This window comes from Pseudomonas sp. IT-P253 (genome assembly GCF_949768125.1).
GTDB lineage: Bacteria > Pseudomonadota > Gammaproteobacteria > Pseudomonadales > Pseudomonadaceae > Aquipseudomonas.
Genome location: NZ_CATKPT010000020.1, coordinates 1 through 57,516, shown reverse-complemented (window position 1 = coordinate 57,516; position 57,516 = coordinate 1). Strand labels below are relative to the sequence as shown.

Sequence of the window (57,516 nt, the reverse complement as noted above, 5' to 3'; positions counted from 1 at the left end):
CACGTGCTGGTGTTCGGCATGCTGTTCGTCAGTTTCGCCTTTACACCTGAGCTGCCGCCAGCCAAACCGATTGTCCAGGCGACCTTGTACCAGCTGAAATCGAAGAGTCGGGCAACCACCCAGACCAATCAGAAGATTGCAGGTGAGGCGCAGAAATCTGCTGCACGCCAGACTGAAGTCGAACAGATGGAACAGAAGAAGGTCGAGCAGGAGGCGGTGAAGGCTGCGGAACAAAAGAAAGAAGAAGCGGCTCAAAAGGCCGAGGAAGCCAAGAAGGCCGATGAGTCGAAGAAAGCGGATGAGGCTAAAAAGGCTGATGAAGCCAAGAAAGCCGATGAAGCGAAGAAGACCGCCGAAGCCAAGAAGGCTGAAGAGAAACAATTGGCTGATATAGCCAAGAAGAAGTCTGAAGAAGAAGCCAAGAAGGCTGCTGAAGAAGAGGCCAAGAAAGCGGCTGCTGAGGAAGCGAAGAAAAAGATCGTCGAAGACGCGAAGAAGAAAGCCGCGGAAGACGCCAAGAAGAAAGCTGAAGCTGAAGAGGCGAAGAAGAAAGTCGCCGAAGACGCGAAGAAGAAAGCTGCTGCCGATGCTGCGAAGAAGAAATCGCAGGATGCGGCACGTAAATCTACCGAAGACAAAAAGGCTCAGGCCCTGGCAGATTTGCTTTCCGATACGCCGCAGCGTCAGCAGGCCTTGGCCGATGAGCAGGGTGACGAAGTCGCCGGCAGTTTCGATGATTTGATTCGAGCACGCGCAGCGGAAGGTTGGGCTCGTCCTCCTTCGGCACGCAAAGGCATGACGGTCGTGCTGCAAATCGGCATGTTGCCGGATGGTACGGTGACTTCGGTCAGCGTGGCCAAGTCCAGTGGCGATGGTCCGTTTGACGCTTCGGCTGTAGCGGCGGTCAAGAATATTGGACGTTTGACAGAAATGCAGGGAATGAAGCCGAGCGATTTCGCTCCGTATCGTTCATTCAAGATGACATTCACACCTGAGGATCTAGCCTTGTGAAAAACCTTCTTCGAGGAATGCTTGTCGTTATTTGTTGCCTGGCAGGCATAGCGGCAGCGGATGAAAAAAACATTCTGGTCACCAGCGGCAGTGATCGGGCAACCCCGATCGCAGTAGTGCCGTTCGGTTTCCAGGGCGGCACCGTATTGCCGGATGACATGGCCGAAATTGTCGGTAATGACCTGCGTAACTCGGGTTACTACTCGCCGATTCCAAAGCAGAACATGATCAGTCAGCCGAGCCAGGCCAGCGAAATCATTTTCCGTGACTGGAAGGCTGTTGGCGCCCAGTACATCATGGTCGGCAGCATTGTGCCGGCGGGCGGTCGCCTGCAGGTTCAGTACGCATTGTTCAACGTCGCCACCGAGCAGCAAGTGCTGACCGGCAGTGTGTCGGGCAGTGCCGAGCAGCTGCGCGACATGGCGCATTACATCGCTGACCAGTCGTTCGAAAAACTCACCGGCATCAAAGGTGCGTTCTCGACGCGTCTGCTGTATGTGACGGCCGAGCGTTTCTCCGAGAACAACACTCGTTACACGTTGCAGCGTTCGGACTATGACGGTGCCCGTGCTGTCACTCTGCTGCAATCGCGTGAGCCGATCCTGTCGCCGCGTTTCGCACCGGATGGCAAGCGCATCGCTTATGTCTCGTTCGAGCAGAAGCGCCCGCGTATCTTCATGCAGAACATCGACACCGGTCGCCGTGAGCAGATCACCAACTTCGAAGGCCTCAATGGTGCGCCAGCCTGGTCGCCGGATGGCAATCGCCTGGCATTCGTGCTGTCCAAGGACGGTAACCCGGACATCTACGTGATGAATCTGGGGTCGCGTCAGATCTCGCGTGTTACCAACGGTCCTGGCATCAACACCGAACCGTTCTGGGGTAAGGATGGTTCGACCATCTACTTCACTTCCGACCGTGGCGGCAAGCCACAGATCTACAAAACCAGCGTCGGTGGTGGCGGTGCGGAACGTGTGACCTTTATTGGCAACTACAACGCCAACCCCAAGCTTTCAGCCGATGAAAAGACCCTGGTGATGATCCATCGCCAGGATGGTTTTACTAATTTCAAGGTGGCGGCCCAGGATTTGCAGCGAGGAAGTGTAAAAATCCTAACTGATAGCACTCTGGACGAGTCGCCTACTGTCGCGCCCAACGGCACCATGGTAATCTACGCCACCCGCCAGCAGGGCCGGGGAGTCTTGATGCTCGTGTCCATCAATGGACGCGTAAGGCTCCCGCTTCCTACCGCTCAAGGCGAAGTCAGAGAACCTTCCTGGTCCCCTTACCTGAACTGACGCGGCGCTACACGTTTCACTTAACACACTGGGGTTCATTAGGAGTTTCAAGATGGAAATGCTGAAGTTTGGTAAATTTGCTGCGCTGGCTCTGGCCATGGCTGTAGCTGTAGGTTGCTCGTCCAAAGGCGGCGACAACGCCGGTCAAGGCGCTGTAGATCCAAACGCTGGTTACGGCGCAAACACTGGTGCCGTTGACGGTTCCCTGAGCGAAGAAGCTGCTCTGCGCGCAATCACCACCTTCTACTTCGAATATGACAGCTCGGACCTGAAGCCAGAAGCCATGCGCGCTCTGGACGTTCACGCCAAAGACCTGAAAGCAAACGGCGCTCGCGTTGTTCTGGAAGGCAACACCGACGAACGTGGTACTCGTGAGTACAACATGGCACTGGGCGAGCGTCGTGCGAAAGCCGTTCAGCGTTACCTGGTACTGCAAGGTGTTTCCCCAGCTCAGCTGGAACTGGTTTCCTACGGCGAAGAGCGTCCAGTTGCTACCGGCAACGACGAGCAGTCCTGGGCTCAAAACCGTCGCGTCGAACTGCGTAAGTAATTCGTCATGCGAACGTGCCGTCGTGCTGTAACTGTTCTGGCTCTCAGCCTCGCGCCGCTTGCGGTGTGGGCTGCGGTTCCTGTGGTCGATAATAACTCCGGCTATAACAATAGCGGGAGCAGTTATCCGCCTGCGGGTTACGGTACGAACGGCGCCTATGCCGGGGGAGGGGTTTCGGCCCCTGTCTCGGCGCAAGGCGAGCTGTTCAACCAGCTGCAATCGATGCAGGAACAGATTTCACGCCAACAGGGTGTGATCGAAGTTCTGCAAAATGAAGTAGCGCGCATGAAGCAAGAAAACCTGGAGCGGTATCAGGATCTTGATCGGCGCATAGGAACCGGCGTTGCACCAGCCGCGACTCCTGAAAATTCTTCCACCGGTGGTAATTTGAATGCCCCCGGTGCAGCAGCAGCGGGCGCAGGTGCAGGGGCGGCAGCCGCTCAGGCACCCGCCGCTCAAGCACCTGCCGCGGGTAGCGAACCGGCGGATCCGGCGAAGGAAAAGCTCTATTACGACGCAGCCTTCGACCTGATCAAAGCCAAGGATTTCGACAAGGCCAGCCAGGCTTTTACCGCATTCCTGCGTAAATACCCGAACAGCCAGTATGCGGGCAATGCCCAGTACTGGTTGGGTGAGGTCAATCTGGCCAAAGGCGATCTGCAAGGTGCAGGTCAAGCTTTTGCCAAGGTCTCGCAGCTGTACCCAAAGCATCCCAAAGTGCCTGACTCGCTGTACAAGCTGGCTGATGTAGAGCGCCGCCTTGGTCATACCGACAAGGTAAAAGGCATTTTGCAGCAGGTGGTGTCCCAATATCCGGGGACTTCCGCCGCTCAGTTGGCGCAACGCGATCTGCAGCGCATGTAAGCCTGTTTGATTCGTTTTGAAGAAACCCGCACTTGATGCGGGTTTTTTCGTTAGAATTCACGCCCTTTTTATGAAATACGCTTTTTGGGATCTGCGCGATGGCGGGGTTCCTTGAAGTGCCTGACGGAGGCGGACAGCCTGTTTAGCTGTTATGCCCGTGGCGACTATGCAAGACACATTGAGAATCACCGAAGTTTTTTACTCGTTGCAGGGTGAAACGCGAACTGCCGGGCTGCCCACCGTTTTTGTGCGCCTGACCGGTTGTCCATTGCGATGCCAATATTGCGACAGCGCCTACGCGTTCACTGGGGGCGCCATTCGCACGCTCGATGACATCCTCGAGCAAGTGGCTGGTTTCCGCCCGCGTTATGTCTGTGTTACCGGTGGTGAGCCGCTGGCTCAACCCAACGCCATTCCATTGCTCAAGCAGTTGTGTGATGCCGGTTACGAAGTGTCACTGGAAACCAGTGGTGCTCTTGATATATCGGCAGTAGATTCTCGGGTCAGTCGCGTCGTCGACCTGAAAACTCCGGGTTCGAAAGAAGCGCACCGCAACCGCTACGAGAACATCGAACTGCTCACACCCAACGACCAGGTGAAGTTTGTCATCTGTTCACGGGAAGACTACGACTGGGCTGTGTCCAAACTGATTCAGTACGGACTGGACCGGCGTGCCGGCGAAGTCCTGTTCTCGCCAAGTCACCATGACCTGAATGCTCGGGACCTGGCGGACTGGGTGGTGGCGGACAACCTGCCAGTACGTCTGCAATTGCAGCTGCATAAATATCTTTGGAATGACGAGCCGGGGCGCTGAAATGACGGAACAACTGAACACTGCTGAAAAACGTGCGGTCATCTTGCTGTCAGGCGGCCTGGACTCGGCGACAGTCGTGGCCATGGCTCGTGCGCAAGGCTACAGCTGCTACACCATGAGTTTCGACTACGGTCAGCGGTCTCAAGCAGAATTGCACGCCGCCGAACGTGTTGCCCGCGACTTGGGTGTGGTCGAGCACAAGGTGATCGGTCTGAACCTGAACGGCATTGGCGGTTCAGCGCTGACCGACAGCAGCATCGACGTGCCGGAAGTGCCGGGGGAAGGTATTCCGGTGACTTACGTGCCGGCGCGCAACACGGTGTTTCTGTCCCTGGCGCTGGGCTGGGCTGAAGTGCTCGGTGCACGTGACATCTTCATCGGCGTAAACGCCGTCGACTACTCCGGTTATCCGGATTGCCGTCCCGAGTTCATCGAGTCGTTCGAGCGCATGGCCAATCTGGCGACCAAGGCCGGCGTAGAAGGGAACGGTTTCCGCATCCAGGCTCCGCTGCAGAACCTGAGCAAGGCACAGATCGTCCAGGCCGGCGTGAAGCTGGGTGTCGATTACGGGCTAACCGTTTCGTGCTATCAGGCCGACGATAACGGCCGTGCATGCGGCAAATGCGACAGCTGCCGTCTGCGTGCAGAAGGCTTCGCAGCCGCCGGAATCAGCGACCCAACCCCTTATTTTTGATTTATTTCAAATTGGGTGTTGAATAGTCCTTAAAAATCAGTATTATACGCGCACCACACAGCGGGTCGTTAGCTCAGTTGGTAGAGCAGTTGGCTTTTAACCAATTGGTCGTAGGTTCGAATCCCACACGACCCACCATTTTTATAGCAGTTTTAAAAGTCTGGAAGGCCCACGCAAGTGAGGATTTCCGGATTTTTTTTTGCCCGCGATTTAAGGTTGGCTCCGTGCGGTGCTGCGTCGTGGGACGCAGGTCAGAATCATCTTTTGCATCCACCGGATATTCTGTAGCCTTGCGCATCTTCAACGCTGTCCGTGCCTGATGAATACTCACTCTCCCGGCGGAACCCCGAAGGTTCCGGAGCCGGGTGTATACTCGACTTTCGCGCGAAAGCGCCTGCAGGTCTTGCGAACATGACGCAGATTTCCGAACGCCTTCTGGTTCAAGCCCACCTCGACGCCAAGCAGCCAAAGCCGCTGACAGTTGAGGAGGAGGCTTATTACCGTGCCGCCATCGCTGCCGAGCTCAAGGCTCAGGACGCGGTACTGGTTGCTCACTTCTATTGCGATCCGGTCATTCAGGCCCTGGCTGAAGAAACCGGTGGTTGCGTCTCCGACTCACTCGAGATGGCCCGTTTCGGCAATGCCCATCCGGCCAAGACGGTACTGGTCGCCGGTGTGAAGTTCATGGGCGAAACCGCCAAAATCCTCAACCCTGAAAAACGCGTACTGATGTCCACGCTGGAAGCGACGTGCTCCCTGGATCTGGGTTGCCCCGTGGACGAGTTTTCGGCGTTTTGCGATCAGCACCCGGAGCGCACGGTGGTGGTGTATGCCAACACCTCGGCGGCAGTCAAGGCCCGGGCGGACTGGGTGGTGACATCGAGCTGCGCGCTGGAGATCGTCGAAAGCCTGATGGATAACGGCGAAACGATCATCTGGGGGCCGGACAAGCATTTGGGCACCTATATCCAGCGCAAGACCGGTGCCGATATGCTGCTGTGGGACGGTGCCTGCATCGTTCACGAAGAGTTCAAATCCAAGCAGCTCGAAGACATGAAGGCGCTGTACCCGGACGCCGCGATTCTGGTGCACCCGGAGTCGCCGACGTCGGTGATCGAGTTGGCGGATGCCGTCGGTTCCACCAGTCAATTGATCGCGGCGGCACAAAGCCTGCCGAACAAGACGTTCATCGTGGCTACGGACCGCGGCATCTTCTACAAGATGCAGCAGCTGTGCCCGGACAAGGTCTTCATCGAGGCGCCAACGGCGGGTAACGGTGCGTCCTGCCGTAGTTGCGCACACTGCCCATGGATGGCGATGAACACCCTTGAGCGTACGCTGAGGAGCTTGAAGGAGGGGACGAACGAGATCTTTGTTGATCCGGCGTTGATTCCTCAGGCGATCCGTCCGTTGAAGCGGATGCTGGATTTCACGCAGGCGGCGCGGATGAAGCTGGCTGGTAACGCCTGAGATCAATTAGGTATCAAAAACTGTGGGAGCGAGCCTGCTCGCGAAGGCGGTGTATCAGTTACATTAATGTCGACTGACACACCGCCTTCGCGAGCAGGCTCGCTCCCACAGTGATTTTTGCTCTCTGCAACTATTTAGTCTTCTTCGGGACCCGCACCAACTGCGTGTTGGAGTACATGTCGTGCCAGCTGCGTTTCTGTTTGTCGAACAGCGGCCAGACAAACCCCAGGCCAACGCATAGCAACGACGCAATCGACACCACAAACCGCAACAACGCCTGCCACAGGCTGATGGATGAGCCGTCGGCATTCTGCACACGGATGCACCACACCTGCATGCCCAGCGTCTGGCCAGACCATGTCCAGAACTTGGCAAAGAAACCGAACAGGACAAACAGCAGCACCGTCGACAGCAACGGATCGCCGTCCAGTGCGCCGGCCTCGGTCAGTGCGCGCATTTTGTCTTCACCGATGATTGCCATCTGGATCATCTTGTAAAGGCCACTGGTGACGATCAGCAGAGCGGTGCACAACAGAAAGTCATAGAACATCGCTGCCAGACGACGACCCAAACCAGCGGCCGGAAAATGGCCCTGGGGAGTAAGCAGGTGTTTCGACATGGCAGGCTCTCGGCGCAAAAGAAGCCATTTTACGGATTTACGCGCACAAAAAAGCCCCTGATGTCAGCATCAGGGGCTTTTTCGTTACAGAAGATTAGGCTTCTGCTTGTACTTCATCAGCCTGCATGCCTTTCTGGCCTTGCACAGCAATGAAAGTCACTTTTTGGCCTTCTTTCAGGCTCTTGAAGCCGTTGCCCTGAATAGCGCGGAAATGCACAAACAGATCCGGTCCGCTTTCTGGAGTGATAAAACCAAAACCTTTCTCGTCGTTAAACCACTTGACGGTACCGCTCTGACGTTGGGACATTTCTTATTTCCTTTGACGCTAAAATTAATGACAGTCTCCTTCTCATGAAAGAGTACTGGGGCTGGTTGCAGGAGAGTAAGAAGACGCCGAGCGGGATGTAGCTAACATGTAGGCTACTGCCCAGGTCACGATTCCAAGCGACCCATGCAAACACAGTGAACAAACTCTACGCCAACTACGGGAGAAAAAACAAGCCCCGTGAAGGGCCCGGTTTGCTTGGCTTGGCGCCAGTAGCGTGTGCACTAGCGCAGGCTTATTCGATTGAGGTGTTCAATTGCTTTCGATCGTTATAAGGCAAGTTCGTAATCGAAACCATGCACTGTTTTATGGCGATTGCGTTACACATTAGTGCACTGTTAACGCAATCGCGTTACTTATAGAAACAGTCAATCAACCGCGATAGTAGCGTTGTGGAACAAATGGCATTTTGCTTACAAGCAATGGCACCTTTTTCCCACGAACAATTGCCCATACCGGTGTGTCGATCGCGATGTAAGCGCTGTCGAGGTAACCCATGGCCAACGGACCGCCCAGCGTCGGGCCGAAACCACCGCTGCAAACGGTGCCGATGATGTCGCCGGCTTCGTTGACGATCTCTGCACCTTCGCGCACCGGGGTGCGTTCCTGAGGCAGCAGGCCAACGCGTTTGCGGCTGACACCCGCTTGCTGTTGGGCAAAGACTGTTTCAGCACCAGGGAACCCGCCGGCCCGTGTACCATCTGCGCGACGAGGTTTGGACATCGCCCACAGCAGGCTGGCTTCGATCGGCGTGGTGTCGGTGTTCATGTCGTGGCCGTAAAGGCACAGGCCGGCTTCCAGGCGCAGGGAGTCGCGTGCGCCAAGGCCGATGGCCGCTACTTCCGGTTCGGCCAGCAGGGCGCGAGCCAGGGCTTCGGCGCTGGCGGCCGGGACCGAGATTTCGAAACCGTCTTCACCGGTGTAGCCCGAACGGCTGACAAAACAGTCGACGCCCAGCAATTTCACGCGGGCGAACTGCATAAAGGTCATCTTCGACACTTCAGGCGCCAGGCGTGCAAGCACGGTGACGGCGGCCGGGCCTTGCAGCGCCAGCAGCGCGCGTTCTTCGAACAGCGGCTCGATCGTGCACTGGTTGCCAATGTGCTTGCGCAGATGCGCCAGGTCCTGATCCTTGCAGGCCGCGTTGACCACCAGGAACAGCTCGTCATTGCCCAGATTGGCGACCATCAGGTCGTCGAGGATGCCACCGGTCTCGTTAGTGAACATGGCGTAGCGTTGCATGCCCACCGGCAAGTCGATGATGTCCACCGGCACCAGGGTTTCCAGGGCCGCGGCGGCGTTGGCGCCAGTCAGGCGGATCTGACCCATGTGCGAAACATCGAACAGGCCGGCTTGATCACGGGTGTGCTGGTGTTCTTTCATCACGCCCAGTGGGTATTGCACGGGCATGTCGTAGCCTGCGAACGGCACCATGCGGGCGCCGAGTTCGATGTGCAGTGCGTGCAATGGAGTTTTCAACAGTTGTTCGGTGGACATATTCAGCTCCTGAAAAAGTCTGATGCAAGTGAGCGCGCATCAGCACTCGATAATGTTGACCGCCAAACCGCCACGGGCGGTTTCCTTGTATTTGCTTTTCATGTCAGCGCCGGTCTGGCGCATGGTGCGGATGACTTTGTCGAGGGAGACGAAGTGCTGACCGTCTCCACGCAACGCCATGCGCACCGCATTGATTGCTTTGACCGAGCCCATGGCATTGCGCTCGATGCAAGGTACTTGTACTAGCCCGCCAATCGGATCGCAGGTCAGGCCGAGGTTGTGCTCCATGCCGATTTCAGCGGCGTTTTCCACTTGTTGCACGCTGCCGCCAAGGACTTCGCACAAGGCGCCAGCCGCCATGGAACACGCCACGCCGACTTCACCCTGACAGCCGACTTCGGCGCCGGAGATCGAAGCGTTTTCCTTGTACAGAATGCCAATCGCCGCCGCCGTCAGCAGAAAGCGCACGACGCCGTCTTCGTTGGCACCGGGAATAAAGCGCATGTAGTAATGCAATACGGCTGGAACGATCCCCGCTGCACCGTTAGTAGGCGCCGTCACGACGCGCCCGCCGTTGGCGTTTTCTTCGTTGACCGCCAAGGCGTAAAGGTTGACCCAGTCCAGCACCGACAACGGATCGCGCAATGATGATTCCGGGTTCTTGCACAGTTGCCGATGCAGCGACGCGGCCCGACGTTTGACCTTCAAGCCGCCGGGCAGGATGCCTTCGTTACGGCAACCCGCGTCGACACAGTCCTGCATCACTTGCCAGATTTTCAGCAAACCGGCGCGGGTTTCCGCTTCCGGGCGCCAGGCACTTTCGTTGGTCAGCATTACCTGGCTGATGGACAAGCCGTAGGTGGTGCAGTGACCGAGCAAGTCCTTTGCGCTTTTGAAGGGGAAGGTCAGCGGCGTGGCGTCTTCGACGATGCGGTCGGCGCCAGCGGCGTCTTCATCGACCACAAAACCACCGCCGACGGAGTAATACTCGCGACTGCGAATCTGCAGGCCGGCGGCGTCGAAAGCGCGAAAAATCATGCCGTTGGGGTGATAGGCCAACGGTTTGCGGATCATCGCCAAATGTTCTTTCTCGTTGAACGCAATGCTGTGTTCGCCGAGCAGGTTCAAGCGACCGCTGCCACGAATGTCGTGCAGACGAGCGGCGACGGTTTCGGTGTTCACGGTGTCCGGGTGTTCACCTTCCAGGCCCAGCAATACAGCTTTATCGCTGCCGTGGCCTTTGCCGGTGGCGCCGAGTGAGCCGTAAAGCTCGACTCTGACGCTGGCGGTTGCCGACAACAGCCCTTCACGACGCAAACCTTCGGCGAAGCGCGCTGCTGCGCGCATCGGGCCGACGGTGTGGGAGCTGGAGGGGCCGATGCCAATCTTGAACAGGTCGAACACGCTTAACGACATGGTTGTTCTCCGGTTTCTTGTTATGAGGAGCACCGCATACCTGTAGGAGCGAGGCTTGCCCGCGAAGCTTTTAGCGACCTGATGGCCTCTTCGCGGGCAAGCCTCGCTCCTACAGGGTTTTGCGGCGTCCTTGTGGGGCGAGGGAACTCGCCCCTTTTAGATCAAGCGTAGCTTTCGATCGACGGGCAGGCGCAAACCAGGTTGCGATCACCAAATACGTTGTCGACCCGGCCGACCGGTGGCCAGTACTTGCCTTCGATCAGCGACGCTACCGGGTACACCGCTTGTTCACGGCTGTACGGATGCGTCCACTCGCCGACGATTTCCGCTGCAGTGTGCGGAGCGTTTTTCAGCGGGTTGTCGTCCTTGTCCAGGGTGCCGTTTTCCACTGCGCGGATTTCTTCGCGGATGCGGATCATGGCGTCGCAGAAGCGGTCCAGTTCTTCCTTGGATTCGCTTTCGGTCGGCTCGATCATCAGTGTGCCGGCGACCGGGAACGACATGGTCGGGGCGTGGAAACCGAAGTCGATCAGGCGCTTGGCGACGTCATCGACGCTGATGCCGCTGCTGTCTTTCAGCGGACGCAGGTCGAGGATACACTCGTGCGCTACCAAGCCGTTACTGCCGGTGTAGAGCACTGGGTAGTGCTCTTCGAGGCGACGGGAAATGTAGTTGGCATTGAGGATCGCCAATTGCGACGCACGCTTGAGGCCGGCGCCACCCATCATCCGAATGTACATCCAGGTGATGGGCAGAATGCTCGCGCTGCCGAACGGTGCTGCGCAGACTGCGCCTTCCTTGCGTGCCATCTGCGCGTGACCCGGCAGGAACGGGGTCAGGTGCGATTTCACGCCAATCGGGCCGACGCCCGGGCCGCCACCGCCATGCGGAATGCAGAAGGTTTTGTGCAGGTTCAGGTGCGACACGTCGCCGCCGAACTTGCCCGGGGCGCAGAGGCCGACCATCGCGTTCATGTTGGCGCCGTCGATGTACACCTGGCCGCCGTGGTCATGAATGATGCCGCAGATTTCGCGGATGCCTTCTTCGAACACGCCATGGGTCGACGGGTAAGTGATCATCAAGGCCGCGAGATGCTCACGGTGCTCGATGGCCTTGGCGCGCAGGTCTTCGATGTCGACGTTGCCACGTGCATCGCACGCGGTCACCACCACGCGCATACCGGCCATGTTGGCGGTTGCAGGGTTGGTGCCGTGGGCCGACGACGGGATCAGGCAGATGTCGCGACGGTCTTCGCCACGGCTCTGGTGATAGGCACGAATGGCCAGGAGACCGGCGTATTCGCCTTGCGAACCGGCGTTCGGTTGCAGGGAGATCGAGTCGTAACCGGTGGCGGCGCAGAGCATCGCTTCCAGTTCATCGGTCAGCTGCTGATAACCGGCGCTTTGCTCGGCCGGGGCGAACGGGTGCAGGGCACCGAATTCAGCCCAGGTGACCGGGATCATTTCGCTGGCGGCGTTGAGTTTCATGGTGCAGGAACCCAGCGGGATCATGGTGCGATCCAGGGCCAGGTCCTTGTCGGCGAGCTTGCGCAGGTAGCGCATCAGCTCGGTTTCCGAGTGATAACGGTTGAACACCGGGTGGCTGAGGATCGGCGATTGGCGCACCAGCGCAGCTGGAAGGGTGCTGGTCACCGAAGCGGCGAGGGCGGCGAAGTCTGGCAGGGCTTTGCCGTCGGCCAACAGGCTCCACAGGGTTTCAACGTCGGCCTGGCTGGTGGTTTCGTCGAGGGACAGGCCCAGACGTTCGCCGTCAACCACACGCAGGTTGATCTTCTGTGCATGCGCCTTGTCGTGCAGGGCGGCGGTTTGTGCGCCGGTCTTGATCGTCAGGGTGTCGAAGAAGTTGGCTTGCTCGACGCTCAGGCCCAGTGCGCTGAGGCCTTGGGCCAGAATGGCGGTCAGGTGATGCACGCGATTGGCGATCTGCGCCAGGCCTTTCGGGCCGTGGTACACGGCGTACATGCTGGCGATGTTGGCCAACAAAACCTGCGCGGTGCAGATGTTGCTGGTGGCTTTCTCGCGGCGGATATGTTGCTCGCGGGTCTGCATCGCCAGACGCAGGGCCGGCTTGCCAAAGCGGTCGACGGAGACACCGACCAGACGGCCTGGCATGTCGCGCTTGAACGCATCTTTGGTGGAGAAGTAAGCCGCATGTGGACCACCGAAGCCCAGCGGTACGCCGAAGCGTTGTGCGCTGCCGATGGCCACGTCGGCGCCGAACTCGCCCGGCGGGGTCAGTACGGTCAGGGCCAGCAGGTCGGCGGCAACCGCGACCAGCGCGTTGGCGGCGTGGAAGCGTTCGGTCAGTTCGCGGTAGTCGAACACATCACCGTTACTCGCCGGGTATTGCAGCAGGGCGCCGAAGAACGGCGTCATGTCGCTCAGTTCACGTTCGTCGCCAACCACCACGTCGATGCCCAACGGTTCGGCACGGGTGCGCAGTACGTCGAGGGTTTGCGGATGGCAATGCACAGAGGCGAAGAAGGCGTGGCTGCCCTTGTTCTTGCTCAGGCGTTTGCAGAACGTCATGGCTTCGGCGGCGGCGGTGGCTTCGTCCAGCAGCGAGGCGTTGGCGATCGGCAGGCCGGTGAGGTCGCTGATCAGGGTCTGGAAGTTCAGCAGCGCTTCGAGACGGCCCTGGGAAATTTCTGGCTGATAAGGGGTGTACGCGGTGTACCAGGCCGGGTTTTCCAGCAGGTTACGCAGGATCGGCGACGGCGTGTGGGTGCCGTAGTAACCCTGGCCGATGTAAGTCTTGAACAGCTGGTTTTTGCTGGCGATGGATTTGATCAAGGCCAAGGCATCGGCTTCGCTCAGGCCGTCTTCGAGGCCGAGGACGCTGGTGCCTTTGATGCTGTCCGGAATGACGCTGGCGCTCAGCGCTTCCAGCGAGTCGAAACCGAGGCTGTTGAGCATGGCTTGCTCGTCGCCGGAACGCGGGCCGATGTGGCGGGCGATGAATTCGTTGGCGGTACTCAGGTTTACAACGGCAGGATTAACTTGAGTCATGTTGGCGTTCCTCAGGCTTCAGCGCTGGCTTTGATCAGGCGGTCGTAGGCATCTTGATCCAGCAGTTTGGCGACGGCCGAAGCGTCGGCAGGCTGGAATCGGAAGAACCAGCCTTCGCCCAGTGGATCTTCGTTGACCAGCTCAGGGCTGCTGTCGAGTGCCGGGTTCACTTCCAGCACTTCACCGTTCAGCGGCATGTACACACCGCTGGCGGCTTTTACCGATTCCACGGTGGCGGCTTCAGCGCCTTGGTCGTAGGACTGCAGCTCAGGCAGTTGAACGAAAACCACGTCGCCCAAGGCGTTCTGTGCAAAAGCGGTGATACCGACTGTGACGGTGCCGTCAGCTTCGGTGCGCAGCCATTCGTGATCTTCAGTAAAACGCAACTCGCTCATGGAAACTCCTAAGGGGGGCCAGACTCGTCTGGTGGACGCGATTGAATACTCGGCAATGCCGTACTTTATGAACGGTTACTAAGCAAAAACGCGGCCAATGTTTTATTTTCGTTATAAATCAATAAGTTATGATGTTTTGAGAGGGGCGCATGAATGATGGTTGTAGCGAAATCGCTACAGCGCAGGCCGAAGAAAAAAGCGTAGGTGGATCAAAGCCTTGCACAGCGGTGGTTCGGCGAGGGTGTAGCGATATCGTTCCGCTGTAGCGCTTTCAGTACAGATGGAGGTCGCTTTTGACAATTTGATGGTGAGCCCACTGGCCTCATCGCGAGCAAGCTCGCTCCCACAGGTTTGTGGTCGACGCAAATTTAATGTGGGAGCGAGCTTGCTCGCGATGAGGCCCTCAAGGCTTGTTAGGAATGCCGTACTTGCGCAATCGATGTGCAATTGCGGTGTGGGACGTTTGCAGGCGGCTGGCCAGTTGGCGGGTCGACGGATAGCTGATGTAGAGTTTTTCCAGCAAGGTTTTCTCGAACTCTTCCATGGCTTGTTCAAGGCTGTCGACGTCGCTGTCGCTTTGGCGCGCCACTGAGGTGCCGGCGATGTCGAGGTCACCAATGTCCACCAGCGTGCTCTCGCAAATGGCCGCGGCGCGGAAGATCACGTTCTGCAATTGCCGCACGTTGCCCGGCCAGCGGTTGCCCAGCAGCGCCGGATAAGTCCCGGGTGCCAACCGGCAGACCGGGCGCTGAATCTGTGCACAGGCCTGCTGCATGAAATAGCGCGCCAGCAGCAGAATGTCCTGGCCGCGTTCGCGCAAGGGCGGGACTTCGACGTTCAGGACATTGAGCCGATAGAACAGGTCTTCGCGGAAGCTGCCTTCGCTGACCATTTTCTCCAGATCGCGGTGCGTCGCGCTGAGGATCCGCACGTTGACCTTGACCTCACGATCGCCACCGACCCGGCGGAAGCTGCCGTCGTTGAGAAAACGCAGCAATTTCGCCTGCAAGTACGGCGACATTTCGCCGATCTCGTCGAGAAACACTGTGCCCTGGTTGGCCAGTTCCATCAGCCCTGGTTTACCGCCCCGTTGCGCGCCGGTGAAAGCGCCAGGGGCGTAGCCGAACAGTTCGCTTTCGGCGAGGTTCTCCGGCAATGCTGCGCAATTCAATGCCAGAAACGGCGAACTGTAGCGAGCGCTAATGGCATGGCAGGCACGCGCCACCAACTCTTTGCCGGTGCCGGTTTCCCCTTGGATCAACAGGGGCGCATCGAGGGCCGCCACTCGCTGGGCGCGGGCCTTGAGCGTGCGAATCACCGGAGACTCCCCCAGCAGTGCATCGAAACCTTCGGCGTGATCGTGGTGCAGCGCGGAAAGGCGTTCACCGATGCGGTTGGGTTGATACAGGGTCAGCAGGGCGCCGGCATCGGTGATGGGCGTGGCGTCCAGCAGCAAGGTCTGGCCGTTGACCGTAATCTCGCGCAGCGGCAGGCGGAAGCCGTGTTCAAGCAAGGCGTCGAGCAACGTCGGATCGGCAAACAGCTCGGCGATGCTTTCGCCGGCCGGTTCTCGGCCGTACAAAGCGATCAGTGCCGGGTTGGCCAGCAACACCTTGCCGGCACTGTCGAGCGCCAGTACCGGGTCGGTCATGGCCGCGAGCAAGGCATCGAGCTGCAAGTGCCGACGCTGGCCGGGAAGGATGTCGACCACTGTCACCGCTTGCACGCCACGCACACTGAACAGGGCATCGCGCAACTCTTCCAGGACTTGCGGACTCAGGGTCGGGGCGTCGATGTAGACGTTGGGCGGAACCATTTCGACCGCATCCAGATTGAGATTGCGCCCACCGAGCAAGGCCAGGACTTCCTGGGTGATGCCGACGCGGTCGATGAAGCTGACGTGGATACGCATGGGACGGTTTTGGTTCTGGCGTTCGGAGGGTGGCAAGTATGCCTTGGGGCGGGCAAATGGTGAAATCCTGCACAGGACTTCGAGATGATCTCCTGTAGGAGCGAGCTTGCTCGCGAAGGACTAGAGAACAACGCATTTATTCAGCAAGACCGCGTTATTGTTAACGTCCTTCGCGAGCAAGCTCGCTCCTACAGGGGCGGTGGGGTTATTCAAAGTGCTCGGGGTTTACCGGGTCGCCTGATTTCATATCCAACTGCTTCCGGATGTCTTCGAACATCAGATCGTAGTGCTTGTGGACCGAGCCAATCTGGCTGTGCGTCTTTGGGATTCCGTACTTCTCGGCGATTTTCGTCACGTTGTTGGCGAAGTTGTAGGCCTCCTCCTTGGGCAGAAAGAAGGTCTCTGACATGTCCTTTCCCTGCATGCTGCCATGCAGGGTGAACTGGATTCCTTTCACCCCTTTGGGGTTCGTGCTGACTTCATAGTCGAGGTGCACGTTGTAGCTGACATCATTCTTGTCCAGCGCGTGACGCTCGATGTGCAAGTGGCCTGGCTCAAACATTGCCATAGACGTCTCTCCTTACAAGTAAGTTATGCCAGGTTTCGCCGTGCTGATGCGCGTACCGGCCTTGCCCTGGACGATCGCTTCAATGTCCGAGAGTGAGCCGATCACCGCAGTTTTTCCAGTATGGCGTGCAAACTCGCAGGCCGCCTGGACCTTCGGTCCCATGGATCCTGCTGCGAAGCCGAGTTTCTCCATCTCGTCCGGGTGCGCCTGGGCGATGGCTTTTTGGGTCGGTTTGCCGAAGTCGATGAAGGCGCCATTGACGTCGGTAGCAATCACCAGCAAATCGCTGTCCAGCTGTTCGGCCAGCAGTGCCGAACACAGGTCTTTGTCGATCACTGCTTCCACGCCTTGCAGCTTGCCATCGGCACCGTACATCGTCGGGATGCCACCACCGCCGGCGCAAATCACGATGCTGCCTTTTTCCAGCAGCCACTTGATCGGGCGGATTTCAAAGATGCGTTTGGGTTTGGGGCTGGCGACCACGCGGCGGAATTTGTCGCCGTCCGGGGCAATCGCCCAGCCTTTCTCGGCGGCGAGTTTTTCCGCTTCGGCTTTGGCGTAGACCGGACCGATGGGTTTGCTCGGGTTCTGGAAGGCCGGGTCGTTGGCGTCGACTTCGACTTGGGTCAGCAGGGTCGCGAACGGCACTTCGAAATCCAGAAGGTTACCCAGTTCCTGTTCGATGATGTAGCCGATCATGCCTTCGGTTTCGGCACCGAGCACGTCCAGCGGATAAGGCGACACCGAGGTGTAGGCCGCGGCTTGCAGCGACAGCAGGCCCACTTGCGGACCATTGCCGTGGGCAATGACCAGTTGGTTGCCGGAATAGACCTTGGCGATCTGTTCGGTGGCGATCCGGATGTTGGCGCGTTGATTGTCCGCGGTCATGGGTTCACCACGGCGGAGCAGGGCGTTACCGCCCAGGGCAACGACGATACGCATAATGGAGTCCTTCTAAATAGAGAAGTTGCGGGCGACTCGGTCACCTGTGGGGCGGGATTTTGTGGGAGCGAGCTTGCTCGCGATGGCGGAGCATCAGTCGACATCAATGTTGCCTGTCACACCGTCATCGCGAGCAAGCTCGCTCCCACAGGGGCCGTGTTCCCGCAGGAGGAGCCGCGTCGGTCCTTAGATATCCGCCAACGCCGATACCAGGATCGCCTTGATGGTGTGCATGCGGTTTTCCGCTTGCTCGAAGGCGATGTTGGCCGGCGATTCGAAGACCTCTTCGGTCACCTCGACGCCATTGGCCAGGTGCGGGTACCGCGCGGCGATGTCCTTGCCGACCTTGGTTTCGCTGTTGTGGAACGCTGGCAGGCAGTGCATGAATTTCACGCGCGGGTTGCCGGCGGCCTTCATCATTTCGGCGTTGACCTGGTACGGCAGCAGTTGCTCGATGCGCTCGTCCCACGCTTCCACCGGTTCACCCATGGACACCCAGATATCGGTATGGATGAAGTCGACGCCTTTGACCGCCGCTTTCGGGTCTTCGGTGATGGTGATGCGTGCGCCGCTCTCTTCGGCGAAGGCTTTGCACTGGGCGATGAAGTCAGCGTGTGGCCACAGGGCTTTCGGTGCTGCAATGCGCACGTCCATGCCGAGTTTGGCGCCGATCATCAGCAGCGAGTTGCCCATGTTGTAGCGGGCGTCGCCGAGGTAGGCGTAGCTGATGTCATGCAGCGGCTTGTCGCTGTGCTCGCGCATGGTCAGGGTGTCAGCGATCATTTGCGTCGGATGGAATTCAGCGGTCAGGCCGTTGAACACCGGCACGCCGGCGAACTTGGCCAGCTCTTCGACGATTTCCTGTTCGAAGCCACGGTACTCGATGGCATCGAACATCCGCCCCAGTACACGGGCGGTATCTTTCATGCTTTCCTTGTGGCCGATCTGCGACGACACCGGGTCGATGTAGGTGACGTGAGCGCCCTGGTCATGGGCGGCGACTTCGAAGGCGCAACGGGTGCGGGTCGAGGTTTTTTCGAAGATCAGCGCGATGTTTTTGCCTTGCAGATGTGGGCGTTCGGTGCCGGTGTACTTGGCGCGTTTGAGGTCCCGAGACAGGTCCAGCAGATAGTGCAGCTCGCGAGTGGTGTGGTGCATCAGCGAGAGCAGGCTGCGGTTGCGCATATTGAAAGCCATTTTGGATCTCCTTAGGTTTCGGTTATCCCCTTGGCCGCGCATGCCTTGGTGTAAAAGGCAGCGCGAGCCGAGGTGGGCAAATTAATAGTCGATAGGGTCGCGAATGATCGGGCAGGTCATGCAGTGGCCGCCGCCACGGCCGCGACCGAGCTCACTGGCACTGATGGTGATAACTTCCACACCAGCCTTGCGCAGCAGCGTGTTGGTGTAGGTGTTGCGGTCATAACCGATTACCACGCCTGGCTCCACGGCCACCACGTTGTTGCCGTCGTCCCACTGCTCGCGTTCGGCGGCGAAGCTGTTGCCGCCGGTTTCCACCACGCGCAACGCTTTGAGGTTAAGGGCCTTGGCCACAGTGTCGAGGAAGTTGGTTTCTTCGCGGCGAATGTCGATGCCGCCGGGTTTGCTTTCGTCAGGGCGCAGGGTGAAGGCGACGATCTGCTTCACCACTTCCGGGAAGATCGTCACCAGGTCGCGGTCGCAGAAGCTGAACACGGTGTCCAGGTGCATCGCTGCGCGGGATTTTGGCAGGCCGGCAACGATCACACGCTCCACGGCTTTATTTTTGAACAGGTTCACCGCCAGTTGCCCGATGGCCTGACGGGACGAGCGTTCGCCCATCCCGATCAACACCACACCGTTGCCGATCGGCATGACGTCGCCACCTTCAAGGGTGGAGCTGCCGTGTTCCTTGTCCGGGTCGCCGTACCAGATCTGGAAGTCGGCGCTGGTGAACTGCGGGTGGAACTTGTAGATCGCGGTGGTCAGCAGGGTTTCCTGACGACGCGCCGGCCAGTACATCGGGTTCAGCGTCACGCCACCGTAGATCCAGCACGTGGTATCGCGAGTGAACTGAGTGTTGGGCAGCGGCGGCAAAATGAAGCTGGAGTGGCCGAGGAAATCGCGGAACATTTGAATGGTCTTGCCGCCGAAACTGTCCGGCAGGTCATCAGCGGAGACGCCGCCGATCAAGAATTCCGCGATTTTGCGCGGCTCCAGGCTGCGCAGCCATGAACCCACTTCGTTGATCAGGCCGAGGCCGACCGAGTCGCCGGTGATCTTGCGCTCCAGAATCCAGTCCAGGGCTTCGGGGATGGCGACGATGTCGGTCAGCAAGTTGTGCATTTCCACGACATCGATATTGCGTTCGCGCATTTTGGTGACGAAATCGAAATGGTCGCGCTTGGCCTGGGCAACCCACAACACATCGTCGAACAGCAGTTCGTCGCAATTATTCGGGGTCAGCCGCTGGTGGGCCAGACCGGGGGAGCAAACCATGACTTTGCGCAGTTTGCCGGCTTCTGAATGTACGCCGAACTTAACTTTTTCCGTGGTCATTACAGTGATCCTCCAGATGACAAATGAGTCAGGTATTACAGGGTCAGGAAGCCGTCATAGAGCCCATAGGCTGCCACCAGGGCACCCACGATTACGGCGGCGAAAATCAGCTTCTCGACGTTGGTGAAAACCGGTTTGTTGACTTCGCGCTTGGCCTTTGCGAACAGGATTACGCCGGGCGCATAAAGCAGGGCGGAGAGCAGCAGGTATTTGGTGCCCCCCGCGTAGACCAGCCAGACCGCATAGATCACCGAGATGGCGCCAATGAGCAGGTCCTTCGAGCGTTCTCGGGCATCGTTTTCGTAGCTCTCGCCGCGCACCGCCAGCAGCAGTGCGTAACACGCCGACCACAGGTAAGGCACCAGAATCATTGAGGTGGCGAGGTAGATCAGCGACAGGTAAGTACTGGCCGAAAACAGGGTGATGATCAGAAACAGCTGGACCATGGCGTTGGTCAGCCACAAGGCGTTGACCGGAACCTGCTTGGCGTTTTCCTTGCGCAAAAACGCCGGCATGGTGTGGTCCTTGGCGGCGGCGAACATGATCTCCGCACACAGCAGTACCCAGGACAGCAGGGCCCCCAGCAAGGAGATGACCAGACCGACGCTGATCAGTACTGCGCCCCACGGACCGACCACATGCTCCAGCACCGCGGCCATCGACGGGTTCTGCAGTTTGGCCAGTTCCGGCTGGGTCATGATGCCCAGCGACAGCACGTTCACCAGTACCAGAAACAGCAGCACGGTGATGAAACCGATCACGGTGGCTTTACCGACGTCGCTGCGTGTTTCCGCGCGGGCCGAGAAAATACTCGCACCTTCAATGCCGATGAACACCCAGACGGTGACCAGCATCATTTTGCGCACCTGGTTCATCACACTGCCCAGGTCCGGGTTTTTCAAACCCCAGATGTCGGCGGTGAAGATGTCCAGTTTGAAGGCGAAAATCGCGATCAGCACAAACAGCAGCAGCGGTACGACCTTGGCAACGGTGGTCACCAGGTTGATGAACGCCGCTTCCTTGATCCCTCGCAGCACGAGGAAGTGCACGGCCCATAGCAGCACCGACGCTCCGATCACGGAGGCAACGGTGTTGCCTTCGCCGAAGACCGGAAAGAAGTAACCGAGGGTGCTGAACAGCAGAACGAAGTAGCCGACGTTGCCCAGCCAGGCACTGATCCAGTAACCCCAGGCGGACGAGAAACCCATGTAGTCGCCGAAACCGGCTTTGGCGTAGGCGTAGACACCGCCATCCAGATCAGGCTTTCGGTTGGCCAGTGTCTGGAAAACGAAGGCCAGGGTCAGCATGCCGACCGCCGTGATGGCCCAACCGATCAGTACCGCGCCGACATCGGCACTGGCAGCCATGTTCTGGGGCAAAGAGAAGATCCCGCCACCAATCATTGAGCCAACAACCAGCGCAACCAGTGCGCCGAGTTTCAGTTTTCCGGGGGATTCGGACATTGCATGACTCCAATGCAGGAGAAGAAAGAAAACAGATTAATTCCGTTAACAGTTCAATCAGCTGACTTAGATCAGTTCATGTCACATTCCTTTGTTGATTAAAGAGCGAGAACCTTTTTATGGGCATGGCGATTTAGCCGGAAAAGCCCTTTCCAGAGGCTTCGGTTAGAAAAGCTGAGAATAATGCGTATTACTTTGAGTTTTTAAGCTAGTTCGTTTTTACGTTTTCGCAAATTTTCGATGTTTGTTTTCAGATCATATCGATTGATTAGGATTAGCCCACCAAATCGCTCTTTGTCATGGGGTTAATAGATTGATCAGTTATAAATAATGGCTGTGATTTGGCTTATCTAATAAACGTTATTACGCTGTATCTATTTAGTTAAAACCAACACTGTGACGGTTTCACGGCCGTGGTCGACCCCCGGCCGAATCGCTGGCAATGCTGGCTCGCAAGCTTGCTCGGATGTATTCGCCTTACTGAAAGGGCAAAGCGAATATCAACCGAAAACCAGAATCTCCCACAGTGGATTAGTGTCGACCACAAAACCTGTGGGAGCGAGCCTGCTCGCGAAGGCTATCCGATAGTCACCACCACTGCGCGCGATGGGAACCCAGTTCAGAAGCGGGAAGCGTCCACTGCAGTGGCGTGCCGGTGATTTTCAATGGCACCTGCAGTCGATGCGCCGGCCCCCAAGGCGTCTGCTCAACCAACAGCCCTTGATCATGCTCATCCTCAGCCCGCAACGGCTCATCGGTCCCCGGCCCTTGTTCAATCAGCAATTTCGCCGTTCGCGCCAACGACAACCTTGCCGACCCGCCTCGTCCCAATAACTTGACTGCCGCCGCCGCCATCAAATACCCGGTTGCATGATCAAGCGCCTGCACCGGCAGCGGCGTCGGCTTGTCGGCTTTCTTCCACTGCATGCCCGCTTCGGCAATCCCGCTGCTCATCTGCACCAGACTGTCGAACCCTCGACGGTTCTGCCAGGGACCGCTCCAGCCGTAGGCGTTGAGGCCTACATCAATCAGGCCCGGCGCCCATTTCTGACGCTCGGCGACACCGTAACCCAAGCGCTCCAACGCATCGGCACGGTAACCATGAAGCAGGACGTCGGCGTTTTTGAGCAGGCTTTCGAATATGGCTCGATCGGTCTTGTCGTGCAGGTCCAGGCGAGCACAGCGTTTGCCCAGAGTGACTTCCGGTACCACGCCCGGCTCGTTCCAGGTCGGCGGGTCGATACGCAGCACGTCGGCACCGAGGCCGGCAAGAAAACGACTGGCAATGGGGCCGGCGAGTACGCGCGTGAGGTCCAGCACCTTGATCCCGGCCAGCGGTTGCGCCACAGAACCTTGCCACGATTTGACGTTTTGACCGTTGCCGGTGCTGAACTGAATCAGCGGTTCGGCATTCACGGCCTGGCCCTGAGGATGCGCTTGCCATTGCGCCCAGCTGCGCATTTCGGCGGCGCAGCCACCGGCATTCACTACCGCCTGTTCCAGATCACTCTTAGCCCATTGCGCGACCTTGCTGGCCATCCCTGCGCGGTCGGTACAGGTGCCGAGCACGCTTTCGGCCGCCGCACGATGATGTGGCGCGTTGGTGTGCAAGCGGATCCAGCCATCCTTGGTCGCGTAATCACCCGCGACCGGATCCCATAGCGGTGGAATGCTCCAGCCGACGGGACGGATCGACGTTGCGAACCAAAAGGAGGCGAGTCGACGGTCGACTTCAAGGGCGGGCAGGCGACCGGTCTGTTGCTGCAGCCATTCACTGACCGCCTGACCGGCAGCGCCAATACTGGCGCATGCCAGGTCGGTAACGGCAAACGCCGAAGGCAGGGCGCCAGTCGATGTGAAAGCAATGGGGTGTTGGGGCAAGCCGAGCGCGGCTTGAATGGACGTGAGTAAATCAGTCATCGAAGGCCCTCCGGAATGAGAGCCTGATCATAGTTCAAAAAACCGGCCGCCCGAATGAAATCCCCCTGTAGGAGCGAGGCTTGCCCGCGAAGAACGATAACGCGGATCGTCTGAAATACCGCGGTGCATCATTCGCGGGCAAGCCTCGCTCCTACAGGGTAAGGGGGGGCAGCTACACCCGGAACTGATCCATCAATTTCATCTGGTGGGTCGTCAGGGAATTCAGCTGGCTGCTGATTTTTGCCGACTCGGTGGCTTGTCCGGTCAGGGTTTCGGTAACGGTACGGATCGCCGAGACGTTGCGGTTGACCTCTTCGGCCACGGCACTTTGCTGTTCGGCGGCGCTGGCGATTTGCAGGTTCATGTCACTGATCACAGTGACCGCCTCGCTGATTTTGCCAAGGGCCTGAACCGCTTGTTGAATCTGTCCGGCGTTGCTGTGAGCCTGTGTCTGGCTTGAATGCATGGTTGCGACTACGCCGCGCGTGCCGGTCTGGATGCGATCGATCACCAAGCGGATTTCTTCCACTGAATCCTGGGTCCGTTTGGCCAGGTTGCGCACTTCGTCGGCCACCACCGCAAAACCGCGTCCGCTCTCACCGGCGCGGGCCGCTTCAATTGCGGCGTTGAGCGCCAGCAGGTTGGTCTGCTCGGCGATGCTGCGGATCACTTCCAGTACCGAACCGATCTGCTCGCTGTTGACCGCCAACGCTTCAACTTCGGTCACCGCTTTACTGACTTCCTCGGCCAGTTGATTGATGTCGCGGGTACTGCGCTCGATGATCGACATGCCATCGCGGGCCGACTGGTTGGCACCTTTGGCGGCATTGGCCGCGTTCGAGGCGCTGTTGGCGACGTCGTGGGCGGTGGCGCTCATTTCATTGGATGCGGTAGCGACCTGGTCGATTTCACGGAACTGCACCTGCATGCCTTCGCTGGTCTGGCGGGCGATTTCCGAAGACTGGTCAGCCGTGCCGCGGGCGTCGGTGATGCTTTGTTTGATCTGCGCGATGGTCGGTTGGAGCTTGTCGAGGAAGCGGTTGAACCAACTGACCAGTTCGCCCAGTTCGTCTTTCTTGCTGTAGTGCAGGCGTTGAGTCAGGTCACCGTCGCCGCTGGCAATCGCCTTCAGCATCTGGGCGACACTGTTGATCGGCCGGGTCACGCCCGAGGCGGTGAGCCAGATCAGCAACAGGCCCAGCAGGCCGGCAATGACCGCTACCAGCACGGCTTTGATCGTGCCGCTTTGCTGGGCTTCATCGAGGACAACTTGCAACTTCACCGAATCGGCCAGCAGGACTTGTTTCGGCAGGTCGATCACCACGCCCCAGGCTTTGGAGTCGGCGATTGGGCTGACCGGGTACACCGCGCGGATCAGGTCGCCTTGTTCGAGAATCTTCGGTGCGCCGGCACCGAGCAATTGCAGGACTTCCTTGCCCTGCGCGCCGAGGGTGTCACCGATGCTTTTACCCACCTTGCTCGCGTCAACACTGTAACCGGCGAGTACACCGCTGCCGGACACGATCAGCATGTGCCCGGCGTTGTTGAACAGTTCACGTTGGGAGTCCACCGCTGCTGCTTGAAGAGCGTCGAGGGCAATATCCACCCCGACCACGCCGATGGATTTTCCGTCCACCAGCAGCGGCACGGCAATCGTGGTCATCAGCATTTCCTTGCCGGCGACGGTATCGGCATACGGGTCCAGCAGGCAGGTGCGCTTGCTGTCGCGAGGGCAGGTGTACCAGCTGTTGTACGGGATGCCACTGATATTCTGGGTGGTCTTGGTCATGTCCTCTTCGACCATGATCGTGTTCAGCCCCTCACCTCCGGCACGGCTCCAGTAGCTGGCGAAACGTCCTGCTTCGTTGGATTGCCGGGCCGCGTCGTTGACGAACTCGCTGTCCTTGCCATCCAGGCCATTGGGTTCGAACGCCAGCCAGATCCCCAATACCTTGCTGTTGCGCTCGAAGGCAGTTTTCAGGCTCTGGTTCAACTCTTCACGCAGGGCTCCAGCCTCAAGCGAGCGCTTGGCAGCCATGGTGCGCAGGTCCTTGATCTGGTCGGCCAGGGCGGTCACCACCAGCAGGTTTTCGCCAAAGGTCTTCTGTACCCGCACCGCTTGCTCGGCAGCCTTGGCCTGGAGCAGGTCCTGCACACTGTCAGTGAGCATCTTGCTGCTGGAGGCACTGACCAGATCGTCATTCTGGTTGGTCTGGTAGAAGTTCATGCAAACGATCAGCGCAATGACGCCAAGCAAACACAGACCGGACAGCAGGACGATTTTCAGGCGGATAGACAGAGAGTCGAACATAGGGCGAACTCGCGAATGAATGAAGTGTTGGCTGTGAGTCGGGGTGACCCATTTCGCCGAGTCCCTTCAGCGCCATTTAATGCGCATCGGCGCGGACAGAAGTTGCGTGAACGCGAGTCCGACGAACGGCAACAGGTGAACGTTTGCGCAGGAAAATGCCCTGAAAAGGACAAGAAATTCAGGTGAATTTCGGCAACGATTTTGGTCGTTGACCCTGCGCTCCAACGTGCGCAACAGAGAGATCCGCTAAGGGATGAAGACGTGATTGAGGCGAGATTGGCTCACGGGGGAATCTGATTCATTTCGAGCGGATGTAATGCTTATCATCCGCTCTAATGGCCAAATATTGATGTGTGAAGGTTTATGCGCGGCCCAGCAGATAGGCTGCGTAATCCGGGATCCGGTGTTGATGAGCCTGATCCATCAACGGACTGCTGAGCAAGTAGTCGGCGGTGCATTCGTTGCACGCCACGGGAATGTTCCAGACTGCTGCAACTCTCAGCAACGCCTTGATGTCCGGGTCGTGTGGCTGCGGTTCGAACGGGTCCCAGAAGAACACCAGCAGGTCGACCCGTTGCTCGGCGATTCGCGCGCCGAGCTGTTGGTCGCCGCCCAAGGGGCCACTGATCATGCTCTCCACAGGCAGGTCGAGCCGTTGTTGCAACAACAGCCCGGTGGTGCCGGTGGCGATCAGTTCATGTTGTGCGAGCCTGTCTTTCTGCCGTTCGGCCCAGTCCAATAAAAACACCTTGCAGTGGTCATGGGCGACCAGGGCAATACGCTTGCGCGCAGCCAGGGTCTTTTGCGTAAAGCTGATACCGATCATCGGTTGCTGCTCCAGACGTAATGCGCCTGTGACGCAATGTTTGGCTTGCCAATACCTTGTATGTTGACCGGAGAATGCAGGAGCGAGCTTGCTCGCGAAGGACGTTAACGATAATGCGCCCTTCCCGAGTAAACGCGTTGCCCTCAAGCGCTTCGCGAGCAAGCTCGCTCCTACAGGTCTGCGTCAACGCGAGATGTGACGTTGCTTATTCGGCGTTGCACAGCGCCAGGCAGTTATCGAGCATGCGGTTGGAGAAGCCCCATTCGTTGTCGTACCAGGCCAATACCTTGAGCAGCTTGCCGCTGGACTTGGTGTGGTTGGCGTCGAAGATCGACGACAGCGGGTTGTGGTTGAAGTCGCTGGAAACCAGCGGCAGGGTGTTGTAGCCAAGAATTTTCGAGTGCTGGCTGGCTTCTTTAAGCAGCGCGTTCACTTCATCGGCCGACGCTTCGCGTTTGAGTTGCACGGTCAGGTCCACCAGCGACACGTTGATCACCGGGACACGCACCGCCATGCCGGTCAGTTTGCCCGCCAGTTCCGGCAGCACCAGGCCGACCGCTTCAGCGGCGCCGGTCTTGCTCGGGATCATGTTCTGGGTGGCGGAACGGGCGCGATACGGATCGGTGTGGTAGACGTCGGTCAGGTTCTGATCGTTGGTGTAGGCGTGAATGGTGGTCATCAGACCGCTTTCGATGCCCAATTCGCGGTGCAGCACCTGAGCCACCGGGGCCAGGCAGTTGGTGGTGCACGACGCGTTGGAAATAATCTGGTGCGACTGGCGCAGAATGTCGTGGTTAACCCCATAAACCACGGTGGCGTCGGCGCCTTTCGCCGGAGCCGAGATGATCACCTTGCGTGCGCCGGCCGTAATGTGCGCGGCGGCTTTGGCCCGGTCGGTGAATAGACCGGTGCATTCGAACACCACGTCGATTTGCTCCACCGCCCAAGGCAAGTCGGCCGGATTGCGGATGGCGCTGACGGCAATGCGATCACCGTTGACGGTCAGGCTTTCCATATCGTGTTGGACATCGGCATCGAACGTGCCGTGAACAGTGTCGTACTTGAGCAGATGAGCGTTGATCGCGCTGTCGCCCAGGTCATTGATTGCAACAATCTGCAAATCCTGACGATAGCCTTGGGTATACAGTGCGCGCAGGACGTTACGGCCAATTCGGCCAAAACCATTGATTGCGATTCGAAGAGTCATTTACCTGGGCCGCCGTCGTTTTGTTGTTGGAATTACAAGATTATTCGCAAAAAAATAGAAAACAAGCCTTTTTAATGGCAATATTTTGTTCAATCTACAACGAGTGACCTGAATCAACTGGTCCGACCGAACAAGAAAACCGTCTGTCACTCCATCGACAACGGCTCTTGCTCAGCATAGACAATCAGGTCGCCACATCCGTTAGCCTGGAGTTCTACACATGCATCCCCGCGTCCTTGAGGTCACCGAACGGCTTATCGCCCGCAGCCGCGCCACGCGTGAGGCTTACCTTGCACTGATTCGCGGGGCAGCCAGCGACGGTCCCATGCGTGGCAAGCTGCAATGTGCCAACTTCGCCCACGGCGTGGCCGGTTGCGGCACCGACGACAAGAACAGCTTGCGGATGATGAACTCCGCGAACATTGCGATTGTTTCGTCCTATAACGACATGCTCTCCGCGCATCAGCCGTACGAAGTCTTTCCTGAACAGATCAAAAAAGCCCTGCGTGAAATAGGCTCCGTCGGCCAGTTCGCTGGCGGCACCCCGGCCATGTGCGACGGCGTGACCCAGGGCGAACCCGGCATGGAGTTGAGCCTGCCGAGCCGCGAAGTGATTGCGATGTCCACCGCCGTGGCGCTGTCCCACAACATGTTCGATGGCGCGCTGATGCTCGGCATCTGCGACAAGATCGTGCCGGGCCTGATGATGGGGGCGTTGCGTTTCGGTCATTTGCCGACGATCTTCGTGCCGGGTGGGCCGATGGTGTCGGGCATTTCCAACAAGCAGAAAGCCGACGTCCGTCAGCGCTACGCCGAAGGCAAAGCCAGCCGCGAAGAGTTGCTGGAATCGGAAATGAACTCCTATCACAGCCCTGGCACGTGCACTTTTTATGGCACCGCCAACACCAACCAGTTGCTGATGGAAGTCATGGGCTTGCACTTGCCCGGCGCTTCTTTCGTCAACCCGAACACCCCGTTGCGAGAGGCCCTGACCCGCGAAGCGGCGCATCAAGTCACGCGCCTGACCAAACAGAGCGGCGATTTCATGCCGATCGGCGAAATCGTCGACGAACGTTCGCTGGTCAACTCCATCGTGGCCCTGCACGCCACGGGCGGCTCGACCAACCACACCTTGCACATGCCGGCCATCGCCATGGCCGCGGGGATTCAATTGACCTGGCAAGACATGGCCGACCTCTCAGAGGTGGTGCCGACCCTGAGCCACGTCTACCCGAACGGCAAAGCCGACATCAACCACTTCCAGGCCGCGGGCGGCATGTCGTTCCTGATCCGCGAACTGCTGGAAGCCGGTCTGCTGCATGAAAACGTCAACACGGTTCTGGGCCACGGCTTGAGCCGCTACACCCTGGAGCCGTTCCTCGATAACGGCGAACTGGTCTGGCGCGAAGGACCGACCGAAAGCCTCGACGAAAACATCCTGCGTCCGGTCGCTCGCGCGTTTTCGCCAGAGGGCGGCTTGCGAGTGATGGAAGGCAACCTCGGTCGGGGTGTGATGAAAGTGTCGGCCGTCGCGTTGGAAAACCAGATCGTCGAAGCGCCGGCCATGGTGTTCCAGGATCAGCAGGACCTGGCCGATGCATTCAAGGCCGGTTTGCTGGAGAAAGACTTTGTCGCGGTGATGCGCTTCCAGGGGCCGCGCTCCAACGGCATGCCGGAATTGCACAAGATGACGCCGTTCCTCGGCGTGCTGCAGGATCGCGGTTTCAAAGTCGCACTGGTGACGGATGGCCGCATGTCCGGTGCGTCGGGAAAAATCCCGGCGGCGATTCACGTCAGCCCCGAAGCTTATGTGGGCGGCGCTTTGGCGCGGGTGCAAGAGGGCGATATCATTCGCGTCGATGGCGTCAAAGGCACCCTGGAGCTTAAGGTGGACGCCGAAGAATTCGCAGCGCGCACGCCGGCCAAGGGCCTGTTGGGCAATAACATTGGCAGCGGTCGCGAACTGTTTGGTTTCATGCGCATGGCCTTCAGCTCCGCAGAGCAAGGCGCCAGCGCCTTTACTTCTGCCCTGGAGACGCTTAATTGAAACTGGCTTTGGTCGGTGACATCGGTGGGACCAACGCACGTTTCGCGTTGTGGAAAAACCATCAACTGGAATCGGTCCAGGTGCTGGCGACGGCCGACCACGCCAGCCCCGAAGAGGCCATTGCGCTCTACCTGAGCGGGCTCGGTCTGGCGCTGGGTTCTGTCGGCTCGGTGTGCCTGTCGGTGGCTGGCCCGGTGAGCGGTGATGAATTCAAGTTCACCAACAATCACTGGCGGCTGAGTCGCAAGGCGTTCTGCCAGACCCTGCAGGTGGATCAACTGCTGCTGATTAATGACTTCTCGGCGATGGCGTTGGGCATGACCCGTTTGCAACCGGGCGAGTTTCGGGTGGTCTGCGAAGGCACGCCGGAGCCGTTGCGGCCCGCGGTGGTGATCGGCCCGGGCACGGGCCTGGGCGTCGGCACGTTGCTTGACTTGGGCGGAGGCCGTTTCGCCGCATTGCCGGGCGAGGGCGGTCACGTCGATTTGCCGCTGAGCAGTCCGAGGGAAACTCAACTGTGGCAACACATCTTCAACGAGATCGGCCATGTCAGTGCTGAAACAGCATTGAGCGGCAGCGGCTTGCCGCGGGTCTATCGGGCGATTTGTGCGGTGGATGGGCACGAGCCGGTTCTCGATACGCCGGAGTCGATCACGGCGGCGGGGTTGGCAGGTGATCCGATTGCCCTGGAAGTGCTGGAGCAATTCTGCTGCTGGCTCGGTCGCGTGGCCGGCAATAACGTGCTGACCATCGGCGGGCGCGGTGGCGTGTACATCGTCGGCGGGGTGATTCCGCGGTTTGCCGATTTCTTTATCGACAGCGGTTTTGCCCGGTGCTTTGCCGACAAGGGTTGCATGAGCGATTACTTCAAAGGCATCCCGGTGTGGCTGGTGACGGCGCCGTATTCCGGCCTGGTGGGCGCGGGTGTGGCATTGGATCAGGCTTGAGACCGAGTTGCGCCCTTCGCGGGCAAGCCTCGCTCCTACACAGGATGAGTGTCGATCCAAAGAACACCGACTACCTGTAGGAGCGAGGCTTGCCCGCGAAGAGGCCAGAACAGACAACATAGATCCATGATCGATCAGGCATAATCCGCCCAACTCAAACAACAAGGATGCCGCCCCTGTGAGCTCAGTCAACAAGTCGATTTTGTTGGTCGATGACGATCAAGAGATACGCGAGTTGCTGGACACCTACCTGACCCGCGCCGGTTTCCAGGTCCGCACTACACCCGACGGCGCAGGCTTTCGCCAGGCGATGAACGACGCGCCGAGCGATCTGGTGATTCTCGACGTGATGCTGCCGGACGAAGACGGTTTCAGTCTGTGTCGCTGGATCCGCCAGCACCCGCGTCAGGCTCAGGTGCCGATCATCATGCTCACCGCCAGCTCCGACGAGGCCGACCGTGTTATCGGCCTCGAACTGGGCGCCGACGACTACCTTGGCAAACCCTTCAGCCCCCGTGAATTGCAGGCGCGCATCAAGGCCTTGTTGCGCCGCGCGCAGTTCGGTCAGGAACGCTCCGGCAGTGAAGTGCTGGCCTTCGATGACTGGCGGCTGGACATGGTCAGTCATCGACTGTTCCACATCGACGGCGAAGAAGTGATTCTCTCGGGCGCCGATTTCGCCTTGCTGAAACTGTTCCTCGACCACCCCCAGCAAATCCTCGACCGCGACACCATCGGCAATGCCACCCGGGGTCGCGACTTGATGCCGCTGGATCGCATCGTCGACATGGCGGTCAGCCGCTTGCGTCAGCGTTTGCGCGACACTGAAAAACCGCCACGGCTGATCCGTACCGTGCGCGGCAGCGGCTACCAGTTGGCCGCCAATGTGGTTGCCAGCAATGGCCACTGAGTTTCTGCGCAAACTCGCCGCACGGGTGCCGGTGCCGCGTTCGCTGCTCGGGCGAATGCTGCTGCTGACGCTGCTGGCGGTGCTGTTCGCCCAGGCGTTATCGAGCGTGATCTGGGTGTCGCAACTGCGCGCCACGCAGCTTGAAGGCCTGGTCACCAGCGCCCGCAGCCTCGCCCATTCGATGACGGCCAGCGTCAGTTACTTCCGCTCGCTGCCGGTGGCGTTCCGGCCGCTGGTGCTCGACCAGCTGCGCAGCATGGGCGGCACCCGTTTCGTGGTGACCCTCAACGACAAACCCTTGGGCATGGAAGTACTGCCGATCACCCCGCGCAAGGCAGCGGTGCTCAAAGCAGTGGACGAAGTGCTGCGCCAGTCGCTGGGGCAGGACACCGATATTTCGGTGACCTTCGTCAGCCCCGAGGACCTGCGGATCTTCAACGGAGGTCTGAAGCTCGACGAGTTGCCGCGTTCCTGGGCGCACTATGCATTGACCCTGGAGCCGGTGAACCCGCCGGTGCTGGTCACGCAAATCCAGATGGCACCGGGCGAGTGGCTGTACATCGCCTCGCTGTTGCCCGAGCCCTACACCAGTCTTGAAGAGCAGGGCCTGCCGGCGCAGCAAGTCTGGTTCATCGTGCTCACCAGCGGTTTTTTGCTGTTGTTCATCGGCCTGCTGGTGCACTGGCAGAGCCGGCCGCTCAAGCGCCTGGCGCGGGCGGCGCGAGACATGTCCCTTGGCGCGGAAGTCGAGCCCGTGGCGGAGGGCGGTGGCAGTGAAGTGGTCGAAGTGGGGCGCGCCTTCAACGCCATGCGCGAACGCATCAGTCGCTACCTCACTGAACGCAGTCAGTTGTTCAGCGCGATTTCCCATGACCTGCGCACACCGATTACCCGATTACGGCTGCGGGTCGAACTGCTCGAAGACGAAAAGCTGCAAGCCAAATTCGGTCGTGATCTGGATGAGCTGGAGCTGCTGGTCAAAGGCGCTCTGCAATGCGTGAAGGACACCGATATCCACGAAAATATCGAACCGGTGGACCTCAATCATGTGCTCGACTGTCTGGTGGAACCGTATCTGGCGCCCAACGGCAATGGTCGCGTGACCCAGCAAGGGCGGGCGCTGGCGCCGTATTCGGGCAAGCCGCTGGCGCTCAAGCGCTGTATTGGCAACCTGATCGACAACGCCCTGAAATATGGGCAGAACGCGCACCTGCACATTGATGACGATGACAGCGCGTTCATCCTGCATGTCGACGATGAAGGGCCGGGGGTTCCGGAGCAGCGGCTGGAGCAGGTGTTCGAGCCGCATTTCAGGTTGGCCGGGCACCAGCAGGGGTATGGGTTGGGGTTGGGGATTGCGCGTAATATTGCGCATAGCCATGGGGGGGAAGTCAGCCTGCAAAACCTGCGTGAAGGCGGGTTGCGGGTGACGTTGCAGTTGCCGCGCAGTGTTGATTAGTGAGACCGCGTGATCGTTCTTCGCGAGCAGGCTCGCTCCCACAGAGGACGCAGTACCCCTGTGGGAGCGAGCCTGCTCGCGAAGGCGATAGCCCCTTCAACACATTCCTCCAGCTAAATGTCACCAGCCAGTGACATAACTCGCCCCCTTCGTTACAAGCCCGCCACCGCCCGTTGTTTAGACTGCCCACAGTCATAACAACAAAAAAGGCACCCCATGGACACCTTCCGCCCCGCTTTCAGCAGTTGGCTGAACGCACCTGCCCATCAGCAATGGCTCGCCGCTGAAGGCCTGCGCCTGTTGGCGTTTGCCAAGGCCGCAAAAGTCGCCGAAGGTTTCGGCAATCTTGATCAAAAGGGCCGTCTCCCGGCCAATGCCCACGCCGAAACCATGAACACCGCGCGCATGACCCACAGCTTCGCCATGGCTCACATCCAGGGCCTGCCGGGGTTTGCCGAGTTAGTGGATCACGGCATCAAAGCCCTGCGCGGTCCGTTGCGCGATGCCGAGCACGGTGGCTGGTTCGCCACCGCCCATCATCGCGACGACAACACCGGCAAAGCCGCTTACCTGCACGCCTTTGTCGCGCTGGCCGCCAGTTCCGCGGTCGTCGCCCAGCGCCCCGGCGCGCAAGCCTTGCTCGATGATGCGATCAACATCATCGACACGCATTTCTGGAGCGAGGAGGAGGGTGCGATGCGCGAGTCCTTCAACCGCGACTTCAGTGCTGAGGAACGCTATCGCGGCGCCAACAGCAACATGCACGCCACCGAAGCGTTCCTCGCATTGGCCGATGTCACCGAAGACACCCGTTGGTTGTGCCGTGCACAGCGCATCGTCGAGCGCGTTATCCATGGTCACGCCGCTGCCAATGACTATTTGGTGGTCGAGCATTTCGATCGTGACTGGCAGCCGTTACACAACTACAACCACGACAACCCGGCCGACGGTTTCCGCCCCTACGGCACTACGCCAGGCCATGGTTTTGAATGGGCGCGTCTGTTGCTGCACCTCGAAGCCGCGCGGGTTCAGGCCGGAATGCTAACGCCAGGCTGGCTCGCCACCGATGCGCAAAAACTCTTCGATCACAACTGTCGGCACGGCTGGAGCGTCGACGGTGCGCCGGGGATTGTCTATACCCTCGATTGGGACAATCGCGCGGTGGTGCGCCATCGCTTGCACTGGACTCATTGCGAAGCCAGTGCCGCCGCCAGCGCACTGCTCAAACGCACCGGCGATGCGCAGTACGAAAGCTGGTATCGGCTTTTTTGGGAATTCTGTGACAGTCATTTCATCGACCGTTGCGAGGGCAGTTGGCACCATGAACTTGACCCGCAAAACCGCCCGAGTGCCGATATCTGGGCCGGGAAACCTGACCTGTATCACGCCTGGCAAGCCGTCCTGATCCCGCGTCTGCCGCTGGCGCCGAGCATGGCCACGGCTCTGGCACAGTTATCCCAGAGTGCTCCTGTGTAACCATGCGGTGACATTCACACGTCCCTTCGTTACCTGCGAAGGGGAAACTCCTGTTTAAAATCCTATGCAGCGCAAGCACCAGACTTGCATGCATAACAACAAGAAAGGTACTACTAGATGAATGCGATTTCTCGCCTCGCTACTGTCATTTCTCTCGCCTCTCTGCTTCCTCTGTCTGCATTCCCTCTGAGTGCGCTTGCTGCCGATTCCAAAGGTTCGGTGGAAGTCGTTCACTGGTGGACGTCGGGTGGTGAAAAAGCAGCGGTCGATGTCCTCAAGGCCCAAGTCGAAAAAGACGGCTTTACCTGGAAGGACGGCGCAGTCGCCGGTGGTGGCGGTGCCACAGCCATGACCGTGCTCAAAAGTCGCGCAGTCGCCGGAAACCCGCCGGGCGTTGCCCAGATCAAAGGCCCGGACATCCAGGAGTGGGGCAGCACTGGCCTGCTCAGCACCGACACGCTGAAAGACGTCGCGAAGTCGGAAAACTGGGATGGCCTGCTGTCGAAAAAAGTGTCCGACACCGTCAAGTACGAAGGTGACTATGTCGCTGTGCCGGTGAACATTCACCGCGTCAACTGGCTGTGGATCAACCCGGAAGTCTTCAAGAAAGCCGGGATCGACAAAGCCCCGACCACCCTCGAAGAATTCTATGCCGCCGGCGACAAGCTCAAGGCCGCCGGTTTCATCGCGCTCGCCCACGGTGGCCAGCCTTGGCAGGACAGCACCGTGTTCGAAGACGTGGTGCTCTCGGTCATGGGGGCCGACGGCTACAAGAAGGCCCTGGTAGACCTGGATCAGAAAACCCTTTCCGGGCCTCAGATGACCAAGTCGTTCACCGAGCTAAAGAAACTCACGGGCTACATGGACCCGAACCGCGCCGGTCGTGACTGGAACATCGCTGCCTCCGAGGTCATCAACGGCAAGGCCGGCATGCAGATGATGGGCGACTGGGCCAAGAGTGAATGGACCGCCGCGAAAAAAGTAGCCGGTAAAGACTACCAGTGCGTGCCGTTCCCGGGCACCGAAAAAGCCTTCACCTACAACATCGATTCCCTGGCGGTGTTCAAGCTCAAGGCTGATCGCAAAGGTGACATCGCGGCCCAGCAGGATCTGGCCAAGGTCGCTCTGGGTAAAGACTTCCAGAAGATCTTCAGCATCAACAAAGGGTCGATCCCGGTGCGTACCGACATGCTCAACGACATGAGCGGTCTGGGCTTCGATTCCTGTGCTCAAGCGTCGGCCAAGGACTTCCTGGCGGATGACAAGAGCGGCGGCCTGCAACCAAGCATGGCGCACAACATGGCCACGTCCCTGGCCGTGCAGGGCGCAATCTTTGACGTCGTGACCAACTTCATGAACGACAAGGATGCTGACCCGGCCAAGGCCAGCGCCCAACTGGCATCGGCTATCAAGGCCGCACAGTAATCCCCTGCGCCGCGGGCTCGCCTGCGGCAATTTTCTGGGAATGTTCCCCTTGTAGGAGCGAGGCTTGCCCGCGAAAGCAGTCTGACATTCAACACAGTTGTCGACAGTTACGCCGCCTTCGCGGGCAAGCCTCGCTCCTACAGAAACTTACCTCTTAACCTGGATTATCCCGATGAGCTCTGTGGCGGTTTTCAGCAAAGCCTCACCGTTCGATGCGCTGCAACGCTGGTTACCCAAGTTGGTACTCGCGCCGAGCATGCTGATCGTGTTGGTTGGCTTCTACGGTTACATCATCTGGACATTCGTACTGTCCTTTACCAATTCCAGCTTCATGCCGAGCTACAAGTGGGTCGGCCTGCAGCAATACATCCGTCTGATGGACAACGATCGCTGGTGGGTCGCGAGCAAAAATCTCGCGGTGTTCGGCGGCATGTTCATCGGCATCAGCCTTGTATTGGGTGTGTTCCTCGCCGTGCTGCTGGATCAACGCATCCGCAAGGAAGGTTTCATCCGCACCGTTTACCTGTACCCGATGGCGCTCTCGATGATCGTCACCGGTACCGCATGGAAATGGCTGCTCAACCCGGGCCTGGGCCTGGACAAAATGCTGCGCGACTGGGGCTGGGAAGGCTTTCGTCTCGACTGGCTGGTGGATCAGGATCGGGTCGTTTACTGCCTGGTGATTGCGGCCGTGTGGCAAGCCTCCGGGTTTGTGATGGCGATGTTCCTGGCCGGCCTTCGTGGTGTCGATCAATCGATCATCCGTGCCGCGCAAGTCGACGGTGCGAGCCTGCCGACCATCTATTTGAAAATCGTCCTGCCGAGCCTGCGCCCGGTATTTTTCAGCGCCTTCATGATCCTCGCGCACATCGCGATCAAGAGCTTCGACCTGGTGGCGGCGATGACCGCGGGCGGTCCTGGTTACTCGTCCGACCTGCCGGCAATGTTCATGTATTCCTTCACCTTCAGCCGTGGCCAGATGGGCATTGGTTCGGCCAGCGCCATGATGATGCTCGGCGCGATCCTGGCGATTCTGGTGCCGTACCTGTATTCCGAATTGCGAGGCAAACGCCATGAGTAATCAATTTGGCAAACCGGCCTTGAGCTTCAGCCGTATCGCGATCTACGCCACTTTGTTGCTGGCTGCTGCGATCTACCTGATCCCGCTGGTGGTGATGCTGTTGACCAGTTTCAAATCCCCGGAAGACATCCGCACCGGCAACCTGCTGAGCTGGCCGCAAGTGATTGACGGCATCGGCTGGATCAAGGCCTGGGACGTCGTTGGCGGCTACTTCTGGAACTCGGTGAAAATCACCGTGCCAGCGGTTTTGATTTCTACGTTTATTGGTGCGATGAACGGCTACGTGTTGTCGATGTGGCGCTTTCGTGGTTCGCAGTTGTTCTTCGGTCTGCTGCTGTTCGGCTGCTTCCTGCCGTTCCAGACCGTGCTGCTGCCGGCCTCGTTCACTATCGGCAAACTCGGTCTGGCCAACACCACCACCGGTCTGGTGCTGGTGCACATCGTCTACGGCCTGGCGTTCACCACGCTGTTCTTCCGCAACTATTACGTGAGCATTCCGGATGCGCTGGTCAAGGCTGCACGTCTTGATGGCGCGGGCTTCTTCACGATTTTCTGGAAGATCCTGCTGCCGATGTCGATCCCGATCGTGATGGTCTGCCTGATCTGGCAGTTCACTCAAATCTGGAATGACTTCCTGTTTGGGGTGGTCTTCGCCAGTGGCGATGCCCAACCCATTACCGTGGCCCTGAACAACCTGGTCAACACCAGCACCGGGGCCAAGGAATACAACGTTGATATGGCCGCCGCGATGATCGCCGGGCTGCCGACACTGCTGGTCTACATTTTCGCTGGCAAGTATTTCCTGCGTGGGCTGACGTCCGGCGCGGTCAAGGGGTAGAAACATGGCAACTCTCGAATTACGCAACGTCAACAAGACCTACGGTGCCGGTTTGCCGGACACCCTGAAGAACATCGAACTGAAGATCGATGACGGTGAGTTCCTGATCCTGGTCGGCCCGTCCGGTTGTGGCAAATCCACCTTGATGAACTGCATCGCCGGCCTGGAAAACATCAGCGGCGGCGCGATTCTGGTGGACGACGCCGACATCAGTGGCATGAGCCCGAAAGATCGCGACATCGCCATGGTGTTCCAGTCCTACGCGCTTTACCCGACCATGAGCGTGCGCGACAACATTGCGTTCGGTCTGAAGATTCGCAAAATGCCGGCCGCCGAAATCGACGAAGAAGTCGCACGGGTCGCCAAGCTGTTGCAGATCGAACACCTGCTCAATCGCAAGCCCGGCCAGCTCTCCGGCGGTCAGCAACAGCGTGTGGCGATGGGCCGTGCCCTGGCGCGGCGGCCGAAGATTTACCTGTTCGACGAACCGCTGTCCAACCTCGACGCCAAGCTGCGGGTCGAGATGCGCACCGAAATGAAACTGATGCACCAGCGCCTGAAAACCACCACGGTCTACGTGACTCACGACCAGATCGAAGCCATGACCCTGGGCGACAAGGTGGCGGTGATGAAGGACGGAATCATCCAGCAGTTCGGCACGCCGAAGCAGATCTACAACGATCCGGCCAACCTGTTCGTGGCGAGCTTCATCGGTTCGCCGCCGATGAACTTCATCCCCCTGCGTTTGCAACGCAAGGAAGGTCGTCTGGTGGCGCTGCTCGACAGCGGTCAGGCGCGTTGCGAATTGCCGTTGGGCATGCAGGACGCCGGCCTCGAAGACCGCGAAGTGATCCTCGGCATGCGCCCGGAGCAGATCGTGCTGGCCAACGGCGAAGCGAACGGTTTGCCAACCATCCGCGCTGAAGTCCAGGTCACCGAGCCGACCGGTCCCGACACCCTGGTGTTCGTCAATCTCAACGACACCAAAGTCTGCTGCCGTCTGGCTCCGGACGTTGCGCCTAACGTTGGCGAGACCCTGACCCTGCAATTCGATCCATCGAAAGTGCTGCTGTTTGACGCCAAGACCGGCGAGCGCCTGGGGGTGGCTGGTCTGCCGCAAACCGAAGCACGAGCTGCCAACGTGACCCAATTCAAAGGCAGATGACGATCAAAAAGTGTAGGAGCAAGCTCGCTCCTACAGGGGATGTAACCGCGTTAGATAACAGTTAATAACAATAAAACGAGGATGTAGGGATGAAGAAGAAGAACAACGCTCAGCTTATCTGCCAGTTGTCAGCTATTGCGGTGATGACGATGGCCGGTAACGTACACGCGGCTGATGCGTTCAGTGCCGACTCCAAGTGGATGACGGGTGACTGGGGTGGCGAGCGGACCAAGCTGATCGAGCAAGGGATCGACATCAAGGCGGATTACGTCGGTGAAGTGGGCGGCAATCTCCACGGTGGCTACAACCACGACAAGACCGCGCGTTACGCCGACCAGTTTGGTCTGGGCGTGGCACTGGACCTGCAAAAGCTGTGGGGCTGGGATAACACCCAGGCCAAGATCCAGCTCACCAACCGTAACGGTGAGAACATCTCCAATGACCGTGTCGGCGATCCGCGTGCCGGCACCTTGAGCTCCTCCCAGGAAGTCTACGGCCGTGGCCATATGGTCCGTCTGACGCAATTGTGGGTACAGCACCAGTTCCTCGACAATAAACTGGACATCAAAGCCGGTTACTTCGGTGAAGGTGAAGACTTCAACACCTTCCCGTGCGAATTCCAGAACCTGGCGTTCTGCGGTTCCCAAGTGGGTAACTGGGCCACCAACATCTGGTACAACTGGCCGATCAGCCAGGCGGCGATCCGCGTGAAGTACAACATCACGCCTGAGTTGTATGCGCAGATCGGTGCGTACAACCAGAACCCGACGCAGCTGGAACACGGTAACGGCTTCAAGCTCAGCGGCAGTGGTACCGCAGGCACCGTGTTGCCGGTCGAGCTGGTCTGGTCGCCGAAGGTCAACAACCTGCCGGGCGAATACCGTGTGGGTTACTACAAGAGCACTGCCGACGCCAATGACGTTATTGAAGACGACAACGGCAATGATGCGGCAACCACCGGTAATCCGTATCGCGTCCACGACAGCAAGCACGGCTACTGGTTCGTGGCACAGCAACAACTTACAAGCCACAACGGTGACGCTTCCCGCGGTCTGAACATCGCCGCCAACGCCACTTTCCACGACAAGGCCACCAACGTCGTCGACAACTACCAGTCGTTGATGTTTGTGTACAAGGGCCCGTTCGATGCCCGTCCAAAAGATGACGTCGGTATCGGTTTTGCTCGCATCCATGTCAACGAGAACGTGAAGGACAACGCCGAGTTGACCAATGCCGCCAATGGTGTCACCGACTACGACAATCCGCTGTTCTCGCCGCTGCGTAGCACCGAGTACAACTACGAGATCAACTACGGTTTCCACGTGACCAACTGGCTGACGGTGCGACCTAACCTGCAATACGTCACTCACCCGGGCGGTGTTGATGAAGTCGACAACGCGCTGGTGGCCGGCCTGAAAATTCAGTCGGTGTTCTAACGCTGTTGCGATAAGCTCCTCTCTATGTGCGCATATTTGCGGATAGCCAAGGCTATCCGCTTTTTTTTGGGGGAGGGCGCACCCCGGGTGACAGATGATTTTCAGGACTGCGGCACATGCTTGAGCATCCGCTACAACGCTTCTTCAAATCCTTGCGCGAACGTCCGGTGTTTGCGTGGGAGCGCTATCAGATGCGCGACGTGCTGGTGATTGATCATCCGCTGTGTCAGGCGGTGTTCAGCCGGCAGGGCGCGCAGCTGCTGCACTTCCAGCCCAAGGGGCAGAAACCCTGGCTCTGGTGCGCGGCGAAGTGGCCGCAGGTCGGCGCCATTCGTGGCGGTGTGCCGGTGTGCTGGCCGTGGTATGGCCGTCATCCGAGCGAAAATGCCTGGCCGTCCCATGGCTGGGCACGGCTGATCGACTGGAAGTTGCTCGACAGCAGCAGTGACGACGAGGGTGTGCGCCTGCATTGGCAGCTTCAGTTGTGCGACTGGCAAGTGGACCTGCATGCGCACCTGGGCGAGCGGATGGATTTGCGCCTGAGCACCGAGCATCAGGACAGCCTGCCGTGCCAATTGAGCCAGGCGTTGCACGCTTATTGGCGTATTGGTGATGTCGGCGAGGTAGCGCTGTCTGGTCTCGAGGGCGCGCAGGGTTACGATCAGTTGAGCCGCCAGGTATGTCATCAGGAAGGTGAGTTGCGGGTCGATGGCGGTTGCCAGCGAGTGTTCCAGCATGAGGGCGAATTGCAGCTCAAGGACCATGCCTGGCAGCGAGCGTTGTGTATCGATACCGGTGACGATGCGGACACCGTGGTCTGGCACCCTGGCTCACGACCGTTATTGGGGGTGAGCTGGAACGAGATTTCCGGGTTTGTCTGTGTTGAGGCGGCCAGCGGTGGGACCGATAGCCTGAGCCTTGCGCCGGGGCAGAGGGCGCATTTGAGTTTGCAGGCGCGGGTTGGGGTGTAACTCAGGATTTGCGGTGATGGTTCTGACGCTTTCGCGGGCAAGCCTCGCTCCTACAGTAGATCACCTATCCCTGTAGGAGCGAGGCTTGCCCGCGAAGAGGCCAGAACAGGCGATGACGCTTCTGGACTAGTTGAACTCATCCCCAATCGGATACCGACTGGCATTCAAGCTTTCCTTGATCTTGCGCAAATGTGGCTGGAAATCCACGCCCCGGCGCAAGGTCATGCCGGTAGCGAGCACGTCCAGCACGGTCAGTTGAATGATCCGCGACGTCATCGGCATATAGATGTCGGTGTCTTCCGGCAGTGGAATGTTCAGACTCAAGGTGCTGGCCTTGGCCAGGGGCGAGCCCTCGGCCGTCAAGCCCAGTACCGAAGCACCGTTTTCCCGAGCGATGCGTGCCACTTCCACCAGCTCGCGGGTGCGGCCGGTGTAGGAAATGATCACGAACAATTCGCCGGTATGGGCCACCGACGCGATCATGCGCTGCATCAGCACGTCGGCATGGGCCGTGACGGCCAGGTTGAAGCGGAAGAACTTGTGCTGTGCGTCCAGCGCCACCGGAGCAGAGGCGCCGAGGCCGAAGAAGTGGATCTGTCGGGCCTGGATCAACAGGTCGACGGCGCGGCTGATCAGGTTCGGGTCCAGTGCCTGCAAGGCACTGTCCAGCGACGCGATGGCGCTGCCGAAAATCTTCTTGGTATACGCTTCGGGATTGTCATCCGCCTCGACCGCACGGCTGACATACGCCGCACCACTGGCCAGGCTTTGGGCCAGCTGAAGCTTGAGTTCAGGATAGCCACTGACGCCAAACGAACGGCAGAAACGGTTGACCGTCGGTTCGCTGACCTTTGAGGCCTGGGCGAGGGCGGCGATGCTGAACCGGGTGGCTTGCTCTGGGTTGAGCAGGATCACTTCGGCGACTTTGCGTTCGGCCTTGTTCAAGTCTTCAAGGCGATTCTGGATCTGTTCCAGTAAATTTCGCACGCGGTCCATAGATGTTCCTTGAGTCAGATGCGCAAACAAGCGCTCTGCTATGCAAAAAGGGCCTTTGATGCGGCCCGTAACGGTGGCCTATCCTACTGATGGCTCCGACCGACCACCACTCGGAATCTGTATTTTGCGAAAATGTTGTGGTTATTACTACATTTTCCCTTGAGTGATGCCTTGAAAAAAGGTATTTGTAGCTTAACTTGATAAAAGAACAAACATCATGCCTTCGATTACGGTTGAACCGTGCACCTTTGCCTTGTTCGGCGCCCTCGGCGATCTGGCCTTGCGCAAGCTGTTTCCTGCCCTTTATCAACTCGATGGAGCAGGCCTGCTGCATGCGGACACGCGGATTATCGCGCTGGCCCGTGAATCCGGCAGCGAGCAAGAGCATCTGGCGTTCATCGCCTCCGAGCTGCGCCGTTACGTCGGGGCCAAAGAGCTGGACGAAGCCGTGGTCGAACGTTTCCTGGCTCGCCTGAGTTACTTGCACGTCGACTTCCTCAAGACTGACGATTATGTCTCCCTGGCTGAAATGGCCGGCAGCGCTCAGCGTGTGATCGCCTACTTCGCCACGCCGGCCGCCGTTTATGGCGCGATTTGCGAGAATCTGGCAAAGGTCGGCCTGGCTGAAAACACCCGTGTAGTGCTGGAAAAACCCATCGGTTCCGATCTGGAGTCCTCGCGCAAGGTCAACGACGCCGTGGCGCAGTTCTTCCCGGAGAACCGCACTTACCGCATCGACCACTACCTGGGCAAAGAGACCGTTCAAAACCTGATCGCCCTGCGTTTCGCCAACAGCCTGTTCGAAACCCAGTGGAACCAGAATTACATCTCCCACGTGGAAATCACCGTGGCCGAGAAGGTCGGGATCGAAGGCCGCTGGGGCTACTTCGACAAGGCCGGTCAGCTGCGGGACATGATCCAGAATCACCTGCTGCAACTGCTTTGCCTGATCGCCATGGACCCGCCGGCCGACCTGTCCGCCGACAGCATCCGTGACGAGAAAGTCAAAGTGCTCAAGGCGCTGGCGCCGATCAGCCCGGAAGGCCTGACCACTCAAGTGGTGCGCGGCCAGTACATTGCCGGTTACAGCGAAGGCAAACCGGTTCCCGGTTACCTGGAAGAACCGAACTCCAATACCCAGAGCGACACCGAAACCTTCGTTGCCCTGCGGGCCGATATCCGCAACTGGCGCTGGGCCGGTGTGCCGTTTTACCTGCGGACCGGCAAGCGCATGCCGCAGAAGCTGTCGCAGATCGTCATCCACTTCAAGGAACCGTCGCACTACATTTTCGCTCCCGAGCAGCGCCTGCAGATCAGCAATAAGCTGATTATCCGCCTGCAACCGGACGAAGGCATTTCCTTGCGTGTGATGACTAAAGAGCAAGGCCTGGACAAGGGCATGCAGCTGCGTAGCGGTCCGTTGCAGCTGAATTTTTCCGACACCTGGCGCAGCGCACGGATTCCCGATGCGTATGAGCGGTTGTTGCTGGAAGTGATGCGCGGCAATCAGAACCTGTTTGTCCGTAAAGATGAAATCGAAGCCGCGTGGAAGTGGTGTGACCAGTTGATCGCCGGGTGGAAAAAATCCGGTGATGCGCCCAAGCCGTACGCGGCCGGGTCCTGGGGGCCGATGAGCTCCATTGCTCTGATCACGCGGGATGGGAGGTCGTGGTATGGCGATATCTGAATTGAAACTGCCTCAGGGCGTCAGCGCCCATGAGTTCAAAAGCCCGGTGTTGCTGGCCGACGGTTTGGCGCTGAAGGTGGCCAAGCAACTGAGTGAGGCCATCGATGCTCGCGGCTCCGCAACGCTGGTGGTGTCCGGTGGACGCAGCCCGGTGGCGTTTTTCCAGAACCTGGCCAAGCAGAAACTGGACTGGTCCAAGGTTGTCGTCACCCTGGCCGACGAGCGCTGGGTGCCGGTAGAGCATGCCGACAGCAATGCCGGTCTACTCAAGCGCTACCTGTTGCAAGGCCCGGTGGCGAAGGCTCAGTTCCTGAGTTTGTACAGCGCCACCGCGAACCTTGAGCTGGCAGCCGAGCAGGCCGACCGTTTGCTTGCCGAGTTGCCGCCGATCGATGTGCTGATACTCGGCATGGGCGATGACGGTCACACCGCTTCGCTGTTCCCGAATAGCCCGAACCTGGTCGACGCCTTGAAAGTCGACGGCACGCGTCGCTGCTATCCGATGCTGGCGCCGACCGTGCCGCATCAGCGCCTGACCATGAGTCGCGCGCTGCTGGCCTCGGCCAAGCACACCGTTTTATCGATTTCCGGTCAGTCCAAGCTGACCACCCTGAGTGCCGCATTGGCCGGTGACGATGTCGCCGCCATGCCGATTCGCGCGTTTCTGCAACCTACGTTAGAGATTTACTGGTGCCCATGAGCCAAGGATCAGCCGCTATGAAAAACACATCCCCGACCGTTTCCATGGCGGACAAAGTTGCCCTGATCGACAGCCTCTGCGCTAAAGCGCGGATTCTGCCGGTGATCACCATTGCTCGTGAACAGGACATTCTGCCGTTGGCCGACGCCCTCGCCGCCGGTGGCCTGACTGCCCTGGAGGTGACGCTGCGTTCGCAGTTCGGCCTTAAGGCCATCCAGATTCTGCGCGAGCAACGTCCGGAACTGGTGACCGGTGCCGGCACCGTGCTGGATCGCACCATGCTCGCCGCTGCGCAAGCAGCCGGTTCGCAATTCATCGTCACACCGGGCATCACCCGTGACCTGCTGGAAGCCGGCGTCGACAGCCCGATTCCGTTGTTGCCGGGCATCAGCAATGCTTCGGGCATCATGGAAGGCTACGGTCTGGGCTATCGCCGCTTCAAGTTGTTCCCGGCGGAAGTCAGCGGTGGCGTCGCCGCTATCAAGGCACTGGGTGGCCCGTTCGGCGAAGTGAAATTCTGCCCGACCGGCGGTGTCGGCCCGGCCAACATCAAGAGCTACATGGCGTTGAAAAACGTCATGTGCGTGGGCGGTAGCTGGATGCTTGATCCTGAGTGGATCAAGAACGGCGACTGGGCCCGCATTCAGGAATGCACCGCTGAGGCATTGGCGCTGCTGGACTGATTGGATTCACCAAACACTTCGTTGTGTGTTCTACGGCTTTACGGTGCGCTTGGTCGGTGCACCGTTTTTTTTTGCCCAAAGAAAATCCCCTACAACAACCCATACCTTGTAGCAGCTGCCGAAGGCTGTGTTCGGCTGCGTAGCCGTCGTAAATCAGATTGCACGGTCTCCCAGACACACCACGCGTTCAGATTTTACGACTGCTTCGCAGCCGAACGCAGGCTTCGCCAGCTGCTACAACTCCATGCGATACATAGTTACCGCATCTCACCGCTCGTCCGACGCTACCCTGAGTTCATCTTATGGAAGAGAGAACATCATGGACGACAACACTTCAGTTACATCCGTACAACCGGTTTACCAGCTGTCACCCGAGCAGATCGCCGGCCCTTATTTCCGAAATCCGAAACTGATCAGACGAAACATCAGTGAAGGCACCGACGGTATTCCCTTGGTGCTAAGGCTGACGATCGTCGATGCCATGACCGGGCAACCGGTGACAGACGCCGTGGTGGATATCTGGCATTGCAACGCACGCGGGGCCTATTCGGGCTGGAGCCTGGTGAACCCGGACAAGGAAGTCGACGTCGGGGAGATTGGTGCGATCCCGCGAACGGACGACGACACCTATTTGCGTGGGGGGCAATGCACGGATAAAAAGGGCATCGTGCGGTTTACCACCACGTATCCGGGGTTCTACGCAGGCCGCGCCTTGCACATCCACGTCGCCGTGCGCGTGAAGGCCGGTAACCATTGCATGGACGCGCGACACGTCGCCTGGGTCGGCCAGCTTTACTTACCCGAGGTGGCCTCGCGGTCGGTACTCAACGCCAGGGAATACAGTGGTCGAGCCGTCGCCTCGCTGACCAATGCACAGGATTTTTTTTATAGGACCATGGGGGGCGAAGCCTCGACGTTGAATGTTCACGCTATAAGTCGAGACTCACATGACGACGGTTTTTTCGGGCACCTCACCATCGGTATCGACACGTTTGCAGTGTCGACACAAATCAAGCCCGAAGACTTCGACAAGTACACCGTGTGACGTCAACGCAGCTCGTTCAGTGCCTTGGTCAGTAACGTCATGTGCGCTGCCGTCGTGGTAAGCCCTGGGGTAATGCGAATGCACGGCCCACACGCCGCACCGTTGCGCATGACGGTAAACAGGTTGTAGTCACTCAGCAGTCGCTCAACCATCGTTTGCTGATCGGCATGCCGGGTGAAGCGCATCGACGTGATGCAGCAATAAAGGCGCGGGTCATCCGGGGTCATGACTTCGATCCCCGGCAGCTCCCGCACCGCTCTCACCCACAGGTTGCGCAGGTAGTTGAGCCGTGCGCCTTTGGCTGCGGAACCGCCCATCGCGTGATGCTCTTCGAACACCAGCGGCAGGGTCAGCAGTGCCGGAATATTCGGCGTGCTGTACGGCGTGCGGGCGCGAATGTCATCGAGTGGAAAGTGCATCTCGCCCATGTCCGGGTCGATGTCGGCCAGGCGCTCGGGGGCGATGTAGATGAAACCCAGGGTCAGCGGCGCACCGATCCATTTGTGCAGGTTGTAGCCGGCGAATTCGATGCCCATTTCATCGAGATTGAACTCGATCTGGCCGAGCGCATGAGCGCCGTCGAGGATTACGTCGATGCCATGTTCCTTGGCGGCCGCGGCGATCGCCTTGACCGGCATGACCAGACCCGTGCGGTGGGTGACGTGGGTCAGGGCCATCAGTTTCAGTCGCGGATAACGCTCGAAGGCTTGGCGGTAAGTGCTCAGCAAGCTGTCGAAGCTGGCGGGGTGCGCGTGTTCGATCTCGATCACCTCGACACCGCGGTTGCGCGCCAGCCAGCGCATTGCGCCTTTTACCGTGTCGTACTCCAGATCACTTATCAACACCTGATCGCCCGGCTTCAGGCGGTTGTAGTTGCGGATCAGCGATTGCAAACCCTCTGTAGCGTTGCGAGTGAGGGCGACCGATTCGGCGGGGACGCCAACCAGCTCGGTGAGCTGCGCGCGAATGTCCAGGCTATCGCGCTGTTCGAAACGCTGGCGCACGTAAACCGAATTGCTACGGTTGATCAGTTCGATGTTGCGCTGATATTCCTCGACCACTGTGCGCGACAGGCGCCCGAAGTAGCCGTTTTCCAGATTCACTGGGCCGGGTTCGACGGTGTAACGGTCGGCAAACATCTGCCAGAAGGCTTCATCACGGGCGCGGCGGGTGTTGTCGGGCATGAGTTACTCGGTCCAGGATCAATGGCGGGGTGCGGGTTTGCCATGTTTGGCGCGTAGCGGTTCGAGCAATTCCGACAAGCCGTTGTGATCGATTTCCTGCATCAGGGCCAACAAGCCGCCGAGTTCGCCATGGGGGAAACCTTCCCGGGCGAACCAGTTCAGGTAGGGACCGGGCAGGTCGGCAATGATTCGGCCTTTGTATTTGCCGAAGGGCATTTCACGGGTAATCAGCAGTTCGAGCTTTTCAGGGTTCATCAATGAGTCGTCGTGATTCAAACAGTCAGGAAAATACAGGCATTCTGCATGCAGGCCAAATGACAGATCATGCAAAAAACGCGGATACAGATTTTGTTGTGTAAGTTAACTAATTGAATAATAACGATTAATTTATCAGTTCGAAGCTGGCACGCAGGCTGCAATAGTTATTGCATCTTTCATCAACCCGCGAGGAATGAAAAATGACCGACATGAATAAAGAAGCGATTTCTGTACTCAATGACCTGATTGAAACCTGTAAGGACGGTCAGGAAGGGTTCAAGACTTGCGCTGAAGACATCAAACACCCTGAACTCAAAACCTTGTTCATGCAACGCTCGGCCGATTGCGCAACCGCTGCGGCAGAACTGCAAAGCACGGTACGTTCGATGGGCGGCGATCCCGAAACCTCCACCAGCGTCAGCGGTGATTTGCACCGTCGTTGGGTCGACGTGAAAGCGATGTTCACCGGCAAAGGCGAAGAGGCCGTGTTGAACGAAGCCGAGCGTGGTGAAGATCACGCGTTGAAGGCGTACAAGGACGCCCTCGAAAAAATCAACAAGCACAATCTGGTGGGCATTCGTGACCTGGTCGAGCGTCAGTATCACGGGGTGCAACGTAATCACGATCAGGTAAAAGCGCTACGTAACCAGGCTCGCGCACGTTCGTAAGCGTTCGTTGTTTGTCTAAAACGCACCGAAGGCCCGGGGTATATACACAAGATTCTGCGTCTGGCGGTAGGCGCGAGCTCGCTCGCGAAGGTCTTGAACGCAACGCGTTCATTCAGGACGAACGCGTTATCGTTAACGTCCTTCGCGAGCGAGCTCGCTCCTACATCAGCCGATGCTGATTGCCGGTAGCGTCGGCAGCGTCACGGTCTGCTGTTTACGCGGTGCCAGAATCTCAGCCTCGCCATCCACCACCAACTCATCGCGCTGGTTAAATACCCGGGTGGCAATACGCACGCGAAACTTTGGCAGTTTCTCGAGAATCTCCAGGCGCACGGTCAGCGTGTCACCAATCTTCACCGGCTTCTGAAAGCTCATCTGCTGACCGATATAAATAGTCCCCGGCCCGGGCAGCTCACAGGCAACGGCCGCACTGATCAGGGCGCCGCTGAACATGCCGTGTGCGATGCGCTCCTTGAACATGGTGCCAGCGGCGAATTCAGCATCCAGGTGCACCGGATTGTGGTCGCCGGACATGGCGGCGAACAACTGAATGTCACGCTCTTCGACCGTCTTGCTGTAGCTGGCGGTCTGGCCAATTTCAAGGGCTTCATAAGGGGTGTTGGTAACCTGGGTCATGTGTCTCAATTCCTGTCACGAATAAAAAAAATCACAAAAAAACTATTCGGTTTTGTGTGGCCGGCTGGTACTCAGCGCCTGGGCGATCCAGTTCAACACGTCAGCGATCACTTGATCGCGATTACTCTCGTTGAACAGTTCGTGCCGTGCCTGCGGGTAAATGGTCAGCTGCAGATGGCGGATGCCAGCCTCGCGCAGCGCGTGGGCCAGATCTTTCAGACGTTTGCCTTCACTCACCGGATCACATTCGCCACCTATTACCAATAGCGGCAGGCCCGGATCGATCTGGGCGAGATTGGACGCTTTGCTGATTTGCTGCAACCCGCCAAGCAAATCGATCCATAGCTGATTGGTACAGCGAAAGCCGCAAAGCGGGTCATTGGCGTACAGATCGACCTCTGCCGGATCACGACTGAGCCAGTCGAATTTGGTCCGCATCGGTTTGAATGGTTTGTTGAACGAGCCGAACGACAACCATTCGATCAAGGCGCTACGACCTTTGGGGCCCTGGCGCAGCTTTTCGAGACGGGCGATTTGCCGCGCCATACGATAAAGCGCGACGGGTTGAAAATTCGAGCCGCTGAGAATGGCACCGTGCAGGCTGGCGCTGTGATGCAGTAGATAGGCCTGAGCGATGTAGCTGCCCATGCTGTGACCGAGCAGCACGATCGGCACGCCGGGATGCTGTTGGCCAATGTGCTGATTCAGGCTCGCCAGGTCACCGACGATCTTGCACCAACCGTCATCGTCGGCGAAATGGCCCAGCGTCCCGTTTTCGGCAGTTTTGCCATGTCCACGCAGGTCCAGTGCGTAAACGCCGTAGTCCTGTTCGCAGAATTTTTCGGCCAGGCGGGCGTAGCGACCGCTGTGTTCGGCCATGCCATGGGCCAGCAGGATGACGGCCTTGAGCGGGCCAACAGGTAGCCACTGGTTGACGAACAGGCGGCTGCGGTCACTCGCGGTCAGCCAGAAAGTGTCGTGGATCATGGCGATTCCTTTTGCATAGGGCTACAGGTGGCATGGGCGTCGTTGCATTGTATAGCGCATCCCGCACGTGTCGTCTGATCAGGCCGCGCCACGGCAGGAAGATTCACACGATCTATGACGCTTGTTGGCATATTTGCCTGATTCGTCATAGCTGCTAGTGTCCGTGAAGCTCCGCTATTCGCTTTCTGCTTTTGAGGAATGAGAGAGAAACGACAGAAAAGCGGCCCCCGGATAGGTTCAGGTAACGAGGACAAGAACAATGCAACCTGATTTCTGGAATGACAAACGCCCGGCCGGCGTGCCCCTGGACATTGACCAGGAGGCCTATAAGTCGGTCATTGAGGTGTTCGAGCGTTCCTGCAAGAAATTTGCAGACCGCCCGGCCTTCAGTAACATGGGCGTCACCCTGACCTACGCCGAGCTGGAACGCTACAGCGCGGCATTTGCCGGTTACCTGCAAGCCCACACCGACCTGGTGCCGGGGGATCGCATCGCGGTGCAGATGCCCAACGTCCTGCATTATCCGATTGCCGTGTTCGGCGCCTTGCGCGCCGGACTGATCGTGGTCAACACCAACCCGCTGTACACCGCGCGGGAGATGCGTCATCAGTTCAAGGATTCCGGCGCCCGGGCATTGGTTTACCTGAATATGTTCGGCCAGAAGGTCCAGGAAGTGCTGGCCGACACCGACATCCAGTACCTGATCGAAGCGAAAATGGGCGACCTGATGCCCAGCGCCAAGGGCTGGCTGGTCAATACCATGGTGAGCAAGGTCAAGAAAATGGTTCCGGCGTATTCCTTGCCGCAGGCCATCTCTTTCAAGAGCGCGCTGCGTCTGGGCCGGGGGCTGGGCATCAAGCCGCTGAAAATCAGCCTCGACGACATCGCCGTGTTGCAATACACCGGGGGCACCACCGGCCTGGCCAAGGGCGCGATGCTGACTCATGGCAATCTGGTGGCGAACATGCAGCAGGCTCGGGCTTGCCTCGGTCAGTTCGGCCGCGATGGTCAGCCCCTGCTGCGCGAAGGGCAGGAGGTCATGATCGCGCCGCTGCCGCTGTACCACATCTATGCCTTCACGGCGAACTGCATGTGCATGATGGTGACTGGCAACCACAATGTGCTGATCACCAATCCGCGGGACATCGGCGGCTTCATCAAGGAGCTGAAAAACTGGCGGTTCTCGGCGTTGCTGGGGCTCAACACGCTGTTCGTCGCGCTGATGGACCATCCGGATTTCAAGACCCTGGACTTCTCCTGCCTCAAACTCACCAATTCTGGCGGCACCGCACTGGTCAAGGCCACTGCCGAGCGTTGGGCAGCACTCACGGGTTGCCGGATTACCGAAGGTTACGGCCTGACCGAAACCTCACCGGTGGCCTGCACCAACCCTTATGGCGATCAATCGCGGATCGGTACGGTCGGCTTGCCGGTGCCGGGCACTACGCTCAAAGTCATCAACGATGAAGGCGTCGAGCAACCGTTGGGTGAGCGCGGCGAGCTGTGTATCAAGGGCCCGCAGGTGATGAAAGGCTACTGGCAGAAACCCGGGGCGACCGCCGAAGTGCTGGATGCCGAGGGCTGGTTCAAGTCCGGCGACATTGCAGTGATCGACCCGGACGGTTTTGTACGCATCGTCGACCGCAAGAAGGACATGATCATCGTCTCGGGTTTCAACGTGTACCCGAACGAGATCGAAGACGTGGTGATGGCTCACCCGAAAGTCGCCAACTGCGCAGTGATCGGCGTGCCGGACGAGCGTTCGGGGGAGGCGGTGAAGTTGTTCGTGGTGGCCCGCGAATCGGGTGTCAGCCTTGAAGAGCTGAAGGCCTACTGCAAGGAAAACTTCACGGCGTACAAAGTGCCCAAGCACATCGTGTTGCGTGAGTCGCTGCCGATGACCCCGGTGGGCAAGATTTTGCGGCGGGAGTTGCGCGATATCGCCTGATCGTTGAATGGCCGCGCTTCGCGCGATATCGCGAGCAGACTCGCTCCCAAAGGGTTAACAGTAATCCTGTGGGAGGGAGCCTGCTCGCGATTTTTTTTTGGATAAAGCCACTGTTTACGCGGCTTTCAGCCACATATAGAATTATTGCTCTAAAATGACTGCTATTAGGTCTTTAGTCGCAATTGTGACTGTAGAGGCTGCTTTGGCTCTAGTCGGTCCTGGGCAAAGCTGCTACTCTCGGCGCGCTTGTGACTTCTCGGCCTTATATAAAAGCCAGACTCACCAATAATCAAACACCAATAATAATCGCATTAAATGCGGTATTGAATTCGCGTTGCTGAGGAGTGGGCTTCCATGATCGAAGACTTTTGGAAGGATAAGTACCCTGCCGGGATTGCTGCCGACATCAATCCGGACGAGTACCCGAATATTCAGGCAGTGTTGAAGCAGTCATGCCAACGCTTCGCCGACAAACCGGCATTCAGTAACCTGGGCAAAACGCTAACCTACGGTGAGCTGTACGAATTGTCCGGCGCTTTTGCCGCTTACTTGCAACAGCATACCGACTTGCAACCGGGCGATCGAATCGCCGTGCAATTGCCTAACGTGTTGCAGTACCCGGTCGCCGTCTTCGGTGCCATCCGCGCCGGGCTGATCGTGGTCAACACCAACCCGCTGTACACCGCGCGGGAAATGGAACACCAATTCAACGACTCCGGTGCCAAAGCCCTGATCTGCCTGGCTAACATGGCGCATCTGGCCGAGATTGTCGTGCCGAAAACCGGGGTCAAACACGTCATTGTCACCGAAGTGGCCGACCTGCTGCCGCCGCTCAAGCGACTGCTGATCAACAGTGTCATCAAGTACGTGAAGAAGATGGTCCCGGTGTATCACTTGCCTAAAGCCATCAAGTTCAACGAGGTGTTGAGCAAAGGTCACGGCCAGCCTGTCGCTGAAGCCAACCCGAACAGCAGCGATGTCGCGGTATTGCAATACACCGGTGGCACCACCGGCGTGGCCAAAGGCGCGATGCTGACCCACCGTAACCTCGTGGCGAACATGCTGCAGTGCAAGGCGCTGATGGGCTCCAACCTCAATGAAGGTTGCGAGATCCTGATCACACCGCTGCCGCTGTACCACATCTATGCCTTCACCTTTCATTGTATGGCGATGATGCTGATCGGCAACCACAATATCCTGATCAGCAACCCGCGCGACCTGCCGGCCATGGTCAAGGAACTGTCGAAGTGGAAGTTCAGCGGTTTTGTCGGTCTCAATACCTTGTTCGTGGCCCTGTGCAACAACGAAGGGTTCCGCAAGCTGGATTTCTCGGCGCTGAAAATCACCCTGTCCGGCGGCATGGCCCTGCAACTGGCGGCGGCGGAGCGCTGGAAAGCGGTCACCGGTTGCTCGATTTGCGAAGGTTACGGCATGACCGAAACCAGCCCGGTGGCGACCGTGAACCCGATCCAGAATATTCAGATCGGTACTATCGGTATCCCGGTGCCATCGACCCAGTGCAAAATCATCGACGATGCCGGCGTTGAACGGCCGTTGGGCGAAATCGGCGAGCTGTGTGTGAAAGGTCCGCAAGTGATGAAGGGCTACTGGCAGCGCCAGGAAGCCACCGATGAAATCCTCGACAGCGAAGGCTGGTTGAAGACCGGTGATATCGCGCTGATCCAGCCGGATGGCTACATGCGCATTGTCGATCGTAAGAAAGACATGATTCTGGTCTCTGGTTTCAACGTGTACCCGAACGAACTGGAAGACGTGCTGGCGACCCTGCCGGGCGTGCTGCAATGCGCGGCTATCGGTATTCCGGACGAGAAGTCGGGTGAGGCGATCAAGATTTTCATTGTCGCTAAACCAGGCGTGACCTTGACCAAGGAGCAGGTGATGGAGCATATGCGTGCCAACGTCACTGGCTACAAGGTTCCACGGGCTGTGGAGTTCCGCGATGCGTTGCCGACCACCAACGTTGGCAAGATCTTGCGCCGTGAATTGCGGGATGAAGAGCTAAAGAAAATCGCTGCCAAGAAGGTTGGGGCGTAACCCACAAAAAAGCCCCGCAGATGCGGGGCTTTTTGTTGCCAGACAGAAAGCGTCCGGTGCCTGTCAGACCGCTATCGCGAGCAGGCTCGCACATTTGATTTGTGGCCGGCCACACATGCCTGGTTCAACCTGATCCCCTGTGGGAGCGAGCTTGCTCGCGAAGGCAGACTGACAGTCGACGTTGATGTCGACAGTTATGGCCTCATCGCGAGCAAGCTCGCTCCCACATTTGATTTGTGGCCGGTCACACATGCCTGGTTCAACCTGATCCCCTGTGGCAGCGAGCTTGCTCGCGATAGCGGACTGACAGTCGAAGCTGATGTTGACTGGTAGGGCCTCTTCGCGAGCAAGCTCGCTCCACATTTGATTTGTGGCCGGCCACACATGCCTGGTTCAACCTGATCCCCTGTGGCAGCGAGCTTGCTCGCGATAGCGGACTGACAGTCGAAGCTGATGTTGACTGGTAGGGCCTCATCGCGAGCAAGCTCGCTCCCACATTTGATTTGTGGCCGGCCACACATGCCTGGTTCAACCTGATCCCCTGTAGGAGCGAGCTTGCTCGCGAAGGCGGACTGACAGTCGAAACTGGCTAGAGGCTTCTCGAAAACTCAGGCCTTGGTAGCCTTGGCCCGAAAGCTCTGTCGGGTGGCATTTGCCCTGATGAAAAATCAGAGCAAATACCTATCAGCCTGAGAGTTCAGTGTTGCGGGGCAACATAGAATCTCCCACATTTTTGACCAGGTTCTTTCAGGAAGAACACCATCATCTGTGGGAGCGAGCTTGCTCGCGAAGCTTTTGCTGTTAGAGGCGGAACTGCGCGAAATTGACGTTGGTGCCCGCCGGACGCATGTCCTGCAAGTACGAATCTTTATCCGCGCTCAATTCCAGGCTCAAGGCGGCTTTGCGCTTGCCTTCATTGCGCACCACCAGGCCTTCGAGCTTCTCGCGCAGGAACACCGTCGGCACTTTCAGGTGCAGCAGTTCGTCGGTATCCGGCGTGTGCATCAGCAGGTGAACCCATTCGTACTGACCAATGGCCAGGCGAGCCACCGGAATATCGAACCACCAGATGTTACGGTTGCGGTTCAATTCGGTGAAATGGCAGTTGTTGACGCCAAGCACAGCACCGCCGAGTTCCTGGTTTCTGCGGGCAATGGCCTGCTTTTTATCGAGTTTCATAACATTCCTACGGGATTGGATCTTCAGCGCCAAGGCCTGAATACGTTGCGCATTCTCGGGGGTTAGCCTGCAAACATAAAGCCTAACCTGCTTCGATCGATGAAATGTGCGACCAAAATAAATGAAACTCCCTGCAAACGCCTCCGGTCAATCTTTGTGTAACGACTTTCCCCGTTGAATTGTTCACAGGAGAAACGCCATGAGCAGCACTGGCGATAAAGTAAAAGGCATGGCTAACGAAGCCGTCGGCAACGTCAAGCAGGGTGTCGGCAAGGCCACTGACAACTCCCGACTGCAGGCCGAAGGTAAAATGCAGGAAAAAAAAGGCAAAGCACAACAAGCCATTGGCAAGGTTAAAGACGCCATCAAAAAAGGTGTCGACAAGGCTTGATCCTGTCTTTGACGCGTATCAGAAACGGCCATCCGCGGATGGCCGTTTTTATGTCAGCCTGAACTTAAACAAGGAAATTGTTTCACATTCGCCAATTAGGCTAGTTTGATGTAGAAAACGGCCCCTGAGTCGCTACGACTTCAACCTATTGCGGCGAAAGGAGACGCTAATGATTTTCCCGGACATGAAAGGTCTGCCCATCCACCGTGTGATACTGCGCACGGTAACCGAGTTCATTGCCGACGAAATGTCGACCTATGCCTCGGCGCTGGCCTATCAGATGCTGTTCTCGCTGTTTCCTTTCATTCTGTTCCTCATCGCCCTGATCGGTTTCCTGCACCTGCCGGACTTCTTCTCCTGGCTGCGCCTGCAATCGGAACTGGTTCTGCCGCCACAGGCGCTGGAACAGGTAAATCCGGTGATCGACCAGCTCCAGCAATCCAAGGGCGGCTTGCTGTCGGTCGGTATTGTCATCGCGCTGTACACGGCTTCCGCCGGTGTGCGGCTGATGATGAGCGCGATGAACGCCGCGTATGACGTGGTCGAAGGCCGCCCGTTATGGAAGCGTTTTCCGCTGTCGGTTTTCTACACCGTGGGCATCGCCGGCATGTTGCTCATCGCCGCGGCGCTGATGGTGCTTGGGCCGCAAGTGATGGGCTGGATCGCCTCTCAGGTCGGCCTGGAGGATTTCATTGTGACGGTCTGGACCATCGCGCGCTGGCCGGTGATCGTGATTCTGATGATGGTCGCGGTGGCGCTGATTTATTACGTCATGCCTGACGTCAAACAAGAGTTTCGCTTCATCACCCCCGGCTCCGTGCTGGCCGTGGTGGTGTGGATCATTGCCTCCCTGGGCTTCGCGTTCTACGTCAAGACCTTTGCCAACTACAACGCCATGTATGGCAGTATCGGCGCGATCATCGTGCTGTTGCTGTACTTCTATATTTCCGCGGCGGTGCTGTTGCTCGGTGCGGAGATGAATGCGGTGATCGAGCACATGTCGACCGAAGGCAAGGACCCTGGCGAAAAAGTCCCCGGCAAGCACCATCACGAAGACAAACACCATGTTTCGGGATTGGGCCGGGATCATTCGCTCAAACCGAACACTGACGAAGCCTGACCATGATCCGTGAAATTTTGAAAATGGGCGATGAGCGCCTGCTGCGTATTGCTCCGCCGGTCCCGGCCGACATGTTCGACAGCCCTGAGTTGTGGCAGCTGATCGATGACATGTTCCAGACCATGGAAAGCGTCGGTGGGGTTGGCCTGGCCGCGCCGCAGATCGGCGTCGATCTGCAACTGGTGATCTTCGGTTTCGAGCACAGCGAGCGCTATCCTGACGCTGAAGCGGTGCCGCAGACGATTCTGATCAACCCGTTGATCACGCCGTTGAGCCCGGTGCTGGAAGAGGGCTTTGAAGGGTGTTTGTCGGTGCCCGGCCTGCGGGGCGCGGTGGAGCGTTATCAGCAGATTCGCTACGAAGGTTTTGATCCGAAAGGCTTGCCGATCGTGCGCATTGCCTCGGGGTTTCATGCGCGTGTGGTGCAGCATGAATGCGATCACCTGATCGGACGGTTATATCCGTCGCGGATTACCGACTTCAGCAAATTCGGCTTTACCGAAGTCATGTTCCCGGATCTCGACCCCAACGCAGATGATTAAGATCACCACAAAACAC

Annotated in this window: 49 protein-coding genes, 1 tRNA gene and 3 pseudogenes (1 of these 53 only partly in view); 30 read left to right on the top strand and 23 right to left on the bottom strand. The window is 58.6% G+C overall.

Annotated features, from left to right (window positions below):
* The 8 genes from tolA to nadA form a co-directional block, all read left to right on the top strand.
* On the top strand, positions 1–1,011 hold the 3' portion of the coding sequence (gene tolA, locus ACM6IR_RS12380; RefSeq protein WP_157712079.1) for a cell envelope integrity protein TolA. Its footprint begins 69 nt before the window's first position; only the last 1,011 of its 1,080 coding nucleotides appear in the window; its start codon lies off the left edge, out of view; the stop codon is at positions 1,009–1,011.
* The gene (tolB, locus tag ACM6IR_RS12375; RefSeq protein WP_414907957.1) at positions 1,008–2,309 is read left to right on the top strand and encodes a Tol-Pal system beta propeller repeat protein TolB; all 1,302 of its coding nucleotides are present in this window, start codon (positions 1,008–1,010) and stop codon (positions 2,307–2,309) included. Before tolA ends, tolB begins: the two co-directional genes overlap by 4 nt.
* 52 nt (positions 2,310–2,361) lie before the next feature.
* Entirely contained in the window at positions 2,362–2,859 is a 498-nt protein-coding gene (gene pal / locus ACM6IR_RS12370; RefSeq protein ID WP_090187413.1) for a peptidoglycan-associated lipoprotein Pal, read from the top strand.
* A 6-nt stretch (positions 2,860–2,865) separates the two neighbouring features.
* Positions 2,866–3,723: a tol-pal system protein YbgF gene (ybgF, locus tag ACM6IR_RS12365; protein WP_414907956.1), complete on the top strand. Its 858-nt coding sequence runs from the start codon at positions 2,866–2,868 to the stop codon at positions 3,721–3,723.
* A 166-nt stretch (positions 3,724–3,889) separates the two neighbouring features.
* The gene (queE, locus tag ACM6IR_RS12360) at positions 3,890–4,537 is read left to right on the top strand and encodes a 7-carboxy-7-deazaguanine synthase QueE (protein WP_414907955.1); all 648 of its coding nucleotides are present in this window, start codon (positions 3,890–3,892) and stop codon (positions 4,535–4,537) included.
* A gap of 1 nt (position 4,538) precedes the next feature.
* A complete protein-coding gene (queC, locus tag ACM6IR_RS12355) occupies positions 4,539–5,231 on the top strand; it encodes a 7-cyano-7-deazaguanine synthase QueC (RefSeq protein WP_414907954.1) in 693 nt (230 codons plus the stop codon).
* 62 nt (positions 5,232–5,293) lie between these two features.
* A tRNA-Lys gene (locus ACM6IR_RS12350) sits at positions 5,294–5,369 on the top strand.
* Between the two features lie 273 nt (positions 5,370–5,642).
* The gene (gene nadA, locus ACM6IR_RS12345) at positions 5,643–6,701 is read left to right on the top strand and encodes a quinolinate synthase NadA (protein WP_414907953.1); all 1,059 of its coding nucleotides are present in this window, start codon (positions 5,643–5,645) and stop codon (positions 6,699–6,701) included.
* 130 nt (positions 6,702–6,831) lie between these two features.
* On the opposite strand, the gene ACM6IR_RS12340 is transcribed toward nadA, so the two are convergent.
* The 17 genes and pseudogenes from ACM6IR_RS12340 to gap form a co-directional block, all read right to left on the bottom strand.
* On the bottom strand, positions 6,832–7,320 hold the full coding sequence (locus tag ACM6IR_RS12340; protein ID WP_414907952.1) for an RDD family protein: 489 nt from the start codon (positions 7,318–7,320) through the stop codon (positions 6,832–6,834).
* Between the two features lie 94 nt (positions 7,321–7,414).
* Entirely contained in the window at positions 7,415–7,627 is a 213-nt protein-coding gene (locus ACM6IR_RS12335) for a cold-shock protein (RefSeq protein WP_007977299.1), read from the bottom strand.
* Between the two features lie 390 nt (positions 7,628–8,017).
* Complete coding sequence (gene gcvT / locus ACM6IR_RS12330; protein ID WP_414907951.1) at positions 8,018–9,142, bottom strand: glycine cleavage system aminomethyltransferase GcvT; 1,125 nt, start codon at positions 9,140–9,142, stop codon at positions 8,018–8,020.
* Positions 9,143–9,181: 39 nt separating this feature from the next.
* The gene (locus ACM6IR_RS12325) at positions 9,182–10,558 is read right to left on the bottom strand and encodes an L-serine ammonia-lyase (RefSeq protein WP_414907950.1); all 1,377 of its coding nucleotides are present in this window, start codon (positions 10,556–10,558) and stop codon (positions 9,182–9,184) included.
* Between the two features lie 161 nt (positions 10,559–10,719).
* Positions 10,720–13,587, bottom strand: coding sequence for an aminomethyl-transferring glycine dehydrogenase (gene gcvP, locus ACM6IR_RS12320; protein ID WP_414907949.1), 2,868 nt, complete (start codon positions 13,585–13,587; stop codon positions 10,720–10,722).
* Between the two features lie 11 nt (positions 13,588–13,598).
* Positions 13,599–13,982, bottom strand: coding sequence for a glycine cleavage system protein GcvH (gene gcvH / locus ACM6IR_RS12315; RefSeq protein ID WP_414907948.1), 384 nt, complete (start codon positions 13,980–13,982; stop codon positions 13,599–13,601).
* Positions 13,983–14,385: 403 nt separating this feature from the next.
* Positions 14,386–15,894 carry a sigma-54-dependent transcriptional regulator gene (locus ACM6IR_RS12310; protein WP_414907947.1) on the bottom strand — a complete coding sequence of 503 codons (1,509 nt, stop codon included), beginning with the start codon at positions 15,892–15,894 and terminating at the stop codon, positions 14,386–14,388.
* Between the two features lie 205 nt (positions 15,895–16,099).
* Complete coding sequence (locus ACM6IR_RS12305; protein ID WP_414907946.1) at positions 16,100–16,462, bottom strand: DUF5064 family protein; 363 nt, start codon at positions 16,460–16,462, stop codon at positions 16,100–16,102.
* Between the two features lie 12 nt (positions 16,463–16,474).
* A complete protein-coding gene (arcC, locus tag ACM6IR_RS12300; RefSeq protein ID WP_414907945.1) occupies positions 16,475–17,404 on the bottom strand; it encodes a carbamate kinase in 930 nt (309 codons plus the stop codon).
* Between the two features lie 186 nt (positions 17,405–17,590).
* On the bottom strand, positions 17,591–18,601 hold the full coding sequence (locus ACM6IR_RS12295) for an ornithine carbamoyltransferase (protein WP_414907944.1): 1,011 nt from the start codon (positions 18,599–18,601) through the stop codon (positions 17,591–17,593).
* A gap of 81 nt (positions 18,602–18,682) precedes the next feature.
* Positions 18,683–19,939 (bottom strand): arginine deiminase, encoded by a 1,257-nt coding sequence (arcA, locus tag ACM6IR_RS12290; protein ID WP_414907943.1) that lies wholly within the window; start codon positions 19,937–19,939, stop codon positions 18,683–18,685.
* A 35-nt stretch (positions 19,940–19,974) separates the two neighbouring features.
* Entirely contained in the window at positions 19,975–21,402 is a 1,428-nt protein-coding gene (gene arcD, locus ACM6IR_RS12285) for an arginine-ornithine antiporter (protein ID WP_414907942.1), read from the bottom strand.
* Positions 21,403–21,990: 588 nt separating this feature from the next.
* Positions 21,991–23,322 (bottom strand): CoA transferase, encoded by a 1,332-nt coding sequence (locus ACM6IR_RS12280; protein WP_414907941.1) that lies wholly within the window; start codon positions 23,320–23,322, stop codon positions 21,991–21,993.
* A 172-nt stretch (positions 23,323–23,494) separates the two neighbouring features.
* Positions 23,495–24,025: pseudogene (locus ACM6IR_RS12275) on the bottom strand (methyl-accepting chemotaxis protein); the annotation flags it as partial.
* Between the two features lie 375 nt (positions 24,026–24,400).
* Positions 24,401–25,360 (bottom strand): annotated as a pseudogene (locus tag ACM6IR_RS12270) (chemotaxis protein); the annotation flags it as partial.
* A gap of 634 nt (positions 25,361–25,994) precedes the next feature.
* Positions 25,995–26,459, bottom strand: coding sequence for a methylglyoxal synthase (locus tag ACM6IR_RS12265; protein WP_414907940.1), 465 nt, complete (start codon positions 26,457–26,459; stop codon positions 25,995–25,997).
* A 205-nt stretch (positions 26,460–26,664) separates the two neighbouring features.
* Positions 26,665–27,666, bottom strand: coding sequence for a type I glyceraldehyde-3-phosphate dehydrogenase (gene gap, locus ACM6IR_RS12260; RefSeq protein ID WP_414907939.1), 1,002 nt, complete (start codon positions 27,664–27,666; stop codon positions 26,665–26,667).
* A gap of 220 nt (positions 27,667–27,886) precedes the next feature.
* On the opposite strand from gap, the gene edd reads away from it, so the two are divergent.
* The 11 genes from edd (at position 27,887) to ACM6IR_RS12205 (ending at position 41,421) form a co-directional block, all read left to right on the top strand.
* Complete coding sequence (gene edd, locus ACM6IR_RS12255; protein WP_414907938.1) at positions 27,887–29,713, top strand: phosphogluconate dehydratase; 1,827 nt, start codon at positions 27,887–27,889, stop codon at positions 29,711–29,713.
* Positions 29,710–30,660, top strand: a complete 951-nt coding sequence (locus tag ACM6IR_RS12250; protein WP_414907937.1) for a glucokinase — start codon at positions 29,710–29,712, stop codon at positions 30,658–30,660. Before edd ends, ACM6IR_RS12250 begins: the two co-directional genes overlap by 4 nt.
* 178 nt (positions 30,661–30,838) lie before the next feature.
* Positions 30,839–31,570 carry a response regulator gene (locus ACM6IR_RS12245; protein ID WP_414907936.1) on the top strand — a complete coding sequence of 244 codons (732 nt, stop codon included), beginning with the start codon at positions 30,839–30,841 and terminating at the stop codon, positions 31,568–31,570.
* Complete coding sequence (locus ACM6IR_RS12240) at positions 31,560–33,029, top strand: ATP-binding protein (RefSeq protein WP_414907935.1); 1,470 nt, start codon at positions 31,560–31,562, stop codon at positions 33,027–33,029. The genes ACM6IR_RS12245 and ACM6IR_RS12240 overlap by 11 nt, the downstream gene beginning before the upstream one ends.
* A 216-nt stretch (positions 33,030–33,245) precedes the next feature.
* A complete protein-coding gene (locus tag ACM6IR_RS12235; protein WP_414907934.1) occupies positions 33,246–34,505 on the top strand; it encodes an AGE family epimerase/isomerase in 1,260 nt (419 codons plus the stop codon).
* A 117-nt stretch (positions 34,506–34,622) separates the two neighbouring features.
* Positions 34,623–35,930, top strand: coding sequence for an ABC transporter substrate-binding protein (locus tag ACM6IR_RS12230; protein ID WP_414907933.1), 1,308 nt, complete (start codon positions 34,623–34,625; stop codon positions 35,928–35,930).
* Positions 35,931–36,102: 172 nt separating this feature from the next.
* Entirely contained in the window at positions 36,103–37,011 is a 909-nt protein-coding gene (locus ACM6IR_RS12225; protein ID WP_007902369.1) for a carbohydrate ABC transporter permease, read from the top strand.
* Positions 37,004–37,849 carry a carbohydrate ABC transporter permease gene (locus ACM6IR_RS12220; RefSeq protein WP_414907932.1) on the top strand — a complete coding sequence of 282 codons (846 nt, stop codon included), beginning with the start codon at positions 37,004–37,006 and terminating at the stop codon, positions 37,847–37,849. The genes ACM6IR_RS12225 and ACM6IR_RS12220 overlap by 8 nt, the downstream gene beginning before the upstream one ends.
* Positions 37,850–37,853: 4 nt before the next feature.
* Positions 37,854–39,014, top strand: a complete 1,161-nt coding sequence (locus ACM6IR_RS12215) for an ABC transporter ATP-binding protein (protein WP_414907931.1) — start codon at positions 37,854–37,856, stop codon at positions 39,012–39,014.
* Positions 39,015–39,103: 89 nt separating this feature from the next.
* Complete coding sequence (locus ACM6IR_RS12210) at positions 39,104–40,450, top strand: carbohydrate porin (RefSeq protein ID WP_414907930.1); 1,347 nt, start codon at positions 39,104–39,106, stop codon at positions 40,448–40,450.
* A 116-nt stretch (positions 40,451–40,566) separates the two neighbouring features.
* Positions 40,567–41,421 (top strand): D-hexose-6-phosphate mutarotase, encoded by an 855-nt coding sequence (locus ACM6IR_RS12205; RefSeq protein WP_414907929.1) that lies wholly within the window; start codon positions 40,567–40,569, stop codon positions 41,419–41,421.
* A 126-nt stretch (positions 41,422–41,547) separates the two neighbouring features.
* On the opposite strand, the gene ACM6IR_RS12200 is transcribed toward ACM6IR_RS12205, so the two are convergent.
* Positions 41,548–42,408, bottom strand: a complete 861-nt coding sequence (locus ACM6IR_RS12200; RefSeq protein WP_173667542.1) for a MurR/RpiR family transcriptional regulator — start codon at positions 42,406–42,408, stop codon at positions 41,548–41,550.
* A gap of 226 nt (positions 42,409–42,634) precedes the next feature.
* On the opposite strand from ACM6IR_RS12200, the gene zwf reads away from it, so the two are divergent.
* The 4 genes from zwf to ACM6IR_RS12180 all read left to right on the top strand — a co-directional run bounded on the left by zwf (position 42,635) and on the right by ACM6IR_RS12180 (position 46,532).
* Positions 42,635–44,104, top strand: a complete 1,470-nt coding sequence (gene zwf, locus ACM6IR_RS12195) for a glucose-6-phosphate dehydrogenase (RefSeq protein ID WP_414907928.1) — start codon at positions 42,635–42,637, stop codon at positions 44,102–44,104.
* Positions 44,091–44,804, top strand: a complete 714-nt coding sequence (gene pgl / locus ACM6IR_RS12190; RefSeq protein WP_414907927.1) for a 6-phosphogluconolactonase — start codon at positions 44,091–44,093, stop codon at positions 44,802–44,804. The genes zwf and pgl overlap by 14 nt, the downstream gene beginning before the upstream one ends.
* A 17-nt stretch (positions 44,805–44,821) precedes the next feature.
* Entirely contained in the window at positions 44,822–45,487 is a 666-nt protein-coding gene (locus ACM6IR_RS12185; protein WP_414907926.1) for a bifunctional 4-hydroxy-2-oxoglutarate aldolase/2-dehydro-3-deoxy-phosphogluconate aldolase, read from the top strand.
* Between the two features lie 319 nt (positions 45,488–45,806).
* Positions 45,807–46,532, top strand: coding sequence for an intradiol ring-cleavage dioxygenase (locus tag ACM6IR_RS12180; protein ID WP_414907925.1), 726 nt, complete (start codon positions 45,807–45,809; stop codon positions 46,530–46,532).
* 2 nt (positions 46,533–46,534) lie between these two features.
* Here ACM6IR_RS12180 and ACM6IR_RS12175 read toward each other — a convergent pair whose 3' ends face one another.
* Together ACM6IR_RS12175 and ACM6IR_RS12170 are read right to left on the bottom strand one after the other, a co-directional pair.
* Positions 46,535–47,716, bottom strand: a complete 1,182-nt coding sequence (locus ACM6IR_RS12175; RefSeq protein WP_414907924.1) for an aminotransferase class V-fold PLP-dependent enzyme — start codon at positions 47,714–47,716, stop codon at positions 46,535–46,537.
* 18 nt (positions 47,717–47,734) lie between these two features.
* Positions 47,735–47,971, bottom strand: coding sequence for a DUF3820 family protein (locus ACM6IR_RS12170; RefSeq protein ID WP_003213031.1), 237 nt, complete (start codon positions 47,969–47,971; stop codon positions 47,735–47,737).
* A gap of 203 nt (positions 47,972–48,174) precedes the next feature.
* On the opposite strand from ACM6IR_RS12170, the gene ACM6IR_RS12165 reads away from it, so the two are divergent.
* Positions 48,175–48,642 (top strand): ferritin-like domain-containing protein, encoded by a 468-nt coding sequence (locus ACM6IR_RS12165; RefSeq protein ID WP_414907923.1) that lies wholly within the window; start codon positions 48,175–48,177, stop codon positions 48,640–48,642.
* Positions 48,643–48,807: 165 nt separating this feature from the next.
* Here the strand turns inward: ACM6IR_RS12165 and ACM6IR_RS12160 are convergent, their stop codons facing one another.
* A complete protein-coding gene (locus ACM6IR_RS12160; protein ID WP_201120163.1) occupies positions 48,808–49,278 on the bottom strand; it encodes a MaoC family dehydratase in 471 nt (156 codons plus the stop codon).
* Positions 49,279–49,320: 42 nt separating this feature from the next.
* Complete coding sequence (locus ACM6IR_RS12155; protein WP_414907922.1) at positions 49,321–50,265, bottom strand: lysophospholipase; 945 nt, start codon at positions 50,263–50,265, stop codon at positions 49,321–49,323.
* 259 nt (positions 50,266–50,524) lie between these two features.
* Here ACM6IR_RS12155 and fadD2 point away from each other — a divergent pair, with 259 nt between their 5' ends.
* From fadD2 to ACM6IR_RS12140, 3 genes and pseudogenes are all read left to right on the top strand, one after another.
* The gene (gene fadD2 / locus ACM6IR_RS12150) at positions 50,525–52,213 is read left to right on the top strand and encodes a long-chain-fatty-acid--CoA ligase FadD2 (RefSeq protein ID WP_414907921.1); all 1,689 of its coding nucleotides are present in this window, start codon (positions 50,525–50,527) and stop codon (positions 52,211–52,213) included.
* 354 nt (positions 52,214–52,567) lie between these two features.
* On the top strand, positions 52,568–54,268 hold the full coding sequence (gene fadD1 / locus ACM6IR_RS12145) for a long-chain-fatty-acid--CoA ligase FadD1 (RefSeq protein WP_414907920.1): 1,701 nt from the start codon (positions 52,568–52,570) through the stop codon (positions 54,266–54,268).
* A 576-nt stretch (positions 54,269–54,844) separates the two neighbouring features.
* A pseudogene (locus ACM6IR_RS12140) lies at positions 54,845–54,961 on the top strand (IS110 family transposase); the annotation flags it as partial.
* Positions 54,962–55,069: 108 nt separating this feature from the next.
* On the opposite strand, the gene ACM6IR_RS12135 reads toward ACM6IR_RS12140, so the two are convergent.
* Positions 55,070–55,447, bottom strand: a complete 378-nt coding sequence (locus ACM6IR_RS12135) for a hypothetical protein (protein WP_033056806.1) — start codon at positions 55,445–55,447, stop codon at positions 55,070–55,072.
* A 199-nt stretch (positions 55,448–55,646) separates the two neighbouring features.
* Between ACM6IR_RS12135 and ACM6IR_RS12130 the strand changes: the two genes are divergently transcribed.
* The 3 genes from ACM6IR_RS12130 (at position 55,647) to def (ending at position 57,500) form a co-directional block, all read left to right on the top strand.
* On the top strand, positions 55,647–55,838 hold the full coding sequence (locus ACM6IR_RS12130; RefSeq protein ID WP_414907919.1) for a CsbD family protein: 192 nt from the start codon (positions 55,647–55,649) through the stop codon (positions 55,836–55,838).
* A gap of 169 nt (positions 55,839–56,007) precedes the next feature.
* A complete protein-coding gene (locus ACM6IR_RS12125; RefSeq protein WP_414907918.1) occupies positions 56,008–56,958 on the top strand; it encodes a YihY/virulence factor BrkB family protein in 951 nt (316 codons plus the stop codon).
* A 2-nt stretch (positions 56,959–56,960) separates the two neighbouring features.
* Positions 56,961–57,500 carry a peptide deformylase gene (def, locus tag ACM6IR_RS12120; RefSeq protein WP_414907917.1) on the top strand — a complete coding sequence of 180 codons (540 nt, stop codon included), beginning with the start codon at positions 56,961–56,963 and terminating at the stop codon, positions 57,498–57,500.
* Positions 57,501–57,516 lie beyond the last annotated feature (16 nt).

Coding starts and splice junctions, on each gene's coding strand:
- ACM6IR_RS12125 (WP_414907918.1), top strand. CDS start 56,008: ATGATTTTCCCGGACATGAAAGGTCTGCCCATCCACCGTGTGATACTG.
- ACM6IR_RS12220 (WP_414907932.1), top strand. CDS start 37,004: ATGAGTAATCAATTTGGCAAACCGGCCTTGAGCTTCAGCCGTATCGCG.
- fadD2 (WP_414907921.1), top strand. CDS start 50,525: ATGCAACCTGATTTCTGGAATGACAAACGCCCGGCCGGCGTGCCCCTG.
- ACM6IR_RS12310 (WP_414907947.1), bottom strand. CDS start 15,894: ATGCGTATCCACGTCAGCTTCATCGACCGCGTCGGCATCACCCAGGAA.
- pal (WP_090187413.1), top strand. CDS start 2,362: ATGGAAATGCTGAAGTTTGGTAAATTTGCTGCGCTGGCTCTGGCCATG.
- ACM6IR_RS12135 (WP_033056806.1), bottom strand. CDS start 55,447: ATGAAACTCGATAAAAAGCAGGCCATTGCCCGCAGAAACCAGGAACTC.
- ACM6IR_RS12165 (WP_414907923.1), top strand. CDS start 48,175: ATGACCGACATGAATAAAGAAGCGATTTCTGTACTCAATGACCTGATT.
- ACM6IR_RS12185 (WP_414907926.1), top strand. CDS start 44,822: ATGAAAAACACATCCCCGACCGTTTCCATGGCGGACAAAGTTGCCCTG.
- ACM6IR_RS12130 (WP_414907919.1), top strand. CDS start 55,647: ATGAGCAGCACTGGCGATAAAGTAAAAGGCATGGCTAACGAAGCCGTC.
- pgl (WP_414907927.1), top strand. CDS start 44,091: ATGGCGATATCTGAATTGAAACTGCCTCAGGGCGTCAGCGCCCATGAG.
- ybgF (WP_414907956.1), top strand. CDS start 2,866: ATGCGAACGTGCCGTCGTGCTGTAACTGTTCTGGCTCTCAGCCTCGCG.
- ACM6IR_RS12265 (WP_414907940.1), bottom strand. CDS start 26,459: ATGATCGGTATCAGCTTTACGCAAAAGACCCTGGCTGCGCGCAAGCGT.
- gcvP (WP_414907949.1), bottom strand. CDS start 13,587: ATGACTCAAGTTAATCCTGCCGTTGTAAACCTGAGTACCGCCAACGAA.
- gcvH (WP_414907948.1), bottom strand. CDS start 13,982: ATGAGCGAGTTGCGTTTTACTGAAGATCACGAATGGCTGCGCACCGAA.
- ACM6IR_RS12235 (WP_414907934.1), top strand. CDS start 33,246: ATGGACACCTTCCGCCCCGCTTTCAGCAGTTGGCTGAACGCACCTGCC.
- ACM6IR_RS12170 (WP_003213031.1), bottom strand. CDS start 47,971: ATGAACCCTGAAAAGCTCGAACTGCTGATTACCCGTGAAATGCCCTTC.
- queC (WP_414907954.1), top strand. CDS start 4,539: ATGACGGAACAACTGAACACTGCTGAAAAACGTGCGGTCATCTTGCTG.
- ACM6IR_RS12180 (WP_414907925.1), top strand. CDS start 45,807: ATGGACGACAACACTTCAGTTACATCCGTACAACCGGTTTACCAGCTG.
- ACM6IR_RS12215 (WP_414907931.1), top strand. CDS start 37,854: ATGGCAACTCTCGAATTACGCAACGTCAACAAGACCTACGGTGCCGGT.
- zwf (WP_414907928.1), top strand. CDS start 42,635: ATGCCTTCGATTACGGTTGAACCGTGCACCTTTGCCTTGTTCGGCGCC.
- ACM6IR_RS12155 (WP_414907922.1), bottom strand. CDS start 50,265: ATGATCCACGACACTTTCTGGCTGACCGCGAGTGACCGCAGCCGCCTG.
- ACM6IR_RS12230 (WP_414907933.1), top strand. CDS start 34,623: ATGAATGCGATTTCTCGCCTCGCTACTGTCATTTCTCTCGCCTCTCTG.
- queE (WP_414907955.1), top strand. CDS start 3,890: ATGCAAGACACATTGAGAATCACCGAAGTTTTTTACTCGTTGCAGGGT.
- ACM6IR_RS12160 (WP_201120163.1), bottom strand. CDS start 49,278: ATGACCCAGGTTACCAACACCCCTTATGAAGCCCTTGAAATTGGCCAG.
- arcC (WP_414907945.1), bottom strand. CDS start 17,404: ATGCGTATCGTCGTTGCCCTGGGCGGTAACGCCCTGCTCCGCCGTGGT.
- ACM6IR_RS12210 (WP_414907930.1), top strand. CDS start 39,104: ATGAAGAAGAAGAACAACGCTCAGCTTATCTGCCAGTTGTCAGCTATT.
- ACM6IR_RS12325 (WP_414907950.1), bottom strand. CDS start 10,558: ATGTCGTTAAGCGTGTTCGACCTGTTCAAGATTGGCATCGGCCCCTCC.
- edd (WP_414907938.1), top strand. CDS start 27,887: ATGCATCCCCGCGTCCTTGAGGTCACCGAACGGCTTATCGCCCGCAGC.
- arcA (WP_414907943.1), bottom strand. CDS start 19,939: ATGACCACGGAAAAAGTTAAGTTCGGCGTACATTCAGAAGCCGGCAAA.
- ACM6IR_RS12225 (WP_007902369.1), top strand. CDS start 36,103: ATGAGCTCTGTGGCGGTTTTCAGCAAAGCCTCACCGTTCGATGCGCTG.
- gap (WP_414907939.1), bottom strand. CDS start 27,666: ATGACTCTTCGAATCGCAATCAATGGTTTTGGCCGAATTGGCCGTAAC.
- ACM6IR_RS12280 (WP_414907941.1), bottom strand. CDS start 23,322: ATGACTGATTTACTCACGTCCATTCAAGCCGCGCTCGGCTTGCCCCAA.
- gcvT (WP_414907951.1), bottom strand. CDS start 9,142: ATGTCCACCGAACAACTGTTGAAAACTCCATTGCACGCACTGCACATC.
- ACM6IR_RS12240 (WP_414907935.1), top strand. CDS start 31,560: ATGGCCACTGAGTTTCTGCGCAAACTCGCCGCACGGGTGCCGGTGCCG.
- arcD (WP_414907942.1), bottom strand. CDS start 21,402: ATGTCCGAATCCCCCGGAAAACTGAAACTCGGCGCACTGGTTGCGCTG.
- ACM6IR_RS12205 (WP_414907929.1), top strand. CDS start 40,567: ATGCTTGAGCATCCGCTACAACGCTTCTTCAAATCCTTGCGCGAACGT.
- ACM6IR_RS12175 (WP_414907924.1), bottom strand. CDS start 47,716: ATGCCCGACAACACCCGCCGCGCCCGTGATGAAGCCTTCTGGCAGATG.
- def (WP_414907917.1), top strand. CDS start 56,961: ATGATCCGTGAAATTTTGAAAATGGGCGATGAGCGCCTGCTGCGTATT.
- ACM6IR_RS12305 (WP_414907946.1), bottom strand. CDS start 16,462: ATGGCAATGTTTGAGCCAGGCCACTTGCACATCGAGCGTCACGCGCTG.
- ACM6IR_RS12295 (WP_414907944.1), bottom strand. CDS start 18,601: ATGGCTTTCAATATGCGCAACCGCAGCCTGCTCTCGCTGATGCACCAC.
- fadD1 (WP_414907920.1), top strand. CDS start 52,568: ATGATCGAAGACTTTTGGAAGGATAAGTACCCTGCCGGGATTGCTGCC.
- ACM6IR_RS12340 (WP_414907952.1), bottom strand. CDS start 7,320: ATGTCGAAACACCTGCTTACTCCCCAGGGCCATTTTCCGGCCGCTGGT.
- nadA (WP_414907953.1), top strand. CDS start 5,643: ATGACGCAGATTTCCGAACGCCTTCTGGTTCAAGCCCACCTCGACGCC.
- ACM6IR_RS12335 (WP_007977299.1), bottom strand. CDS start 7,627: ATGTCCCAACGTCAGAGCGGTACCGTCAAGTGGTTTAACGACGAGAAA.